Below are 57,671 nucleotides of genomic sequence, written 5' to 3'. Positions count from 1 at the left end.
CTAGGCAATCAATGGTGTTATTTGGAAAGTACATAGTAAAAATATGCTTTGCTGCATTTATTTTTACTGGATTTTTAGATCCAACTATAACTTTTAACAATGATGACATGCTGATCTCGTATTGAGTAAAATCAGCAGTGTACGTGACTTCTGTTAAACAAAAAAGAGCACTAAAGCGATAATACTAAATAGGTAAATCAAGCGGAGCAAGGTTCTCTAGTGCGCGCTTTTTCATAATAATATCTTTTATCAGCGGTGTTAATACAAGCTCCATTGCAAGGCCCATTTTACCGCCCGGCACTACCAGCGTATTAATACGCGACATAAAGCTACCTTCAATCATTCTCAGATAATAAGGAAAATCAACATCTTCAATGCCTCTAAAGCGGATCACAACAAAACTTTCATCCAGTGAGGGAATGTCTTTTGCGCTAAATGGGTTTGATGTATCTACGGTAGGCACACGCTGAAAGTTAATATGCGTTCGTGAAAACTGAGGGGTAATGTGATTTATGTAATCGTCCATACTACGCACAATTGACCCCATCACAGCTTCGCGAGAGTGGCCTCGCTCTGAAGTATCGCGGATTAGCTTTTGTATCCACTCAAGGTTAATAATCGGTACCATGCCAATGAGTAAATCAACATGCTTGGCTACATCAACGTCTTGGTCAACAACCCCGCCATGCAAACCTTCGTAGAATAAAATATCTGTATTATGCTCAAGCTCTTGCCAAGGGGTAAATGTGCCTGGCAGTTGGTTATAAGGTACAGCTTCATCAAAGGTGTGCAAGTAGCGGCGCAATTTGCCTTGCCCTGTTTCACCATAATTACTAAATAACGATTCAAGGGCGCCAAAGTCGTTAGCTTCACGGCCAAAGTAACTAATATGCTTACTTTCTTGTTGGGCTTCGCGTATTTTTTTGTCCATTTCGGGGCGTGTATAACGATGAAAGCTATCACCTTCAATAAATGCTGCCTGGATATTTAGGCTACGAAAAATGTGCTTAATGGCATTGGTCGTGGTGGTTGTACCCGCACCCGATGAACCAGTAATTGCAATGATAGGATTTTTAGCTGACATGTTAATTCTCTTTTTTAGGACCAGGCTATATAACCAGACTAAACTTAACACTTTTTTAAGTCGTTTGGGTATCTTACGTGTTGACTGACTAAGCTCAAGTGACGCCATCAGCAAATAACGTTATCATGAGGTGCTTAAAATTAAAACGAGAGAAAGCATGAAACTTTTAAAACCACTACTTAGCTTCTTTTCATTAAGTGCGTTAGCCGCAGGTTGTGCACACGCTAACATGCCTAAAAGCCAAATATTACTTGCTGATTTAAATACGCCATATGGTGTTCAAGTGACCATAGTAAGCGACAAAACAAGTTACAATAACCAGCCTTACTTAATTAATGACGATTTATACTTTACCCATGAGGTAATAACTAATAACCAAAGCCAAACCGATATTGCACATTACAATTTAACAACGCGTGAAATAACTAACTTAACAAATACGCCTGTCAGTGAGTATTCACCAACATTAATGCCTAATAAAACAAGCTTGTCAGCCATTGTTGTAGAGGCCGATTCAAAACAAAAGTTGTGGCAGTACCCGCTTGATACACAAAGTGCGCCTAGTCGTATTTTTGATTGGATAGAGCCTGTTGGCTACCATGCTTGGGGCATTAAAAACGATTTAGTGATGTTTATTTTAGGTCAGCCGCATACGCTTCAATACACCTCAGTAGACGCTGCTAGAGGTGAAATAGCCGCCAGTGATATTTCTCGTACACTTATTTATAACCACAACGCGGCGATGTTTTTATTTAGTTACACTAAAAACGATCAGCATATTTTAGCGAGCTTTAATCCACAAAATAAACAAGTAGGCGATTTATTAAGGCTACCCACTCAGGTACAAGACTTCATTTTAAAAGATGATAAAACAATTGCTTACGCTATTAAAAATCGTGTTTATCAACGTAAGCTCGATGGCAGTAATGAGATATCGCAATGGCTTGATTTAAGCACTTACTGCGAAACTAATATCACCCGAATGAGTTACAACAACGATAAGCTTGCATTTGTATGCGACGTAACACAATAAAGTAAGACTTCAAACTGCGTATGCGTTAAGGTGATACGCAAATTAACGAATAGGGATAAACATGGCGTACAGTGCAGATGAGTTAACAGAGCAGCTTATAAAACTACAATGCAGAAGTAATTTTAAAATTAAGAACATTGCAGAATACATGTTAGTTAATTCAAAAGAGGCCTTTTACACTCACAGTGAAAGCGGTAAAGGCAAAATAGTAATTCGCCCTGCGTTTGAAGTATTCAGTGATGACTTTAACGATATAGATGGTGTAACTCGCGCACAAGGGTATTTTCATAGCAGTGAAATGACCCGATTTCCAACTCGTATATATAAAAGCGCTCAACCAATTCACTATGGTGTCGCATTTAAAATAAATTCAGAGCAAGCTGCAAAAGACTTTATTGCTAAGTTGACGATGATCATTGGTAATTAATCTGAAGTTTGGTTAAGAGGTTTATTATCCATAATTCGAATTAATTAGCTTTGCCCTAAAATTATAAAGCCGCTGAGTGAATACTTAGCGGCTCTTTTATAGCTTAATCAAATAGTGGTTATTTGCTGTTTAAGAAGCTATTGACCGAATCAAGCTCGCGTTTTTTTAGTGCAATACAATCAAGCGTACTTTCTTCTAGTTTACTCAATGTGCGGCTGTACCCAGGCACTTCTGAAATTTTATCATTAAAGAAGTTTTGAGTGGTTGCTAAGCTTTTAGCATCACAGCCTACGGTTGTAAAGTACGGTAAATTAGGAATAAAAAACGGCGGTAAACTTGCTGTTACTTTATCGTAATTATCATAAACCCAATCGATAAATAATGCTTGGCGCTCTTCTGTGTAACTTTGCCCAGATAAAATAGTACGCATATCAGAGGCGGTTACTTCATCAGTTAAGCTGTAAGCCAGCACTGCATTTTGTAATTCAGACTCACCAAAAAAGCCCATAGCAGCTAGCATGTTAGTGCGAACTTGTGGGTCTTTAGTCGTTTTAAATGTTGTCATGAATTGATCAAGCAAGGCTTTATCACCATGAAAAGCAGCGAGTCTTAAATAAACACCTGCTAAATATGGGTCTACTTTTTGTGGATTAGTTAAATACACTTGCGTTTGTTCTTTAGCTTTATTGATTACGTTTTGGTCTTCGCCATCAAAGCCTAAGCGTGATATTACGGCTGCACGAAGTTGCGACACAGCGCCATCTTCGTCAATTTTTGCCTCTAAACCATATTTTTTAGCAGCAGGAGTTACTGCGTCACGGATAAATGCAGGCCATAAGTCTTTATTGCTTTCATCTTTGAATGTGCGTTGCTGCGATACCAAGTAGCCCAGTGCAGTATTTGCTACGCGAGGGTGGCTGTCACTTACAAATACTTCAAGTGTTTGCATTAACTTGGCGGCAGAGATAACGCCAGCCTTAAGCAGTGCATCGGTGGCCGATAATAGCGCTAAACGTTCACGGTCAGTCAGCACTGTTGGTGCGTTTTCAATTAATGCGTTAAATTGCGCGTCATCCATTACCCAGCGGTAGTAGCCAAGAGCACCTTGGTCAGGGTAAATCCACTCTGGTGCAAAATCTAAATCAAGCGTTTGGCTTTGTTTGTTTAGTAAAACACTGGCTGTTTTAACGTTGTCGCCTGCACCGTATTTAATCGTTACTGGCACATTCCAAAGCTGTGCTGGCGCATCAACACCTGCATTTACAAAGCGGCTTTGTGAAATGGTTACTTTTTTGCCTTGCTGTTTAACACTTACAAGAGGAAAAGAAGACTGTTCAATAAATGATTTTAAAACACTGGCTACATCTTTGTTAGATGCTTTACCTAGTGCTTGCCATAAATCAGCCGCTTCTGCATTTTTATAAGAGAAGTCTTTTAAGTAACGCTGAATCCCTTTTTGGAACGCCTCTTCGCCAATCCAGTTTTCAACCATTGCAAGTACTGAGCTACCTTTACTGTATGCAAGGCCTAAACCGTCCATAATGTCAGCTTCGGTTTTAATTGGCTTACGAATAGGCTTAGTACTTAAGCGGGCGTCTAGTGCCATTACGTTATTTTGTGGTAAGTCTAAATGTGATTCAAACTCAGGGTTTAGCTGCTTGGTCATTTTAGCTGCCATCCAGCTTGCAAACGCTTCGTTTAACCACAGGTCATTCCACCACTTCATGGTTACCAAGTTACCGTACCATTGGTGAGCAAGCTCATGAGCAATAATAGACACGTTACGTTGTTTTTTACTGCGTGTTGCTGCTGCTAAATCAACGAGTAAAATGTCTTCGCGGTAAGTTACTAAGCCTGAGTTTTCCATTGCGCCAAATGGGAATTCAGGCACGGCAACTGAGTCGAGTTTTTTATACACATAAGGAATACCAAAATACTCTTCTAATGCCGCAAGTACGCGCGGCATGTTATCTTTAGCATATTCGGCTAAATGAATTTTACCTTGAGGAGTAATAACACGCCCAGGAATTGGCATACCTTCAATGTCTATTTCTTCAAACGGGCCAACTGCCATTGCAACTAAATACGATGGAATAGGCGGTGTTTTATCAAAAAAGTGCGTTGTCATATCGCCCTTTGTTGTGGTTTTTAGTTCTGGTGTATTGGCATATACTTTTTGTGAGCTAGGGGCCGTTATTGTTAACTGAAAAGGAATTTTATAGCTTGGTTCATCAAAAACAGGGAAGGCACGACGTGCATCACTCATTTCAAATTGGGTAAATAGGTAAGGCGTACCTTGATCTAATGTTTTGTATAACCCCACACTTTGGCGGTTGTAGGGAGCAGAAAAATCAATATTAAGTGTGTATTTACCCGGTTGAATTTTTTCATCACAGCTAAATTTAACTTTACCTGTTTTAAGTATTTCATTACTTAAGTCACAGTTTTCTTTACCTAAAAGTTGCGCCATTTTAACAGCGTAATCAACACCGTTTAGCTCAATGTAATGTGTTGGTTTTAATACTTCTAGTGCAATTTCAGTCATCCCTGTGAATGTATCTTTACTTGGGTCAAGTGTCAGCGATACATTTTGCGAACTTGGTTTTGCGAGTTTTTCGATAACGAATTCGTTAGCGTGTGCAGCATTCATTGCTAGCGCAACGCTCACTGTTAAGAGGCTTTTAAGAAACATAATGATCCCTTGTTTATTGTTAGAAACGCCCAGATTTTATGGGTACAGTTTATCCTACCAGCTTTTATGGAGCGCGTAATTGATTTAAGAAGTGGCTTTTAATGTAAATAGTAACAAAGTTTGTCAGTGACTTTCGCGAGATAAAAAACGTTGCCAATGTAGTTGAGTATTTATAATACGTACTTGTTGAATGACCGTATTTAACAAGTTGATGTCATCAAAATGGCTGTTTGAGTATTCGTTAAAACCCATTAAATAATTAAAGGCGTCTTTAGAGTCAGCTTGAAGCGCATAAATACGAACTTGTTGTTCAAAGTTAAGGCGTAGACTACTTATGGCGGTTTTCATACCGAGTTGGTCAACGTTGGGGATATCACATTTTTGCAAGTAGCCGGCACGATCGCCTTCACCTGAAAACCAAATACGCACTTTTTCACTGTATCTGCCGGTTTTAGCCGGAAGATCAAACATAAGCCGTTGGTAATTTTTTGATTTAATAAATTCGATATACTCATTAAATCCGGCATTAATCAATGCATTGTGTACAGGGACTAAACGCGGCTTTATTTTACCGTGAGTATGAAAGTTAAAACATAAAATACTATTATGAATACAAAGATCATCAAGGGTCAAACAGCCAATTTCATCACTGTAAGCACCACTGTAATAGGCTATTAGTGGAAGCCAAAAGTGCCAATGTTTTGCTTGCTCGCGGGGGAGTCGAAAATCACCGTATATATATCCATTATAAAGGGTGTGCAGTTCCATGGCTGAAAAAGGGCGGCGACCAAGATGGGTTTTCAACGTAATACCTTGAAAATAATGAGATGTATTATTTTATACCCAACTAGCATTAGATGCTAGTTGGGCTACCAGGCTTTAATGTCCTGAGTGTAAACTATTATTCACTCAATGCGCGAGCTAAGCCGGTCGGTTCAATCTCTACACATACTTGGTCATCATTCCAATTAATGCCAACTAACGCGTCATCTTCATTTAAGTCTTCAACCCATGCATCTAAAAATTCATCTAGGCTAATTTCTACCGGGCTGTAATCTTTCCATTCTTCTTTACACTGCGCTTTAGCCGCTTCTTCACTTTCCCAAAGCAGTAAAACATCAGTGTCGTCAAATTGGTTTGAGTCGCACACTACAAAGCCATTATCTTCTGCGCCCAGTGCCCAAATGACTTCGCTAACACGTACTTTTTCTACGAAGTTAACTAGTTGTGATTCAATTTCAATATCGCTCATGTGTTTACCTTATTAAGTTAGTGACGAGGATTAGTTTCTATTGCTGATTGACGTTCGCTAAACTGCCTATGAAATACAACAAGCTCACTGTATTGACTAAAATCAGTTAATTCACGAAAGCTAATCCAATCAAGCAGGCAGTATAAACTGATGTTGAGGTATTCACAGCTTTTAAATTCTTCATCGTTTAAATGATTGTTTAAAAAGCTTAATGTTTGTTCTATTCGCTCATTTTGAAGATTAAAAAATAATGCATCGCTTTGAGTATCTAAGTCTGAGCGTTTGCATAACAGCAATTCAATAAGTGAGTCGTTGCAGGCATTAATAGTGGTAAGAAGGTGCTCTTGCGGCCACGTTAGTTTTGCTTGGTCTGTTTTATCTAATAAGTAGCGTATTATTGAGTTTGAGTCGCTCAGTGTTAAGTCACCATCAATTAAAATAGGGATTTTACGTGCTGGGTTTTTACTGGCCATTTTTGGGCGATCTTGCTCAGAAAATATATCTAAGCTTACAAGCTCAATATGACAGTCATTTTGCAGAGCCCACATTCTAATTCGGCGAACATACGGTGATGGAACAGAACCAATTAATTGCATAATCACTCCAAAAAAAAGCCGCTGAAGCGGCTTTAATTAAACGTTAATAGCAGTAAAGCTCAATTTATTCTGAACGGCTAGTAACTTCAAGTAAATGGTAACCAAATTGCGTTTGTACAGGGCCCTGTACTTGGTTTATTGGGGCAGAAAACACCACTTTATCAAACTCAGGAACCATCATACCTGGGCCAAACTCACCCAGAGCGCCGCCGTCTTGTCCTGATGGGCAATTAGAATGTACTTTTGCTAATTCAGCAAAGTCTTCGCCTTGTTCAATTTTTGTTTTTAAGTCTAAACATTGTGCTTCGCTGTCTACCAAAATGTGTCGTGCGCTTGCCACTGCCATAAAATCTCCTGATTATTAGTGGTGTTTTTTTAACCTAGTGTGTTGCCATACTAGTTAGTTTGTACAAATTGTACCAGTATAAATTTAGATTTTAGACAGAGAATTTTCCACTGCCTTAATCATTTTTTCTGAATCTGGTTTTACTTTGCTGTTAAATCGTAAAATTGTTTTACGATCAGCAGATACTAAATATTTATAAAAGTTCCAATTGGGCGAACTTGTTTGTTGGTTTAAATGCTTGAATATAGGATTTGCATTACTCCCTCTTACTTCGCTGGTGGCGAACATAGGAAAGGTGACCCCATAATTAATAAAACAGACTTTGGCCGTTTCTTTTTCGTTATCTTCTTCTTGAAAAAAGTCATCAGAAGGGAAGCCCAATACTACAAGCCCTTCGTCTTTGTATGTTTTGTGTAGTTTTTCTAAGCTTTCAAATTGAGGGGTGAAGCCACAGTTACTCGCAGTATTAACAATTAACAGAGGTTTGTTTTTGTAGTCGCATAAGTTAATGGATTCTTTAGAGCGAAGTTTTCGGATATCAACGTTAGTAAAATCGTCACAGGTTTGGGGATTTATGGCTTTATTACTTGGCTGTGTTTGTGCCATTAAAGTTGAACTAACCAGTAACGCAGTAAACCCTATTATCATTTTTTTAAGCATCATATTACCTAACTATACGATTGTTTGATTGGCTGATCATACGCTAATATGGAGAAAATTGATCAACCACTTAAATTTACTATGACAACTCGCTTAGCAACTATTGACGACCTTAATGATATTGTCGCCATTTATAACGAAACCATAGAAGGGCGAATGGTAACGGCAGATACCGAAGAAGTAACCGTTGAAGAAAAAAAAGATTGGTTTAATAGTCATACCCCAAAGCGCCCAATTTATGTGTATTGCGAAAACGATACCGTACTTGCTTGGGTGAGTTATAAATCGTTTTACGGACGCCCTGCTTACGATGGAACCGTAGAAATGAGCATTTACATAACTAAAAATGCACAAGGTAAAGGCTTGGGTAAAAAGTTAATGCAGTTTGCGCAATCAGAGGCTAAAAAGCTTGATATTAACGTGTTACTTGGCTTTATTTTTAGCCATAATTTGCCAAGCATAAAGTTATTTAAGCACTTTGGTTTTGATGTGTGGGGGGAGTTACCAAACGTTGCCGTTATGGATAATAACTTATACAGCTTAACCATATTTGGTAAGCATTTAGAATAAGTTACGCTTAATTATTGGTCATATTTGTTTACAAATAACGCACAGGAATGTGTGTTATTTTCTTGTTTTTATACTACGCTGATAACATATTAATTTTATTGGTTGTAAGTGTAGTTTAATGGCTAGAAAAATATTAATCATAGACAGTAGCACCATAATAGCAATGAGAGTAAAAGTTCTCTTAGAGCTCATTGGATGTAATGTTGAGCTGATTCATTTCTCTATGCTTGAGATGTTTACCCACGCCGAAAATTACGACTTAGTTGTCATAGCTCACGGTGTGCCGGTTGCCCCTATTAAGCCGCTAATTGATAAATTATCTCATGGGCGTTTATTATTACTCGCCCCTAAAACCGAAAACACAGAGCAGTTAACCGCATTTGCAGGCCTAAATAAAATAGTACCTGATGCTACGGTTGTTTATCCTTTCTTCTCTAATAAAGAGATCACCTCTCTTTTAGAAAGCTTGTTAGAGCTAGACTCTAACCATATGATGCAACTGCCCACTATATTGTTGGTCGATCATATCCAAAATCGCCTTGATAATATGAAGAGTAATTTAATTGGCGCACATATTAAAACCCTTACGGCAAGCAGCTTAGATGACGCACTCACTATCGCAAAATGTAATAAAATCGATATTTTAATCAGCGATTTTAGCCTCGGTGAAGCGACTGGTCTTCAAATATTTTCAAAATTAAAAGTGTCGCAACCAAATGCAAGGTGCTTGCTTTTCACTTCCCGCCCTGACCAAGTTTCAATGATTGAAGCTATTCGCCAAGGTGTTGAAGACGTACTGATTAAACCGCTCAATGAAAATATTTTACTGCAATCAGTGCATAAGCTTTGGCAAACTGAATTATTAAAACGTCGCAATGCCGAGTTAGTTGACCGACTTCAAGAAACTGTCGATGCACTAATAGAAAAAGACAGTCTGCTACAAGTTATTTATAAACATACCCCTGACGCTATCATGCTATTTAAACGCAACGGTCAAATTATTGAAGCAAATGACGCTTGTTTAAGATTGTTAGATCTACCGTTTAGCGGACTTTCTGGTAAATCGTTATTTGATTTTTTAGATAATGATTCGATTGCTGGAATCAAAGAAAAAATTTCAACATTAAACAGCAATCGTCAGTTCAGTTACGATTTACGTCTACCCATTAAAAGCGGTGGAACAGTGCCTTTATTTGGCTCTTTTAACGAAATAGATCACCATGGTGAGATTGCACTGGCTGTAATTTTTAAAAATGTAACTCACTTAAAACAAAAAGAAGAGCTACTTCAAGAGGCTAAAGGGTTACTAGAAGAAGAGGTCAAAGCCCGTACATCGCAGTTAGAGCATGCTAAAAATGTAGCCGAAGCGGCAAATTTAAGTAAATCAGACTTCTTAGCAAATATGTCACATGAGCTGCGAACACCCATGCACTCAATTTTAAGTTTTGCTCGCTTTGGACTTGATAAGCTAGAAGCTGGCGATTTTGCTAGAGAAAAGTTACTAAAATACTTATCTCGTATCGAGTGTAGTGGCGATAGGCTACTCTCTTTACTAAATAATCTTCTTGATTTATCAAAGCTTGATGTAGGTAAATTTCCGTTTAACCCGCGCCCACATAATTTAGAAAGCATTATTAAAACAAGCATTGACGATGTGTCGGGCACGGCGATGGAAAAACAAATTAATATTATTTTTCCTGCGCCAGATTCACCTGTCATTGTGCAATGCGATGAAGAGCAAATAAATCAGTTGTTGCGCAACGTATTAGGCAACGCATTAAAGTTTAGTGAGCCCAAAAGTAACATCACGCTTAAATTAGCATCGGATGGCCAATTTGCTGATATTGAAGTCATTGATAGCGGTATAGGTATTCCTGAAGATGAGCTTGATCATATTTTCACAAAGTTTGTGCAAAGCAGTAAAACAAACAGTGGTGCGGGTGGTACGGGGCTAGGCTTAGCACTTTGCAGAGAATTTGTATCGTTACATCAAGGTCAAATTAGCGCGAGTAATAATACCAATGGTGGTGCCACAGTACATATAAAATTACCACTTGAAATAAATTTAGACGAACACCTAGTCGATGAATAAAAGTACGCTAAAACAGTAAGTTGATTATATTAATACAATTTATTTTTGAATTTAAAAGGATGATTTAGTTATGGCTTTAACAAAAATACTAGCAGTAGATGACGAGCCCTTTAACCTTGAAATAATTGAAGAAATTTTAGAAGACTTAGATTTTGAGTTAAGACTAGCCAACAGTGGCCCTGAGTGCTTGGATATGGTTGAGGACTATATGCCTCAAGTTATTTTACTTGACGTAAGCATGCCGCAGATGAGTGGATATGAAGTGTGTAAAACACTTAAATCAAACCCAAGTACCGCACATATTATTGTTATGTTTGTATCTGCAAGAGGAACTGTCGAGGAGCGCATGGAAGGCTACTCAGCAGGCGCTGAAGATTACATAGTAAAACCATTTGGGCATGATGAGCTTAGATCTAAATTAAAAAATCTAAACCAAGTATTAGTAGAGAAACAAAGCCTAGAAAAACAAGTAGAAGCGGCAACTTCAACCGCGTTCAATGCTATGGCTAACAGCAGCGAAATGGGACAAATAGTCAATTACGTAGAAAACATAGCACTCATAACTAACCCAGACGATTTAGCGAAAGCACTTATTGATTGCCTACAATCTTTTGATTTACAAAGTAATGTAGAATTTAGATATGACTCTATTGTTAAACATTATGCTTTACATGGTGTTTGCTCGCCTATTGTAATCGAGCTATTTGAAATGCTTAAGAGCAAAGGCCGTTTACATGAGTTTTCGCAGCGCTTATTAGTTAACTACGAGCTAATTAGTTTGCTCATCTTAAACATGCCAGGACACGATCCTGATAAACACGGCAGAATACGCGATCACGTGTGCTTTATTGTTAGTGTTACAGAGCAGCAGTTACGCGCAATACTAACTAAGAACTTATTAGATGCGCAGCAAGTAAAACTAAACGCAGTAGCAAGTACAGTACACAGTAAATTTCATGGTTTGATAGATTTACTTAATGAAAATCGCCTAAACAACGAACAAGTATTTAAAAAACTCCAGGAAGAACTTGAGGTTAGAATTCCAACAATGGGATTAGACGAAGACCAAGAAATTTTTATCTATAAAAAAGTAGATGAAACAATTCAAAATTCAGTAGCCCGCGAGGAGTCTGTTATTCAAGTAAAAGAGGCGTTCGCAGGCATTGAAAGAGAGCTTTCGATACTGCTAAACCATTGCCAATAATGAACACATAGACTTACTTTTAGTGCTTGTTTGCCATTAATATGAGGTTTATCGCCCTATAATTGCGAATAATCACACTTCAACAGCTCTAGTTTTCTTTAGTACTAAATGGGCTTCTATGAATTTATGCATCTCGTGGTAAGCCTTTTTCTACTATCCTGATCAGCCTTTGTGTTTTTCTAAGTGGTGGTTGTTTATTTTTTTGCTGCTTCAGTGCCCACTCAATATGCTCTTGTACTAGATCACTACAACCATCAATTTTTTGTTCTAACGCGCTAATAATGTCAGGGTCAAAGTTTGCATTACCTAAACCAACGGCTAAATTACGTAACCAACGTTCGTGTCCAATTCGGCGAATTGGGCTGCCTTCAGTATTTTTTAAAAATGTGGTTTCATCCCAACTAAACAGCTCAAGCAAGTCTTTGTCTTTTAACTGCGTACGCGGATGAAAGTCTCGTTCGTCGGTTATTTGTCCATAGCGATTCCACGGGCAAACTAATTGACAGTCGTCGCAGCCATAAACTCGGTTACCTAATAAAGTTCTGTATTGCTCAGGAATAGGGCCTTGGTGTTCTATAGTTAAGTATGAAATACACTTACGTGCATCAACCACATAAGGTTCTACAATTGCACCTGTCGGGCATAATGTTATACAGGCAACGCATTTTCCACAGCCTTCAAAGGTGTTTTCATTATCAATAGGCAGAGGTAAGTCAATAAACAGCTCGCCTAAAAAAAACCATGATCCAGCTTCTTTATTTATAAGTAACGAATGTTTACCGCGCCAGCCCAGCCCCGCTTTTTCAGCCAATTGGCGCTCTAATACAGGGGCTGAATCAACAAATGGTCTAAAACCATATTCACCTACTTCTTGTTCTATTTTTTGGCCGAGCTTTTTTAATCGATTACGAATCAATTTATGGTAGTCTCGGCCAAGTGCATAACGGCTAATGTAGGCTTTCTGTTTGTTTTTTAAAGTCTTAGCGAAGCCAGCATCGGGGGGAAGGTAGTTCATTTTTACCGATATAACACGTTGTGTACCGGGAATAAGCTCGTCAGGGCGAGCGCGTTTCATTCCATGTGCCGCCATATAATCCATTGAGCCATGAAACCCGGCGTCAAGCCAACGCTGAAGCTGTTGTTCATGCCTACTCAAATCTATATCGGTAATGCCCACTTCGCTAAAGCCGAGTTCTTTTCCCCATGCTTTTATTTGCTGGGCTAATTTAGGGTAGTCAGGAGTTAGGTTGCTCACACATATTCACGCATATTAAATAATCGCCCTGTAATTTAGCATAATTACAAGGGGGTGTTGAGGTTTACATATCAATAGGTGTTTAAGCGTAAACCGCGTTTATTATAAAAATTAAAGTACAAAGCGTTTCAATTGCTGCTGTGTTTGTAAGCTTAACTCTTGCGATAATTGGCTGTCGGCAAGAGCGGTGTCTATATGCTGTTTAGCCTGCTCGCCTAATTCAACAATTTGCTCTACCGATTGATGGGTTAAATTTTGCGTGTCCTCTAATAAATGTACGGCACTGGCAATTTGCTGTAATTGCTGTTGATTACTCTCAAATTCATTAAGCATTTTACTAAACCCTTCAGAGGTTGAACAAATTGAGCTTTGTGCATTTTTAGAATGGTTAATAAGTTGCTCTGACTCTTTATTTGTTTCACTTACTAGGTCGTTCATTTGGGTTATAAAATCACTGATTTGGCGAGTAGCTCCACTTACTTTAACCGAGAGGGTACGTACTTCATCAGCAACAACAGCAAAACCACGCCCGGCTTCTCCTGCTCGCGCAGCTTCTATTGCGGCGTTAAGCGCGAGTAAATTAGTTTGATCAGAAAACTCCTCAACCATTTTTAAAATACTGCGAATATTCTCACTGTTTTCCTTCAAGCCATCAACGGTGCTCGCAAAACTGCCTAACATATCAGTTATTAACTGCACTTTCTCGACCAGAGAACTCAGATCTTGAGCTGAAAGTTTAACAAAGGCTAAGTGCTCATTATTTACAGTATGAACACTGTCGGTATTGCCCACAATATTTTGTAAGCTTTGTGTTATTTGGTTACTAGCATCAATGATGTTGTGGCTCAAGTGTATTTGCTGTTGGCTTGAGTTTTCAGTATGTTTCATCGACTCTGTAACCGCTTTATTACTTTGCGCACTTGCCTCAGCACTGGTGTAGGTTGTGTTAAGTAATTCACCTAAATGGCTAGTAAAATCATTGTATTGGGAGCTTAACGTTTTAAATTCGTCGAATGAAAAGTGCGGGAGTTTGGCGTTTAAATTGGCATCTTGTTGATTAATTTTAATGAGCGTATCGCACATTGCTTTTACAGGACGCACAATTAAAAATCGCATATAAAAAAGCGTAAACGCAAAGCCTGCAACAATAATCAAGGTTAGCAGCCAAAAAAGACCTAGATTTTGTTGCTCACTTAAGCTGTCATAAAGCCAAAACAAAGTAATAGCTTGAAACAAAAAAACAAAACTTAAGTTACCAACAATTTTACGCGTTAGAGTAAAAAAGAATGTTTGTTCGATGTAATTATAAATTTTCATTAAGCCACTCATCTTGCTTAAACCTATGTTTGAACGCTTTTACGCAGGCATTTGCAAGGTATAAGCGACTCTATTTGTCAGCTAACGATAGCAAATATGCCTTGGATTGCATGGGAAAGTTAGTAAAAATCCCATCTAAACCGAAGTCACGCATAAGTGCAATATCTTGTTGTTTATCCACTGTATAAGCGTAAACTTCAAGCCCACGTTTTTTAGCATCTTCTACAAACGCTTTGTTAATAAAATTTTTATCTACATGCACACTAAATGCATTTAAGTCTTGTGCAAACTTTGCATAATTAATTGGAATAGAAGACGTTAAAGCGCCTATTTTTAACCAGGGTAAACGCTTTTTAAGCCATTGTAATTGATGATGATCAAACGATGATACTAAAATATTAGCACATGAAATGGTTCCCGCACTGATATTACGTTCAAGCTGGTCAGCAAATTTTTCAAGCTCAAAGGTATGCTTAAGTTCTAAATTAAGTAAGGTTTTATTATTATTCCAATCAAATAACTGCTGAAGCCTTGGTATACATTCACCGTTACCCGCATCAAGCTTTGTAAGAGTTGCTGCATCAAACTCACTAACTTTGCCTTTTCCGTTGGTGGTTCTGTCTAGCCACGAGTCATGTATGAGCATGTAATCATCTGTAGCGCTTTGAATATCAACTTCAATACCATCTACACCAATATTTAAGGCTTCTAAAATGGCGCTTTTAGTGTTTTCTGGAAAGTGCCCGCTAGCGCCCCTGTGTGCAAAAATTTTCATTGTCGAGCCTTCTTGGTTATTGACCATGTTTCAAAGCATGCAGCGCTTACAATAAGTGCACCGCCAATCAGGGTCATTAATGTAGGACGTTCGTGAACAATAATAATAGCCAAAATAGTACCGTACAACGGTTGTAAGCACGAAATTAGCCCTGCCGTTGCGGCTGATAAATGTTTTAGGCTTGCTGCAAATAGCGAGTGCGGTGTAGCGGTAAATATAATGCCAGCGATGGCAATTAATATAAGATCTTGATTACTCACCTCGTACACAGGCACTTCAATAAATGCGCACAGCATTATGCTCGCTACCAAGGTTTGGTAAAACATCGTCTGTGGGCCGCCGTATTGGCTAAAGTAGCGTTTGTGGGTAATGTTTCTAATAGAGAAAAATAATGCAGATACCACACCAGTAATAACACCAAGTGTTACATCGTCACCTAAATCAGCACTTGGTACTAATAAATAAATACCCAAAACAACTACGCCAGCGCTTATTATATCTTTTGCTTGAGGTTTAGTTCTATTAAATAAAGGCTCTAAAAACACCGTCATTACTGGGTAGCTAAAAAATGCAAGCATACCAATGGTTATGCCTGCCATTTGCATACCTGCAAAATAAGTCACCCAATGTAGCCCTACTGTAACGCCTAAAAATAAGGCAATAAGGTAGTCTTTGGGATTGTTTAACTTAATTTGTTTTTTCCCGAATGAAAGCATTGCCAATATTGCCAAACCAGCAATAGCTGTTCGGTAAACTGTAATATCCAGGGCATTTAAACCAATGAGCTTGGCAAAAAGGGCGGTTCCCCCAAAAAGTAACACGGCAATATGTAGGTAAATTAAGCTTTGCTGTTGTGGCTGCATTTAAACATCATCTCCTTTTTTTAATATGTTATCACCGAGGGGGCGTCAATAAGATGAATTTTTTGAAACATGACAAATGTCAGCAAAGTTAATGACACTTCACACTCTCATTATTTTTTGGCTCTGGCATAGTTAACTTATCTTAATGGGAGGTGGCTATGAATACGTTAATTTTAATAAGTCTCGCTATTAGCGAGTTCTTTGATTCGCTTAATTTTACTATTAATTACATTGATTATTTTATGCTGATAAACATTTTTGTGGTATCTATATTTATTAATAAAAAGAGTGCTTTAAATAAAAATAATACACCAGAGGTGCCAGCATGAGTTCGCAAAGTAGCTTTTCTCAACAAACGGATAAAACGTTTTGGAAATACGGCCATTTAATTTTTACAGGCTTTTACTTACTGCCATTAATTATTAATTTTGACCAATTTACAAAAAGCCAAATGGGCCTATGTTTAGCTTTTTATATTGCCTTTATTATCTTGTATGTAAAAGCAATTAACTGCGATAACACAAAAATTACCACCTTATTTTTAGCCTTGCTCGCTATTTGTTTTAGCGCCACTTTTTTTACCTTTGGCACATCTACCTTATATGGCTTTGTTGCCTATGTAGCAGGGTATAGTTATAACTTAAAACAGCGGTTTTATGCTGCATTAGCCATTATGTTGGCGCTTTTTACAAGTTCATATTTAAGCGATATGGGAAAGCTTCAATACTTTTTGGCTGTGGCCTTAATATTATGTGCCGCCTTATTTAGTTATGGAATTGCAGCAAAAAGAGAACGCGACCATAAAAAGCGTGAGCAAGAAAGTGCAAACCAATTAGAGCAATTAGCTGCTATTGCTGAGCGTGAACGTATTGCGCGTGACCTACACGATATTTTAGGCCACTCACTATCATCTATTGCATTAAAGGCCGAGCTGGCTAATAAGCTAAACCAAGGTGAGCGCTACGAGCAAGCAAACAACGAAATAGCTCAAGTAGCAGACCTTGCAAGGCAGCTACTTAGCGATGTACGCAGTGCCGTAAGCGACTTAAAAGAGCTTAATTTGGTAAGCCAAGTTGCTCAGTTAAAACAACGGTTATTAGAGCAAGATTTTAATATTACGTTTAACGTTGAATTATCTGTGCTACCTGCCAAGGTAGAGGGCATTGCTAGTTTAATAATTAAAGAGTCAGTCACTAACTTACTACGCCATAGTTCAACTAAAAACAGCGCAATAACAATTAAGCAAACATCCCAGCAATTACTCATTGAAGTAATAGATAATGCACCCTGTGGCAGGCTCGAGGCAGGCAACGGTTTAAACGGTATAAAAGAACGAGCAGAGCAAATACAAGGTAGTGCAACGTTTACCTGTGGCGAACAATTTACATTAAACGTAGTGCTGCCAATTTCATCTGAGGATTTACAATGATCAAAATATTTTTAGTGGAAGATCAGGCGCTAGTGCGTGACGCTGTTAGTGCACTACTTAGCCTAGATTTTAATATTGACGTAATTGGTCAAGCAAGCAACGGGCTAGATGCTCTAAATGCTATTAATGCGCTTGATGAAGATGCAATGCCAGATATTATTTTAACCGATATTGAAATGCCTAATATGAACGGCATTGAACTTAGCGAAAAAATAGCAATGCAATTTCCGGCTATAAAAATGGTGATCATGACCACGTTTTCACGCGCTGGGTATATTAGGCGCTCGTTAAGTGCCGGTGTTAAAGGGTTCATATTAAAAGAAGCCCCGAGTGACGAGCTAATCAACGCACTCAAAAAGGTAATGCAAGGGCAAAAAGTGATTGACCCAGAGCTTGCAATTAACGCTCTAGACGATGCCGATCCACTTACCGACAAAGAGCGAAAAGCATTAAAGCTTGCAAGCGATGGACTTAAAACGAGCGAAATAGCCACACAGTTATTTATAAGTGAAGGCACAACGCGTAACTACCTGTCAGACGCCATCGCCAAACTTAATGCAACAAACCGAATCGACGCAGCACGTATAGCTAAACAAAAAGGGTGGTTATAAACACATGTGATTAAGGTTTATAAATTTAACACAAACCCTTACTATGTTAGTCATAACAAAAAAGAAACGAACAGCGCTTAAAACAAGCTTAAAATGCGCTAAAAGAGGGTTAAATGGCAAACTTACTAGATTTAACAGTAAAAAACAGTGTCGCAATATTAACGATGAACACCGCAGAAAATCGACACAATCCAGCGTTTTTGGCTGAATTTAATTTACACCTTGATCATATCGAGGCTGATAAAAGCATTCACTCGGTGGTACTTACCTCAGCAAGCGACAAAAGCTGGTCGCTGGGTATTGACCTTGAGTGGATGGCAAATCCAAGTATTTTACCAGCGGCTATTTCTGACTTCATGTTGCAAATAACACAGTTGCTACAACGTATTGTTACGTTTCCTATGCCTGTTATTGCAGCACTCAATGGTCATACTTATGGCAATGGAGCCGTGCTTGCCTGTGCCTGTGATTTTAGATTTATGAAATCAGACAAAGGCTTTTTTTGCTTTCCAGAAGTTGATGTACTGGTGCCTTTTGTACCGTCTATGTTTCCTATTATTAATAAAGCGATACCGCAAACTTTCTTTAATAGGCTAGCAATGACGGGCGAACGGGTGGGTGCACAGCAACTGTTTGAGAACAATGTAATAGAAGCTGTCTTTTCTAACAGTGACGAACTGCAAGCCGGTGTACTTGAATTTGCAGCGCAGTTTAATAAAAACCGCTGGATTTACGCTCAAAACAAATCGCAAATGAACAAACACATCTTACAAACTATTAAAGAAGAAGACCCCGCTTTTATCGATAACGTGAGTAAAATGTTGTACAAAAATTTGCATAAAACTAAGTAATAACTGAGTTAACGGATGCAGCTTAATCACAATGACATAATTAAGCTGCATAATTAAGCACGCATTAAGGCCTTGTACGCTAAGTTTTCTAAAACTAAATAACCGATAAATGCGCTTTGTTTAAAGATTAAGTGCTTTTACCTGTCTCATTTTACATATATGGGTTAAAATAACCTTCATAACCAACTAACAAGATAGTGAATGTCAAACCAAGATCCAAATCTCAGTCGAGAACAAGAAAAGTACGAAAACCCCGTCCCTAGCCGTGAGTTTATACTTACTCATCTTCAAGAGCGTTCAAAACCAGCTAACTACGCACAATTATGTGAAGAACTAGCCGTTAATGATGAAGAGCGTCAAATTGCATTTAAACGTCGCCTTCGTGCCATGGAGCGTGATGGTCAGTTATATTTTAATAAATTTAAATGCTATGCACTTATTGACGAAGCCGGTTTAACCAAAGGCAAAGTAATAGGCCACAGAGACGGTTTTGGCTTTTTAGAAGTTGAAGGCGAGAACAAAGATTGGTTTATTGCCAAACATCAAATGAACATGGTGTTACATGGCGACATTGTACTGGCTAAAGGCACAAAGCGTGGCTCTGGCTCAAAATGCGATGCCCGCATTATTAAAGTGCTTACCAACGAGCGCGCACCTATTGTAGGGCGTTACTTTGTTGAACACGGTGTTGCAGTTGTAGTTGCTGAAGACCCGCGTATTACGCAAGACATCATGATTTTACCTGGCAACGAAAACGGTGCCCGCCACAACCAAATGGTGCAGGTTAAAATAACTCAAAACCCTAGCCGCAATATGAACGCAGTAGGTAAAGTGGTTGATGTACTAGGTGAGCATTTAGCACCAGGTATGGAAATTGAAGTTGCCCTTCGTAATCACGACATTCCGCATGTTTGGCCAGAAGACGTTGACGAACAAGTCGCCCACTTAGGCGAATTTGTAGAAGATGCAGACAAACAAGGCCGCGTAGATTTACGCGACTTGCCGCTTGTTACGATAGATGGCGAAGACGCTCGCGACTTTGACGACGCCGTGTACTGTGAGCCTAAAAAATCGGGTGGTTGGCGTTTATGGGTTGCTATTGCCGATGTGTCGCATTATGTAGGCATGAATACACCACTTAACAAAGAAGCCATTGCACGTGGTAACTCAGTGTATTTTCCTGAGCAAGTTATCCCAATGCTACCAAAAGTACTGTCTAACGGGTTGTGTTCGCTTAACCCTAAAGTAGACCGCCTTTGTATGGTTGCTGAAATGACCGTATCAGCAGCAGCTAAGCTCTCGGGTTATAAATTTTACGAAGCGGTGATGAATTCGCACGCGCGTTTAACGTACACTAAAGTAAACGCCATTTTACAAAATGACGAAAAGCTTCGCGACGAATACGCCGCAGTAGTGCCACATTTAACTGATTTACAGCAAATGTACATGGCGCTTAAATCAGCACGCCAAGAGCGTGGTGCTATTGAATTTGAAACGCTCGAAACACGCTTTGTATTTAATGCACACCGTAAAATAGAGTCTATTGTGCCTGTTATCCGTAACGATGCGCACAAACTTATTGAAGAATGTATGATTTTAGCCAACGTGTCAGCGGCTAAGTTACTCGAAAAGCACGAAGCCAGTGCACTTTACCGTGTACATGACGAGCCCGACAGCGAAAAGTTAGGTAACTTTACACAGTTTTTAACTGAATTAGGGATTCAGAGCACATTAGGTGACGAACCAACGCCTAAAGAAATTACGCAAATATTAGCTAAATTAGGCGAGCGCCCAGAGGCAGAGCTTATTCAAACTATGCTGCTGCGCTCAATGAAGCAAGCGGTTTATCAGCCAGATAACATAGGTCACTTTGGTTTAGCGTTATCGGCTTATGCGCACTTTACATCGCCTATTCGTCGTTACCCAGACTTAGTTGTACACCGTGCAATTAAAGCGGTACTAAAAGCACAAGGTCAACATACATCAGGCGCGTATGCTTATACCGACGACGAAGTAGATCAATTAGGCGAGCAGTGTTCAACCACCGAACGCCGTGCAGACGACGCGACGCGCGAAGTAGCCGATTGGCTTAAATGTGAGTTTATGCAAGACCACGTTGGTGATGAATTTAACGGGGTTATTTCATCGGTAACTAATTTTGGTTTGTTTATACGCTTAGACGATTTACAAATTGACGGGCTTATTCATGTTACTAATTTAGGTGATGAATACTTCCAGCACGACGCTGCAAAACATACCCTAATAGGTGAGCACACACATAAAGTTTACCGCCTTGGCGATAAAGTGACAGTGCAAGTTGCCTCAGTTAGTTTAGACGACCGTCGTATAAACTTAGTGCTTAAAGGCGATGTAGCGCAAGATAGATATTCACGCCGTCGCGCACCTAAAGGAAAAGGCCCAGCGAGTGTACGCTCACAATTAAAAGCAGGCAAAGTACCGGGTAAAAAATCAGACGACAAACCAAAAGGTAAAAAAAAGCCAGCTGGTAAAGGTAAAGCTGGTGGTAAGTCGGCGGTTAAAGCCAGCGATGGCACCGCAAAGAAAAAACCGAAAAAGAAATCGGCTAAAAAGCCTAAAAGACCAGGCAAGAATGCCCGTAAACGTACAAGCCCAGGAGCATAAAATACGTGAGTAATGAATTAATTTTTGGCTTTCACTCTGTTGAAGCAATTTTAGCAAAAGAGCCTGAGCGATTTTTAGAAATTTACGCCCTTAAAGGCCGTGATGATAAACGCTTAACACCGATTATTGATGAAGCACGTAAATTTGGTATTTCAGTACAATTTATGCAGCGTAAAGCGCTTGATAACAAGTCTAAAGACGAGCAGCATCAAGGCATTATTGCTAACGTAAAAGCGGCGCCAACGTACAACGAAAAAGATTTAGATGTGATCATTGCGCGTGAAGAAACTCCATTTTTACTCGTACTTGATGGCATAACCGACCCACATAACTTAGGTGCATGCTTGCGTAGTGCAGATGCGGCAGGTGTTCACGCGATTATTGTTCCTAAAGATAAGTCGGCAAAACTAAACGGCACAGCACGAAAAGTAGCGTGTGGCGCAGCAGAAACAGTGCCCCTTATTCAGGTTACTAACCTTGCACGTACACTGCGTGAAATTAAAGACGCGGGTGTATGGGTAGTTGGCACCGCCGGCGAAACCGACACGCATGTATTTGATGCAAGCTTAACAGGCCCAATGGCCATTGTTATGGGTGCAGAAGGCGAGGGGATGCGCCGTTTAACGCGTGAGCATTGCGATGTATTGGTTAAAATTCCAATGGCAGGGTCGGTATCTAGCTTAAATGTATCGGTTGCAACCGGTATTTGTTTATTTGAAGTATTACGCCAACGTAACGCAAATAATTAAATTGCTCTAGCTCAGAGCTCAAGCATTAAAAAAGCCGAGATTAAATAATCTCGGCTTTTTTGTATCTATTATTTGCTAGCATATCGTGAGTAAAACGGTTCAGCTAACGAGCCGTTTTACTCAGCAATTACTTAAAAGCTATATGTGTAGCCCATTTGGATACTGCGTGGTTTACCTGGCTGAATACCGCCATTAGCACGGTTAGCGATGTACGTTTTATCAAACAGGTTATCAACCGTTAAGTATACTTTTTGGTTGTCGTCTATTAAGTATTTAGCTGCTAAATCCCATACTACACGGCTATCAATTGCATTTAAGCCTGAGTCAGAAAGGTCAGCATGGGAATCAGACACGTAACGTATTTGGCTGTTAACAACAAACGATGCAAACTCAGCGCCTAACGATAAAGCAACTTGGTTTTCAGGTACGTACGGCATTGCATCGCCTTTTTCTACCGAGCCCCAAATTTCTGAATCAAACGTGTTTTTAAACTCAGAGTCGGTGTATGTGTACGTTAATTTAACTGGAAATTGCGCAGCGTCTGTTGCAAAAGTTCGGCTCGCACTAAATTCAAAGCCCGATACTTCTACTTCACCGTAGTTGTATTGGTCGCCAATGTTTTCGTCGCTACAACCTACTGCCGCAGTACAGTTACCGTGCATGTTGTCGTAATCAGAGAAAAACGCAATCACTTCACCGTTAAAGCTATCTATATTAAAGCGAGAGCCAAACTCAAGGTTTACACTTTCTTCTTCTTCTTGGTCAGCATTACCCGGTGCCGCTGGAGCGTAACCTTTTTGAATACCGGCAAGTAACGTTACGTTGTCGTTAAGTGTGTAAGTGGCACCTAACGATGGCACTAAAATTTCAGTATCGTTAGAAATATCTTTAGTTAAGCCATTACTTCGAGTTGGATCTGATTTAGACCATTCTTCACGCGTAATGGTAATGTCTTCGTAACGAAGACCTGCATTAATAACTAACGCGTCTAGTGTCCATTCGTCTTGAACAAATAACGTGCTTGCTTTTGCGCTGTCTACACGGTTGCTATCTGAGCCTGGAGCACCTTGCGATGTAAGTGTCATGCTTAGGTCTTGATTAAGCGTGTATGTGTCTTGCCATTGAAAACGATCCATTTCGTCTTCGTGGTAACGCACACCTACAGTAATGTAGTGATCGCCTGCAGGAATATGTAATTCAGACTGAATGCCTTTTGCTTGGTAATCACGGTTGTTAGCTTTAACACCAATACCTTCAATACCTTCGCTGGTTGGGTTTGCTTCAAAGTCGCTGTATTGCTCAAGCGTGCTTGTGCCTACACTGCTTGCTTTATACCAGTTACGATGAAAATCGTTTAGGTAAGCGGTTGCAAGTAATTCGTAGCCTTCACCAAAACGATACGCGTAGTTTAGTTGGTAAGCATTATGGCGAGTATTCATTTCATCGTTTTGTGATGCAGCGTAACGGCGATTAGGGTTTGCTTTGTAATCTTCGTCAGTTAAGCCCATGTAAGTTTCGTCTGATGTTTCGTCAGAGTATTTTACTTTTAGCTCAATGTTATGTGCATCGTTTTGACCAAACGTATGGCCAAATTTTAATAGTAAATCTGTTTTTTCAAAACCCGTGTTGTCGCTGCCAACAGGAAGCTCTTTAAAACCGTCTGCGCCGTAAGTAAATACTTCAACCAAGCCAGACGTGTTGTTTTTTTCTTTACCAAAGTATGCGTGACCTTTGTAGTAGCCATCGCTACCAAGGGCTGCATCTACCATACCTTTAGAGCTATTAGGCTCGGTTGGTAAGCTACGAGAAAGTAAGTTTAAAACGCCACCTGTAGTACGAGGACCATACTTAACTGAGGCAGCACCTTTTAATACTTCAATTGTTTCCATACGACCCATAGTCGGGAAGTAGTAAGCAGAAGGCGCAGAATAAGGGGCTGGTGCGACTAATACACCATCCTCCATTACAGAAATTTTATCGTTACGGCCGGTACCAGTACCGCGCATACCAATGTTAGGGCGAAGGCCGTAGCCATCTTCTTCTTGAACGTAAACACCCGGAACAGACGCTAAAACACGCGAAATATCGGTAAACTCAAATTTTTGAAGTTCTTCGTCAGAGATAAAAGTAGCCGAACCTGGAATGTCGTTTATAGCTTGCTGTGAGCCAATAACTGTAATTTGTTCAAAGCGTTGTTCTTTATCGCTGGTGTCTTTAGCCATTGCAGTGGCTGTAAAAGACAAAGCAACCGCAGTTGCAAGAGTAGATACTAAAAACTTAGGGTTCATTTTTGTCCTAATCACGTTGATTATCTAAATTGGCGTAATTTGAACACGTTAACGAATGCGAATCAATATTATTTAGTATAAAGGTATTCATTTTTTTAGAACTAAAAACATATATTATGTAACTTAATTAACTTTTTTATATCTTTTGTATTGTTTTGTAATCGTGAAGCTAAGTATAAAGTTGAGTGTGTGTTTTATTAGCCTAAACGCAAGGCAATAAACTCAGCAAGCTTATCTACCGCATTTTCAGACTCACCTGAACTTTTAACCAAGCTAATACCAATGTCGCCCAGTGTAGGTAGGTATTTAGTGTATACTTGGTAATTAAGCTCACTGGGTACGGTACTTTTTGCAAGTACTGTAATGCCAAGCCCTTCTTTTAATGCCGCAATAAGCCCCGTTAAGTCGGCGTTGCTATATACAATGCGGTATTTTATGCCGGCATTTTTAAGCGCATCGGTAGCACGGCGGCGATAAATACATCCCTCTGGCGCGGTTACCAAGGTAACCACTTGGTTTTGTGCTTGGTTTAAATCGCCCACCCATACCAATTGGTCTTGCATAAAAATAGGAAATTTACTTGAGGTAAGTTGCTCGTTTAGCGCAAGAACTAAATCAAATTGGTCTTGCCTTGAAGCCGATAATAAATGCTTACTTAAACGCGATTTAACTTCAAGCGATACCTCTGGGTACAGCGCCACAAAGTCGCCAATAATAGAAGGGAGTATACGCGCAGCAAATTCGCTCGGTATGCCTAAACGTACTTTTCCGGTAATGCTCTCTGAGGTAAATTGCTGCAAAATGGCATCGTTGTATTGCATCATTTGTTTTGCCATGGGCAATAATAGTTCGCCGTACTGGTTTAGTACTTGGCGCTGACCTTGCTTTTTAAATAGTTTATAACCTAATACATCTTCTAAACGCTTTATTTGTAAGCTTACCGCAGGTTGCGAAAGCCCCAAAAAGTCGCCCGCTTTGGCAAATCCGCCTACATCTACAATCATTACAAAGGTACGTAAACTGTCGGTTGATATATTTTTCATATTTAAAATTACAATTTATGTGGCCACATATATAAGCATTATTTATCAATTGATAAATAATTACAATTTGTTGTTACAGACCCCGCGCAATATAATTTTGAGATTAAAAATACACAGGTGTTTGTTATGACTTTTAACCCAATAATGTTTGCCCGCCACAGCAACGCCAACAGCGCGGTTATAAATGCTTTGCAAGCAAATAACAGCACAGTTGTAATGGATTTTAGCGGCAGCGAAGCTTCTGTATTTTTAAGCAGTATTTTAGGTCACGATTTAACAAAATTAACGGCCAGCGGTTTAGGTTTAAAAGGCACATTAGATGGCGACTTTTATTCTGACTTTAGTTACGCCGTGTATTATTTTAGCGAAACCGCTTTTCGATTTGTATTACCCCACAGCGCAAGCCTGCAATTACAGTCACTTATAAACGAACAACAGCTTCGTTTTGATATTGACTACGTTATTCGTACCGACTTAACCAGCTTTACCTTAAGCGGGGAAAACGCCTTTGATACGTTAGTTGATGCCTTTAAGTTAACACCCGGATTACGATTATCTGACACGCAACTATGCTACGGTGCGCAAAGCGGCGAGGTATTTATTACCGCAATTGATAACAAAGATGAGCAGCATTTTGTGCTCATAGCTAAAGCGCCAGAGCTACAAAAATGGCAAAGCTATATGCAAACGCAAGGTTTTGCTGTCATGCAAAATCAGGCCGCATAACAAAACAATCAACAGGTAAACATAGCTATGTTTGCCTGTTTTTAATTTAAGCCACGCCCATTAAGGGTTAATTTAAAACGTGAAGGAATGTTATGACTTCTAAAACTGTACTACATGCTAAGCACCTAGAAGCGGGCGCAAAAATGGTTGATTTTCATGGCTGGGAAATGCCAATCAACTACGGCTCACAAATAGAAGAACATAATGCAGTGCGTAACGATGCAGGTATGTTTGACGTATCACACATGACCATTGTTGATATTGAAGGCGACCAAGCTAAAGCATTTTTACGTAAGCTTGTAGCAAACGACGTGGCTAAATTAACCGTACCAGGAAAAGCACTTTACACCGGCATGCTTAATGAGCAAGGCGGCGTAATTGACGACCTTATTATTTACTTTTTCAGCGAAACGTTTTACCGCTTGGTGGTTAACTCGGCTACGCGCGAAAAAGACTTAGCGCATTTAGCTAATGTATCGAGCGATTTTGCCGTTACAGTGACTGAGCGCCCAGAGTTTGCAATGATTGCAGTACAAGGCCCTAACGCACGCGAAAAAACAGGCACGCTTTTAAATGCAGAGCAACAAGCAGCAGTTGAAGGTATGAAGCCGTTTTTTGGTGTTCAAGTGGGTGATTTATTTATTGCTACAACGGGTTATACTGGCGAAGACGGTTACGAAATTGTAGTACCAAACGACCAAGCAGCCGATTTATGGCAACAACTGCTAGATGCAGGTGTAGCGCCAGCTGGTTTAGGTGCACGTGACACGCTACGTTTAGAAGCAGGTATGAACCTTTACGGCCTAGATATGGACGAAAGTGTATCACCACTTGCCGCTAACATGGCATGGACTATTGCATGGGAACCAGAAGATCGTGACTTTATTGGTCGTGACGTACTGGTTAAACAACGCGCCGAAAAAAGCACCGACAAACTTGTTGGTTTAGTACTTGAAGAAAAAGGCGTATTGCGTAGCGGTTCAAAAGTAATTGTTGACGGTGGGGAAGGGGTTATTACCTCAGGTACTTTCTCACCTACACTTGGTTTTAGTGTAGCCCTTGCACGTGTTCCACGTTCAACAGGCGACACAGCTCAAGTAGAAATGCGCAAAAAATTAGTTAACGTTAAAGTAGTGAAGCCTAGCTTTGTACGTAACGGTAAATCAATAATTTAAATTTGGTGTTATCACCCAATAATACCAATTATGTTGAGTTATTAGCCACTTACAGCGACGGATAAATAGAGTGATAACAAGGCATTAATTTTGATATGTAGTTGTTCTACCTGATAAATTAATAACGATGTTAGCGCTTTATTTAGACCGCTAGATTGGTTAAATATTTAATTTGATTGGTATCATAACCAAAGGAACAAGATAATGAGCAATATCCCTACTGAATTAAAATACGCTTCTTCACACGAGTGGGTTCGCAACGAAGGTGACGGTACCTTTACTGTAGGTATTACAGAGCACGCACAAGAACTACTTGGTGACATGGTATTTGTTGAATTGCCTGAAGTGGGCGATGAAGTAGACGCAGGCGAAGATTGTGCAGTAGCAGAGTCGGTTAAAGCGGCATCAGACATCTACGCACCAATAAGCGGCGAAATTGTTGCCATTAACGAAGAGCTAGAAGACGCACCTGAAACAGTAAACAACGACGCGTACGGTGATGGTTGGTTATTCCGTGTTAAAGCATCTGATGAGTCTGAACTAGACAACCTATTAGACGCTGAAGGTTACTCGCACACTATCGACGAAGACTAATCACTCTTTATTGATACTCAAAAGCCCCGTTTTATGTTTGATGGGGCTTTTATGATTTTATCGCCAATTTTCCATACCATTTTGACGTTAAATCATCATATATTTTAATTAATACTAGTTACCCATTAGTATTTAGGATCATAGGAATCTAGACACATGTCAAACGCCAAATCTCTTGAGCAGTTAGAGCAAAAGCAAGATTTTATTCGCCGCCATATAGGGCCAAGCCCCGCGCAAGTAAGCGATATGCTGAGCGCTCTTGAAGTATCGAGTGTACAAGAGCTGATCGATCAAACTGTACCGGCTAACATTCGCCTAGAGCAACCGCTAAGCATTGGCGAAAGCCGTACTGAAGTTGAAACACTAAGCTACTTAAAGTCAGTAGCAAGCAAAAATAAAGTTTTCAAATCGTACATTGGTCAAGGCTACCACCCAACGCACGTACCGCACGTAATTTTACGTAACGTACTTGAAAACCCGGGTTGGTATACAGCGTACACGCCGTACCAGCCAGAGATTGCACAAGGGCGTTTAGAATCGTTACTAAACTTCCAAACTATGACCCTAGATTTAACCGGCCTTGATTTAGCAAGCGCGTCGTTACTTGACGAATCAACCGCTGCAGCCGAGGCAATGGGCCTTGCAAAACGTGTGTCTAAAGCTAAAAAAGCCAATGCCTTTTTTATTGCCGACGACGTACACACACAAACTATTGACGTAGTAAGCACCCGTGCAGAGCAGTTTGGTTTTGAAATCATTATTGGTAAAGCGGCCGACGCTGTTAACCACGATATTTTTGGCGCATTATTCCAATACCCATCTACATCGGGTGAAATAGTTGACGTAACCGACCTAATTGCCGGCGTACAAAGCAAAAAAGCGATTGCCTGTGTGGCAGCCGACATTATGAGTTTATTACTATTAAAAGCACCAGGTAAATTAGGTGCCGACGTAGTATTAGGTTCGGCTCAGCGTTTTGGTGTACCTATGGGGTACGGCGGTCCACATGCTGCATTTTTTGCAACACGTGACGCATACAAACGTTCATTACCAGGGCGTATTATTGGTGTATCTAAAGACCGTTTAGGTAACGACGCACTGCGTATGGCAATGCAAACGCGCGAACAACACATTCGCCGCGACAAAGCCAACTCAAACATTTGTACAGCGCAGGTACTACTTGCCAACATGGCGGCGTTTTATGCGGTGTACCACGGTCCACAAGGCTTAAAAACTATCGCGCAGCGTATACACCGCTTTGCTGATATTTTAGCTGCTGGCCTAAAAACCAAAGGCATCACCCTTAAGCACAGCACGTGGTTTGATACGCTAACAATTGTTGGCGACAACAAAGACGACGTAATAGCACGAGCACTTGCCAAAGGCGTTAACTTTGCTACAAACCACGACGGCGAATACTCAATTTCGGTTTCAGAAACCACCACACGCACCGATGTAGCCGAGCTATTTGATATTGTATTAGGTGAAGGCCACGGCCTAAGCGTAGACAATATAGCAGCCGATATTGAAGCAAACGGTAGCGACTCTATTCCAGCGAGTTTAGTACGTGATGACGAAGTATTAACGCATCCAAACTTTAACAGCTACCACAGCGAAACAGACATGCTTCGCTACATTAAGCGCCTTGAAAACAAAGATTTAGCGCTTAACCACTCAATGATCTCGTTAGGTTCATGCACCATGAAACTAAACGCGACTGCTGAGATGATCCCAGTTACATGGCCTGAGTTTGCAAACCTTCACCCATTCTGCCCGCTAGACCAAGCAGAAGGTTACCAAATAATGATTAACGAGCTACACGACTGGCTAGTTAACATTACGGGTTACGATGCGGTTTCACTTCAGCCAAACTCGGGTGCACAAGGTGAATACGCAGGCTTAATTGCCATTCGTAAATACCACGAGTCACGAGGGGACGCACACCGTAATGTTTGTTTAATTCCAAGCTCAGCGCATGGCACTAACCCAGCGTCGGCACAAATGGCGAGCATGAAAATTGTTGTGGTTAACTGTGATAAAAACGGCAACATCGACATGGAAGACTTAAAAGCGAAAGCTGAAGACGTGTCTGAAAACCTGTCGTGTGCCATGATCACATACCCATCTACCCATGGTGTTTACGAAGAAACCATTCGTGAACTATGTGACATTATTCATGAGCACGGCGGCCAAGTTTACATGGACGGCGCAAACATGAACGCGCAAGTGGGTGTAACAAGCCCGGGCTTTATTGGCTCAGACGTATCGCACTTAAACTTGCACAAAACGTTTTGTATTCCACACGGTGGCGGCGGCCCAGGTGTAGGCCCAATTGGTGTTAAATCGCACCTTGCGCCATTTATGCCAAACCACAGCGTAATTAACGTACCAGGTACAAACATTAACAACGGTGCCGTATCGGCAGCGCCTTACGGCTCAGCCGCTATTTTACCTATTTCATGGGCGTACATTGCCATGATGGGGTCAGAGGGCTTAAAACAAGCCACAGAAATGGCGATTGTGAACGCTAACTACTTAACGCACGAGTTAAGCCAGCACTTCCCAATTTTATACCGTGGCCGCAACAACCGCGTTGCTCACGAATGTATTGTTGACTTACGCCCATTGAAAGAAGCGTCAGGCATTACTGAAATGGACGTCGCTAAGCGCCTACAAGATTACGGCTTCCACTCACCCACTATGTCGTTCCCAGTAGCGGGCACATTGATGATAGAGCCAACTGAGTCTGAGTCAAAAGGCGAGATAGACCGCTTTATCGAAGCAATGGTGTCAATCAAAGGCGAAATCGATAAAGTAATCTCTGGCGAATGGTCAATCGAAAACAACCCACTTGTGTTTGCACCGCATACACAAGCTGACGTACTTGGTAACGAATGGGACCGTGCGTACGACCGTTTTTACGCTGCATTCCCAGTGCCAAGCGTTGCTAAAGACAAGTTCTGGCCAACTGTTACGCGTATCGATGACGTATACGGCGACCGTAATTTAGTATGTGCATGCCCAGCGGTAGAGACATATCGCGACTAATTTTTGAATGATGTGATCATGTAATTAAGTGGGTTAACGTTTTAATTAAGATGGTTATCTTAATTAAGTTGGTTAATTCAGATTAAGAACAAAATTGAAAAGCGGATCTTAATGATCCGCTTTTTTTTGCCTCAAAATCGAAGGCTAATTTGATTTTTTCAAAAAAAATGAAAAAGACTTTTAGCAAATTATTTATATCAATATCGATAATTTATTAATAAAACTAAAAATATCTATATCAATTACTGCATATATTTCAAGTAGTTCTAATCTTTGTAAATTAATAAACATAAAAATAAGCATATAATTTTATGTTTATTAAATCCTTTTAAAACAGCGTGTTATACGTATCTGTAACTTGTGCGAACTTGGTTTTTCATCTAATAAATTTAATGTGTCATTAATTTGAAAGGTGGAATCATGAAAACTTTAAATACTCAAAAATCTTCTTACTCAAGCGTCAAACGCTTTTGTCTTGATTTGCTCAAATCACCACAACTTCAAGTTCGACTTTTACCTCAGTGTTTTGAGCTTGATAAAATTGGGTTACAAACGTTGAGCCATAAAGTAGAGCTTATGTTATCGGCAAATAACATTGATTGTATTCTTATTCCTTCTGGCGCTTTTAAACAGCAAGAATTACCTAAAATTATTTCTTTACTGTATAACATCAATATCAAAGTGAAGTTTCAAACCAAACCTAATGAAATGGAAGTACAAATGCTTCCACTAACCTTATTGAGATCTATGATCGTTTTAGACAATCAATAACTCCAATCCTCATAGGCCAGAGGCAAGCTATTTAGTAAGTCTCTGCGCTCACGCCAGTTGGGCATATGTTTGTCCATGAAAGATCTGAATCGCTCATTATGGTGGCGTTCTAGCAAGTGAACTAGCTCGTGGGCAAGGATGAACTCCATACACTCTGGTGGCTTCTTAGCAAGTTCGAGGTTAAGCCATATACGCTTAGCTTGAATATTGCAGCTTCCCCATTTGGTTTTCATCTTTTTGATGTTGATAGAACCAGCGTTTACACCTAGTTTTTTTTCCCATTGAGGTAATAATTTCTCAACTGAGCGCTGCATTTCATCTCGATAGAAACGGTTAAGCAGTTTGAGCTTATTGTCGGTTGACGTATTTTCTGCAACTGCTAATACTAAATTACCGTTGCCTTTTGCGGTAACTACGTATTTCCCTTGTGCCTCAACAAGCTTTAAGCGGTATTTCTTACCCCATAGGTAGTGGCATTCACCATTAACCATTTCTCGTATTGATTGGCGCTCTTGGCCTGAAAAATCAGCTTGCTGTCTTTTGATCCAAGCCAGTTTATTAACAATTGCCAGCCTGATCTTCTGTTCACTCGTTCCTTCAGGAATAGACAAGCGTACTTTGCCGTTTGGCGGTAGTACGCTTAAGTGAATGTTTTTAATAGCTCTGCGATTTATCTCTACATCAATATCGCCAATACGAACTACTTCAACGCTTTGAGCATTGCTTTTAGTATGGCGCACTAATGGTATTCCTTCTGAGCTTTAATTAGCTCCATCACATCAACAATATTGATGTTATAACCAGCCGCTTCTTCTCGCACTGCGTTGGCTATCTCACGTTCCTTGAACCTATCTCCAAGCCAATCAGCTTTCTTGGTATAACGAACAGCGGTATCAATTTTAGTAGTAAGTACTTCATCATTACCTAAGTTGTCATAAATTGCTTGTTTGGCTGGCGTATCAACAGACGTAGGGTAGTTTTGCGCGGTATTTTCACTTGGATTAACCACTTTATTGGCTAGAGCTTTGATCTGCTCAAGGTATTCCTGATAGCTAATGGCTTGTTCTCTTCGCTGCTTAATGATTTCATCGAGCAACGTTGCCATGCTGTCGAAGTATTTAGGGTTTACAGGGTTTTCATCAACGATAGTTTTTCTTACGTTATTCTCAATAGCTTCAGCCATTGCATCTTCATTATTACGCAAGCCTTCAGGTAAATCTTCTAAACTTTTACCGTTGTTGTTCACTACTAGATCAATCAAGCCTAACTCTTCAAAATCCATCAGTAACTCACTGTCATCAGCTCGAATGTACATATCCAATAGATGACGCATCGCAGGCTCAAAACGTTTCATTTCGAGCAAATCACCGCTGGCGAGTTTGACTTCATCACGCACCTTTTCGAAGTACGCGACTTCTTTCTTAATATTTTCGGCTTCTTCAAAGGTGTAACCAGCTTGTTCCATTTCATTAGCAAGGTTGGTGTATGCGCGAATTAATTTAGCGACTGATTGATATAGAGTTAAACGCAATGCCTCTTTTTCAGTTCGCTCATTTTCATCTTTAGGTTCAACACCAGATTCACCACAAAAATAATGGATAAAATCCTTAGTATCTCTAGGTGCTTTCACTGGCTCACACAACGCTCGTACTGCTTCCAGCGCATTATCTAAATCAGCGCGTGACTCTTGTAATCGATCTTTTAAAAGCCCTTTAACATCGTCAGCATCGTAACCATCAAAGGCTTCGGCTGTGTAATCTTTAATGGCTTTATCAAGTGAACGGAATAAGTCTTTATAGTCGATGATGTAACCGTAGTCTTTATCTTCACCATCCAGTCGGTTTACTCGGCATATCGCTTGAAATAGGTTGTGGTCAGCCATCTTTTTATCGATATAAAGGTAAGTAGCAGAAGGGGCATCGAAGCCAGTGAGCAGCTTATCTACAACTATCAGCAGGCGCATTTGACCCGGTTCTTCAATAAATCGTTTCTTAACGGCTTTTTCGAACTCTTCAACACGTTTCGCGGCTTCTTCTTCGCTTTGCTCAAAGTACTCAGCTAACATCTTGCGATAGGTGTCATATTTAAATAGCTTTTCAGTTAAACCTTCACCAGATTCTTCGCCTTTTATAGCGCCTGCGACTGGCTGATAACTGGTTACTACTGCACATTTTCCTGCAAGATCGGTCTTACTAAACAAATCATAAACAACACATGCTTGATGGACGCTAGCGCACACAAGCATGGCGTTGCCTCTACCAGACATCAGTGCAGGTTTGATTTCCATATCCATTAAAATGTCGCTAACAATTTGTTCTAAGCGAGATTTGCTAGATAGCACTTTTTGCATGGTGCCCCATTTTTGTTTGAGCTGCATTTTAGCAAGGTTAGAAAGTCCTTTAGTCTTAGCTTCAAACCACTGGTCTACTTTTTTTTCTGAGGTTAAATGCTGATCAATATCTCTTGCTTCATAACGCAGATCTAGCACCACACCGTCACTTACGGCTTCATCAAACTTGTAAGTGTGAATATATGGTCCGAAGACTTCCAAGGACTTCTTCTTGTCCTTTTTCATCAGTGGCGTACCTGTAAAGCCGATAAACATGGCTTCAGGCCCCTCTCCTTTATCAAACAGGGCTTTCATTGCTTCGTGCAGCTTGCCCGATTGAGTTCGATGACACTCATCAACAAATACAAACAAGTTACCTTTTGCAGCAAAGTCAGTTGGTAGGTTTTTGGTTAATGCTTCAAGGTAATCTTTTGTTGCTTCATCATCGTCTTCTTCTGTGACTGCTTCGCCGTTACGGCCAAACTTATGTACCAGTGAGCAAAATAACCAAGGGTTAGGTTGATTCAGTGTGGCAACTAAATCCCGTCCACTTTTGGTACGATAGATTTCTTCATCAACACCAGAGAATACTTTTTCTATTTGTTCGTCTAATTCGGTTCGGTCAGTAACAATAAGCACCCGTGAATCCGTTACATTTTCGCGTATCCACTTGGCAAGCCAAACCATCGTTAAGCTTTTGCCAGAACCTTGCGTGTGCCAGATAATGCCATCATCGTGCGTTTTAACGTGTTTCTGTGCCGCTTGGATGCCGAAGTATTGATTGTGTCGGCAGGTCTTCTTCACCCCTGCATCAAAAACAATAAAATCGTGAATAAGCTGTAAGAAGCGTTTTTTATCACATAGCTGTGCGACATGTTTATCTAACGGTGTTTTTGTTGCTATCTCCGCAGGCGGTAAGCAACCAGCGCCTTCCGGCTCCTTCCATTCGAGATAATATTTTTCAGATGTTTCAATCGTGCCGTAGCGAACACCTTGGGAGTCATTACCTGCCATTACAAGCTGCATAGTGGTAAAGAAGTTACGAATAAACGCTTTCTTTTGATTGTCTAAGTTTTGGCGAATACCTTCGCTGACAGATACTGAAGAGCGTTTTAATTCAATTACACCAAGTGCAATGCCATTAACATAAATCACAATATCAGGGCGCTTTTTCAATTCACCCTTTACGGTAACTTCTTCAGCAATGGCAAAGTCGTTAGCTTCTGGGTTTTTCCAGTCTATTAGCCAAACAGTTTGGTTCTGCTCACCAGCGCCTTCTTTTTCCTTTACGCCATAACGGAGTAGGCGATAAACATCTTTGTTGGCATCAAATAGCTTTTTGCCTTCACCAAGCGCTGCGGCAGTATCAAGTTGGCGTAATGTACGGTTAATCAGAGCATCAGAAATTCCACGACCTTTAAGCCATTTAGTCACCAAGTCTTTTTCAATATTGCTGTTACCTTCACGGTATTCCCAATTACCTAAGTAATCGTAATTAAGCTGTTCTGTAAAAAACTTAACCACGCGGTTTTGGGTTTTTCTCTCTAATTGACCGACATTACTCATGGCTTCATCCTTGTTATTCTTCACTAATCAAAAAGTGCTCTTTTCTATTCTTTTCATTAAAGCAATCTGTGGGGAGGAAAATCCATCCCTCTTTATGTGGCGTTAGGTCATCAGGGAACCTAAGTACCTCTGGCTGCTCAACAAATAATTTGGCAATTAATGCACAGGTAAATGCATCAATATGATCTTGTGTTGGTAAGCGGTGATCGACTAACTGTTCTTCTCCAATTTCATTAATGCGCCAATCAAGCCCAGCATTTTTTTGCAATTTATCAATAATGGCGGACTGAGCACATGGAGATGGATAAGCTTCAATTGCGGTGATGTTATCACTTTGCCACACGCCAGTTTGTTTTATATCAGGCACAAATTTAGCCAAGGTGTGCATACCTTTTGTCGCCTGACTACCAATCATATCTTTAATCGGGGAGAGAGGTGTGTAGCCCCACTCAGCTAAAAAGCGCTCTGTATACCTAAATAGATAAGGGTTTAGCGCATTAGCGGTATCACAATCTACAAATTTCCCTGTCAATAAGTCATAAAAATGTTCACTAAATCCAAGGGGCGAGTCTATTGCAAAGGTAATGTGACCACCAGAACATTCAGTTTGGCAGAGCGAAAATAGTGAAGTAATAAAATCAGTTTGGTTGTTTGCCGAATTAATGGTTGGTGATAAGTTTCCGCGCCAAGGCGCACCAACAATTTGATTTTTACTATTGAGGATCACTAAAGCATCACGGCTATTACGGTTTCTAGCGCAATTCCAGCCACCGACATCCCAACCTACAAAGTAATGTTCTTTAAATAGAGTATTACATTCAGCCATGCACTCGTACCTTAATAAGCAACGCCATGTTCAATACCTTTCTCTTGGAAATAGGCGCTTTAAAACCGTATCACCCGCTGTTAGCATTACCGAGTTATCTTCTTCCGTTGCGTTATAGCTTGCACTTCTAACTCTATGAAATCTGATTGACTCCGGAACAAAAAACAAAGCAGCATTATCTTCTTGAAAAGGATCTGCATTATCGAGATATATAGTTCCGTTGTTTGCTAGAGAATGTTCCGGGAATAAGGCCACATTGTGACTATCACCGTTGGTTTGAATCGAAGGATAAATAATTCCATCAATTTGAGAACCAAATTCAGTGCTGAGAAATTCGAAGATGACTTGAGTCGCTAAGTAATCATGTTGATTGTGACGACTGGATGGGCGCGTAAGCTTGAAGGTCATCTCAGGAAAAAATGCATAAGCATGAGATAGAACCTTCCATCTATCGGAGAATATATCGTCATCAATTTGTATATCTTTCAAGGCGTTCAAATCCAAAAGCTTTAAAGCTCTAATCGGACGAAATTCACCAGAAACTACGCGATCGCCAACAATTGGTCTTAATTCACTAATACAAGTATTCCGATCGAAGGCGGCATAAAAAGCGGAGACTCCTGCTGGTGTCATTCTTTGCGAACTAGCCAGATTAGCAGGAATAGCGCCTAACTGACTTATAGGGTTTTTACTAATGAGTTCGATATCTGCAACGCTATAACCAATCCTTGCGCGGTAAAGAGATTGCGTGATTGGTAAATCAATTACTAGGGAAGGTAGCAGTTTGTCTTCGTTAATAATTGTTCCAAATAGATCCTTGCAGAAAGAAAATGCTGACTTATTGAAAAATCGTTTCTTGTGCTGAATAGAGTTAATAAAATCAAACCAACGGTTTTCAAAATCATTCAAGTCTTCAAGATTTCCATCATCCAAAGTATATAAAATTGGTCTGCCATTATCATCGGTATCATTCGGTTGTCTTTCGAGTAATCCCTCAAGATAAGTCCCATTCACTATTGGGACATGCGTTTCAATGAATTCGAGTAGTTCAAAAAGACTGACTTCATCACTACCACATTCGAATATCATCGCTTGTTGGTAGTCGGATAATTCGTTAACAGGAACTAAAATATCATGCACTTTGCCTAACAAAAACTGGTCTAATACTTCATCTTCGACACATATATTTTCTTTGCCGCAGTAACTACATTCTGAGTTTATACCTGTACTATCCACGAATCTTTGAAAAGAGTTGTGGTAAACGCAATTTGTGCAAATCAAAATGGCAACCTCGTGCGCCCTGTAAGTAGTTCCTGCATCATTCCCTGTTTGACTTGGCGGGTTTTCGCTAGGCGCTGTTCAAGGGTTTGGGTTTCGTTATCCATATCCGATAGGATGGTAGCGATGGCGGTTTGCTCTTCTTTGCTACTAGGTAAGCAAAGGAGTAACTGTTCGAAACGGGTTCTTTTGATACCTTGAGCTGTTGAGCCTGTTGCACTATCACTAAGCAGTTTTTGGAACTGATCAGACATCATTAACTGATAGACGAAGGTTGATTCATATTCTTCTCTTTTGAGTTGTAGCAATATGGTTCGTTGGCTGAGGATATAACGTTTTGAGTCTGGAACCAGAGCGACATTACCTAAGGGTGCTTCCATAGTGAAAACAATATCATTTTGTTCAACATCGCCATTTTTCATCCATTTTTTATAAAGCTCGTCTGAGCCTAAATAGCACTCTTCTTCGAAGTCGATGTAACCTTTTTTCACGTTCCCGGCAGATAACGCAACAATGTCACCACCTCCCCAATCCATACCTAACTTCTTGGGAGTGCGTCCTCGATAGTCAATAATATTTTTAGTTAACTTAGCTATAGAAACTACATCCCAATCCTCAGGGATTTCGCCTAGTTCGCTGGGTTTTGTGCCTTTTGGCTGGCCTTGCTTTTCGCCTTCGGTGTAAGTGGCAAATTGCGGTAAACGGGTTTTGCCTGTGAGCAGTTGCTGCATGGTGGCGGTTTTAATCGCTTGTTTTTTTGCGATCAGCTTTTCCAATTCTGTCAATAGCGCATCAACATCGGATAAGGCATTGGCAATGGCGGTTTGTTCTTTTTTAGGAGGAAGAGGCAATAATGTTGTTCTAATTGTTCCTAGTCCTAAATTTTTGATAGTAGAACCAGTTAAACCGTCAAAGAAAGACAGCTTTGTTCTGTGGGAGCCTAAAACATAGAAAATATATTTCTTTTCAGTACCTTTTTTGACGTTTATAAAAGCTGCACTTTTACCTAACACTATAGATTCATTATTGTATTCAGCTACGTTGCCAATGGTTCCATTAATTGATAATAACAATGTTTTTTGGTCTAAAGGTTTTTTGTGCTTTTTATATTCAGTTAGATTTGTTTTCTTGGTATTACCATCAAGGCTTATGGAGCCATTAATCAAGTTATTCCCGTTTACAAAATAAAAGTCACCATTTTCGTCATAGTTCGGGGTTGTATGTATACCATCGCCAATAAGCGAAGAAATATCATCAAAAGACGAAACGCCCCAATCATCAGGAATCACCCCTACTTCAGTTTGTTTATATCCGTCAGGAACTATTTGCTCAATTACGCTCATAATGACCACTCCAATCCCATTGCTTTTAAGTGGCCTGCGACTTTATCGCTTAACTCGCCAACTGAGTTGGAAAGGGTTGGCAATGGCGCGCTGTAGCGCTCTTCCAGTTGTTTAACCCGGTTTGCCATTTGCTGGGTTACACGTTCAATTTCACTAACGATATTGGCTTTTAGAGTGGCTAACCATTTGTCATCGACAATCAGTGTTTTTATTTCACTAACATCAAGTTTTGGATATTGGTTGAATACGCTTAGGTCCAGAGCTTCTTGCGCTTCTTTCACTGCTTTCTTCGCAGCCGCTTCAGCGTTAAACAGCTTGGTTGCTTGTTTCAGCGCTTTAACTTCATCAGCATCGGTTGCTAGCTTTGTTCTAGCCGCAACGCTGGCTTTGGTGATTTTGTCTTTATCGTTGATGGCTTCAATTAATAAGCCATCTTCACCACCATGCTCTTCTAAATAGCTTTCTAATGCTTGAGTTGCCTCATCCTGCTTAGCTTGCAGCGCATCAACCTGAGTTTGTGCGTCAGCAAAATAACGTGAAACGATTAAGCTAGGTGGAATAATCTCGGCTTTGTACTTTTTCTTATTGATGATTAAGTCAGGTGCTTCTTTAAGCTTTTCACCTTTTTTAGCAATAAGTTCACGAAGGGTATTACCTGCTTGCCAATCGTCCTGTACCAATACATACACATCGTCCTGCATGGTATCAGCCCAGTAATCCATAAGGATTTGGTAAATATCGTATTTGCTTAATAAGTCGCTATTGGCATAGCTATTTAATAAGTTTTCTGAAATGTTAAAGATAAAGTTTTTCGGGTTATCGCCTACTTTAATTTCTTTTAATTTAGCTTCTGGTATCCAATTCTTAAATGGCAATAAGCTGCGGCTGGCAAAGTCTTTAAACTCTTGATGAGCAAGAATACTGCTTTTAACCGCGCTTGCTTCAATCATACCGTGACTGTAACCGTCACGTGCTGGTTTGAATAATGTAGCTCGGATGCTTGGGAATACTTGCCAGTAGTGCTCAAGGGCATCGATATCTCGGTTTGGAATGCCACCTTGCAGGTGAGCGCTTAAATCGTGCAAATCTTCTGGCTCAGAGGAATCGATATAACGCGGTATATTAAGGTTGTAATCGTTCGCGGCAATTTCATCAATGGGCACTAAGCGGCTAAAACGCTCAAGCTCGATGCCTTTATTAAACACATCAACAATTTTATGAATATCTTGGCTTCGCAGGCGGTTTTTGTTGCCATCTTTAATGAAGCCTTTGCTGGCATCAATCATAAAGATTGGTCGGCCTGATACGGTTGGTAACTCTGCATCACCCTCATTAAAACTAGTCACCGCTTTTTGCGCGTGCTCTTTATCAATCACGATAATACAGGCTGGAATACCCGTGCCGTAGAATAAGTTAGCAGGTAAACCAATAATGCCTTTGATATAACCTTGTTTGATCAGGTTTTCACGAATAGTAGCTTCAGCATTACCACGGAATAACACACCATGCGGTAAGATCACCGCGCCTTTACCTGTGCTTTTTAAGCTTTTGATGATGTGCAGTAAAAAGGTGTAGTCACCATTTTTCTCTGGTGGAATACCCCACGTAAAACGGTTATATAAATCGTTTTCTGGCGTTAAGCCGCTGGTCCAGTTTTTATTTGAAAATGGCGGGTTGGCAACCGAAAAATCAAATGTTTTTAATTGATTAGGGGCATCTTTCCACTGTGGGTTGGCAAGTGTGTTGCCTTTCCATATTTTGGCAGTGGTGTTGTTATGCAAGATCATGTTCATACGGGCAAGTGCGCTAGTGGCCTTGTCGTTTTCTTGCCCGTAAAGGGTTAAACCTCGCTCTGCTTGGTCGCTGGCCTTTAATAACAATGAACCTGAACCACAGGTAGGGTCGTACGCAGTGGCATCTTGTGGCGTATCTTCTTTAATGCCCACCACTTTAGCGAGTATTTGAGAAACCTCAGATGGCGTGTAGAACTGGCCTTTTGATTTACCAGATTCAGTAGCGAAATGACGCATCAAATATTCATAAGCATCACCTAATAAATCGTCACCGCCAGCATGGTTAGAAGATAAGTCTAAGTCTTGAAATATACCGACTAATTTAGTGAGGCGGTCTACCATGTCTTGACCTTTACCCAGCATATCTTCGTTATTGAAGTCGGCGACGTCTATCACGCTTTTAAGGTCGTTTTCTTCTGCAAGCGCAGCGATGATCTTATTAATTTTATCGCCAATTTCCTTATCGCCTTTGGCGGCTATCATGTCGTCATAGCTAGCACCTTCTGGCACCACTATCATGCCGTATGGGTCGCCTTTGTATTTATCACTAACGTACTTCATGAAGAGCATGGTTAGTACGTAGTCTTTATACTGGCTGGCATCCATACCGCCACGCAGTTCGTCACAGCTTGCCCATAATGATGAATACAGTTCTGTCTTTTTAATTGCCATGAGTGTTCCTTTAAATCCTTGTGCCTGAGCGGTTAGAGCAAGTCGGTGTTTAAGCCTGCTGCTTTTAAACGGTGAGTGAGATTACGCATTTTAGAAAATTCAGTGCCAAAACTGGGTTTTAAGCCAACGCCTTCGCAAAATTCTTTGGCAGTCATGCTTTTTAAACTATCAGCGTATTTGATCATTTGCAGATGCATTTCAGTGGTGTATTGATTGCGTGGCGCATCACTTAATGCTTGTTTGATATGCTCGAAGATCGCTTGCTCGTTCATAAGACTATTCTTCTTTTCGATAGTAATTTATCTAATTTATATAAATTAGATAAATAAGCAAGGAGATTTGCCCGACAGTACGGATTTTTGGTTAGATTTGTTTGTTACATAACTGGATTTGCATATAACTAAATATTGTATACTAAAGCTAGTATAGATATTTTTAGTTATATTAATTATACTTATTTATGTCATTGAAAAATTTAAAACTATATGTTCTTCACAGTTGATGAAAACTCTACTGATTAATTAATAAATATAAAAATATCTATAAAAACCAATAATTTATATTTACTAATCCTAATTGCAAACCACATGATCAACTGCTATTTCTAAAAAATAAACGAATTTTAGAGATAGCAAATGCAAATCAAGTTAAACAAAGCAACTTCAATCATTGAAACTTGGCTTAAAAAATTAGCCAAGGGGAAATATGAACCCTTGATCAAAGTATGGTCCGGTCCAAAAGGTACGCGTAGGCATTTTTTTTCAGGCATAAAATCAGATTTAAAACACCACTTTTTAAGCGATGGTGAGAAGCGTCTAGGACTTGTTCGGGAAGCACAACCAGAAACGGTGAGCTTTTATGAACAATTCCCACTGTACGATTTAGAGCTGTGTATTAATTTGTCTGTTGAAATGGGGATCAAGTACCCCGTTGACGAAGATGGTCAAGCGTGTGTTTTAAGTTCCGACTTGTTTTGTACTGAAGTTGATTTTGAAACAGGCGAAATTATAAAGGTTGCTCGAACCTATAAACCAATCGCTTCGTTTTTAACAGAAACGAAGCATCCGATTTCGATCACTCGCACACTGCAAAAGTTGGAGTTAGAAAAGCGGTATTATGAAAAAAAAGGCATTCCGTTTCATGTTGAGACAGATCTCAACATATCTAAAAACCATGCTGATAACCTTGTTTGGGCCAGAAAGAGTGCGGAGTACCGCCATGAGTTTGTACATCATGCTGAAAAATTCACTTATGAATTTATCAACATCGCTTTTTGCCGCCCTGATACACATATTAACGAGCTGATAAAGTTAACGGCACGAAAGCTTGGAATTAGCTTCAGTGATGGTTTTGCTTTATTTCAATGGGGGATATGGTCACAGTTGATCCCGGCTGATTTAGAGCGCCCAATCAAAATTTTCGAGCCTTTAGCGCTGAAAGAACCACCATTTAAAGAGGTGGCTTAAGCGTGTTTAACAAACATAGTCGTGTTTATACCGAGTCAGGCTCACTGAACTACCTTATTGTTGATGTTCAAGATGATCGTATTGCTTTTTTTGATTTAACCCAAGCAGTCGCTAAACGCAGAGCTAGAACCAAAAGCCCTAAACGTCCAACACCTAGTCGCCATCAAAGTAAACCGAAATGGATGGAAATTGGTGATTTCATCGAGATGATTGATGATTATCAATACATTGTTGACGGGTATGAATATCAAAATGGCTTACACCTGCCAAAAAGCAAAAGTACTGAAAAGAAGGCTGAAATTAGAGAAGAGCGCATTGAGCAGGCGACAATAAACTATGAGTTAATTCGTCCAATTGTCGAGGATGAAGCAAAACGATTGGCGTATCTATACAGCAAATCAGGCAATCAAATCATTGTTGAGCGTAGTAGAGAAACAGGAGTAAAAGCTGAGCATATATCTCGACTACTTTGCCAATACTTTATGCGTGGAGGCTGCTTTAACGCCATGTTTCCGAATTATCGTTATTGCGGAAGCAGTTTTGTCTTGCCAGCCAAAGTATCGGATATCACATGTAAAAAAGGCCGAAAGTCTGACAATACTAATTACCGCGCACGCACAGAATACGACAACAAGTTAATTGAGAAACACCTTAAGAAATTAGGTAAGCGTAAATTCGACAAGTATCCACATACTAAAATGTATCAAATCTACGATTATTACTACCAAACAAAGGAAGAGGTAATAATTGATGAGTTTGGTGAAAAGTCTGTGATTAGAGTGCCACTGCCTGAATCTGAATGCATCAGTTATGACCAATATTATTCTTACGTTAAACACTTAGAAAATGAGCACAAACTTAATTGGTTAAACAAAGGTGAGAAGAAATATCTAAAAGAATTTGAAAGCCGACTAGGACGAGCGCGTGACGGTGTTAAAGGGCCTGCGTTCAGGTACGAAGTAGATGCCACCATCGAAGACGTTTACTTATTATTCCCTTATTTTACAGAGTACAGATTGTCTTCTGGCAGGCCAACGGTTTACAGGGTCGTTGATACTTTCTCAGGGATGGTTGTTGGGTTTCATGTCGGCATTGGTGGTCCTAATTGGGAAGGAGTACTACAAGCTTTGTACAACGCTTTCACTGATAAAGTTGAGTTCTGTCAGCGTTATGGAATTGAAATTAACGCTGAAGACTGGCCATGTTTCCATGTGTGTAGTGAACTCACCATCGACAACGGTGTTGAATACCCTAGTAAGAATATGAAGCAACTGCTGGAAGAAAAATTTGGGATAAGTTGCATCAACTATACCCAGATATATTCAGGAAGTCGCAAGGGCACCGTAGAAGGCGGGTTTCAGCAAGATAAGAATGACGTTATTCAATTTATGCCGGGCTATGTCGAGCGTCTACCTGAAAAGGGTGAAAAGCACGCGTCTAATTTAGCTGTTTACACCCAAGACAAATTTATCCAGCTATTGATAACGAACACATTAATTCGTAATAACGATGTGTTTAATGCGCGGCTACATGACAAAGCTATGTCTGAGCAAGGAGTCGGTGCGACTTGTCGCGAAGTCTGGAACTTTGGCTTAAAGCATTACATGAATGGTGGGCGCGGTATGGTTAGAACCAAAGAGGAGGTTTTATATAAGCTGCTTCCCTCTGGTTCAGCAACAACTACAGCACAGGGAATTAAATACAATGGTATTTATTACAAATGTAATTTTGCTGCGTCTCAAGGTTGGTTGACTGACAATAAAAACCGCAAAGTTAAAAAGCTGGATATTCGCTATTTTGACGGATCTACCATGCGTATTTGGTATCGCTGGGATGGCGTTATTTATACCGCAGAGTTAAATGAATCGCAGTCGGAGGCTTTTGAGCATAAAAGCTGGTTTGATGCGCTGCACCGCATGAAAATTTATTCCGCTGAACGTGCTGCTCAGAAGCGTAAAGAGCGCGAGGCACGAATAGCGCAAATGCAATTTACTAAAGAGAAACAAGAGGAGGCCAAAAAAGAGTTAGAAGGCACTTACACGCCTAAACGCAACTCGCCAAATTCACTTACTAGATTAACCGCTTTGATCCAAAAGAAAATGGAGGATCAAAAAACGTCAAACTTATTTACCCAGCTTTTGGGTAACGAAACTCGTGATCCTGATACCACGGTGAGAATTTCCACCAAGCATCAGGCTATGAGTAATCAATTCGCAAAAATGTACGGAGCAAATTCCAATGGAAACTAAATCATACGCTACAAGCGTCAACTTAAACATTAAAACTAATAAGGTTCAAAAATATGACCAAAATAAAAAAAGTTGTTTATCGAAAACATAAAATTAACGCATTCAACAATAATCCGCTGATTGAAGCCATTAGGCCAGCCATGAAGATCGAAGCATTTACTAAACGTATTCGTATCGATTTATCGGTTGATAGTGATGTGCAGGAAATGGATGATTTTGATCGTGAACTAATGGTTGAATTATTAGACACGATATACGTGCCAGATCCAGAAATGTATACGCTGTATAAGTCTATCGTTAAAGCCATCATGGTAAGTTATCTGCATCGAAATCCAATAAAGCCAGAAACAGATGCGATACAGCATAGTGTTGCTACAGATAAGGACTATCAATTACCGCCTAAAATAAATTTATCTTCATGCATTGGAGTCGTTGGTTTGAGCGGTGGTGGAAAAACAGTTTCCATCGAAAAATGCTTTTCTTTACTGGAGCCAGTGATTCAACATAATGGTTACAAAGGCCATTACTTGAATAAGAAACAGATTGTATATTTGAAGTTCGAAGCTCCAGCAACAAAGACTAAAAAAGGCTTCATTCTCAATTTTTTGGCTGCGGTAGATGAAGCACTGGAAACACCAAAAGGTCAAGGTTATTACGATGAGTGGAAAGGTGATAAGAGTAATATTGCCGTACTCATCCAAGAAGCGAAGAACATTGCTTTTTGCCACAGCATCGGCATTGTTTTCATCGATGAAATTCAACGCTGTGTTAACGAGGACGATAAAGTAGATAAAGCTACTTTGAGTTTTATCGATAACTTTTTTAATTCAATTGGCATCCCAATGATTGTAGCTGGCACATATGCGGTGATGCCATTGTTCCGCACTACTATGTCCACAGCAAGAAGGCTATCTTCTGGCAGAGTATTTGAATTTGATGGGGTAAAACAAACTATTGAGGCGCAAGGTGACTCCATCGAGGTTATCGAAAATCCTTATTTTGATGTGTTCGTAAACTCGTTCTATAAACCTGAGCTGTTGAAAAACAAATTTTCATTTGACGAAGATGTAAAGGAAGCACTGTTTTACTATAGCCAAGGTATTCAAAAATTATTAGTTCGTTTAATTAAGTTTTGCTATGAGGAAGCGATTAGTTCAGAGCTAGAAGAAATTACTCCGCAAGTGGTACAGGATGTGTACTTTGATCAATTTAAATTGTTACATCCAGCGTTAGATGCTCTTCGAAACGGCAAATATGGCGGATATGAAGATTTAATCAAGCTAGATGGTTGGGGAGACAATAAACCGCATTTAGTTGATGTTGTTATTGATAAATGCACTAAGTCAAACTCATCAGTCTTGCCAGTTGTTGAAGATGACGGGATGACGATTGATGTGCCTGCCGCTAAAACCACGTTTATTCCTAAAGATGATCTGAGAAATCTCAGTGGGTTAGATAAGGATGCTTACATAGAACGTTTTTTGGGGAATAAAAATGGGCTGTAGTCATCAAGTTGCCCACTTCAATACGGTTCTAAGACCAGAGGAGCACCTGATCGGGTTACTGGGAAGGCATCACTTGTTCTCTGGGTTTAGAACTTATAAAAATGCGTTGAAGGACATTTCGACAGATGTGTCTATGCAACACCCTAATGCCATTGATAGACCGCTGTATAAAGATCTCTATAACCAGTTTGGTCAAGGCGAGTCATATAAGGAGTTTTTAAAGGCCAATACATTATTTGGTGTTTACGAACCGTTTATTCCGGCAAATATTGAAATAACAGGCAACAAACTGCTGATGCCCACTATGGCGTATACCTTTAAATACAACCATGAATGGCGTTTCTGTGCTGAGTGTATCAACGAAGATCATGAGAATGGGATAATTCCATATTTTCGGCTTGAGCATCAACTACCGACTATGACGATATGCCATAAACATGCAAAGGGACTGTTTGTATTTTGCGACCCATGTCGAGAGCAGTTTAAGGGTTTTGAACGCCACAGCTATCCGATTGGAACAACTTGTCGTTATTGTGGCAGTGAGCAAGAGCCGATAGATACATTTGTTGATGCTGATATCATCTGGCTGCAAAAATCGATGTTAAGACTCATGAAGGGGGAGGTGGAAATGCCAAAACTAGAGCTGATAAAACAAGCCTATCAGCGTGAGTTAGGGCTTTATAAACACGAAGGTGGATTCACTCTGAAACAAAGGGATTTTAATCGGAGTATACAGAAAAAATTGGATAACTATTTTGATCCCCGGTTGTATCGAGCGCTGTTCAACAATTGTGATAAGGAAGGGAGAGCAAAAAGAACTCCGTCACTGCATTTTTATAACGTGATGTTTAAAGAAAATGTTGTGTTCTCGCCCGTAGTTCACTTACTGATCATTAGAGTGTTATTTGGTGATATCGATAACATTCCTAAAATCAGCTAACTAAATTTAGGAGTCAGAATGGAGACTTCTAATCTTAGCTATTTTCCAGCCCCCGTTGATGGAGAAACGGTTTATAGCTGGTTAACCCGATACCACCTTTGGTCAGGGCACAATAGCTTCAGGAAGCACAGCTTGGCATTATTCGGAGTAAATACAGGTCAAGCTGCTGCTGAATTTCCAAGTTTCTTACCACAGTTATCATCTCAAACTGGCGTGGATATAGATTGGATCATCGAACATATGATTGATGTGTCTTTCTACAAGCCATTTTTAACTAGCGAGCAATATGCATCATTTATTAACTTACTAAGGCAGGGCAAAGCAAAAGCGTTACAGTCTCAGCTAGGTATGGTGGCAAACCGAATCACTCCCGGTAAAGAATTATATTTTTGTCCTAAGTGCGTTGAGACCGATATAACAAAAATGGGATTTCCCTTTTGGCATGTAGAGCACCAGATTGTCGGGTTGATATCATGTCCAGCCCATCACACTGAATTAGTAGCACTGAGGAAGGTGAGGTCATTAGCGGCTTTACCTTTTGCTACTTGCTGTAGAGATACAGATAATGATAAAGATAGCCTTTCGACTCTTATACAAGACGAATTTAAATCAGATCTAATCCTAGAACAGTCAAAATTGACTATAGCCTATCTCGCCAGATTAGACGAGTTTGGGCTAGTAACATCCTGCGGACACCTTCGGCTCAATCTGATTAAAGAAATTGTGAGCAATGCTCTAGTAAGTTTTAGTGATTTTGAACCCTACAAGCAATTACACGATAGCATTGAAAAACAATACCCTGAATGTTTGTTTTACAATTCAGCGGCAAAGCATCACCCAATAAAGCATCTTTTTTTCATTTATGTTCTATTTGGTTCATGGCAAAAGTTTGAAGCCTATTATCGAAATGCAAAGCCATTGGAAAGATCAAATGTATCAGATGGGGTTAAGACCAACTTAACGCTGAGCAATCAGGATATAGCATTATTAGGCAGTGGTGCTAGCTTACGTAGTGTTTCTGCTTCATCAGGGATAAGTGTTAGTACACTGAAGATCCTTGCTCAGCAACAATCAATAGAGATAGATACTCGACCTCAAAAAATATTCAAGTTTGTTGAGCGGGACATTTGGCGCAAGCTATTTGTTGGCGGCACTTGCACAGACATAGCACAAGAGTTTGAAATTTCAGTAGGCGCTGTAGAACAGATACTTCGTAAACATCAATATCTCAAACCATTAAGAAAAAAGATTTGGTTCTATAAAGACCAATGTGAACATCGGGCGAAGCTTAAAGCATATTTTAAAGATAACCCTGAACACACCAGAAATCAGTTTAGAGCCGCCAATAGCGCTGCCTACATGTGGCTTTACCGCCATGATAAGGAATGGTTAGAGGGCAACTTGCCAGAGCAGTCAAAGCGAATTTATTGGCCTAGAAAGTCTCTCAAATAATATGAGTTAACACTCGAATTCAATGCAGTTGATTAGAACGAGCTTGATTCAATTTTTCAATTTGTTGTGGGCTAAAGCCATGCCGGAGCAATTCAAAGTCTTTGAGTAAAATTTCACATCTAGTACCTTCGCCTAGGGTTTGGTAGATACTGCCGCTAACGGTTTCAATTAACTGCTCATTAGTTTTTACGATCCGAGATGTACAGATGTAATCTCCTTTAAAGAATCGATAGGTCGAGTCATCAACACATATCCCCCAGAGCACATCTCCAACGAGGTCACCTTTGTCTAAAACAGAAACTATTTGCCAGTCTTTCACAATTGTATTCATGATTGTGCCCTTATAGATAGCCATGACTCATGGTAGTTAAAAACGATTTAAAACAATACTAAAAGCATGGAGGTAATCCTGAGTTTTTTATGTGCTACAAAGCTGTTGAGAACGCTAACAGCGCTTTTTATGTTCGGCTCTATAATCACGATAAAAAGTGACTTGAAGAAAACTTGCCCAAATAGGCAAAGCACATTTATTGGCAATTAAAATTTAAGAGCTAAGTTTGAACCTGATAGGTTCAAGGGGAAAGTACTTAATAGCATTTGTCTAATTTACACTCGTTTCTAAATCAAAGGATGCTTGAAAATAACACTTTAGTGGTTATTATTTAAACAGTAGAGGTGCAAGGAAAGTAATTATGAAAAATAAATGGAATCTTGTTATACATGAAGTAACTTCAAAAAGTGCCGTGATTTGGGTAGGCACTCTTTTCCCCGATTTACGAAAGCCAGAAACCCTTGTTGTAAGTGTGACAGATAAAAAGTCTAGTAAACCTGTAGACAAAAGAATACTGAAAAATGATTGGGATAGACCTTTTAAAAAGATCACTACTCAAAGGTTCTGTAAAGTATTGGAATATAGCCAGCTAGTGCATGCTACTGATTACGAAGTAAAAGTCTATGAGATAGTTAAAGGACCTGATGGAAAGGATAAGAATATAGAGCTTGTTACAGGATCATTTACAACTTTTCCAAACACTCTTTCCGAACTTGATGACGGCTTTACTGTGGCGCTTGGTAGTTGTTTTTATGAAGAATATGATGGTGGAAATGTAGGGCTTTCTTATGAAACATTGGTTCGTGCCACCGAATTTCCATTTAAACCCCATGTTAAGTTCTTAACGGGAGATCAAGTATATCTTGATATAGGTTGGGACTCGTTAAGTCTCATATCTAAAGAAATACGTGAACGAGTTGCTAACGACTATGCACTTCATTGGCAAGCACTAAGAAGAATGCTTAGGCATGGTAGCACTTTTTTCCTATCAGATGACCATGAGTTTTGGAATAACTATCCTTTGGTTCAAGGTTGGTCGCCCTTTATACAGGCTTTAAGAATACCATCAGTGAAAAGTGCTTGGTTAGGAACTGCAAAGGATGGAGTCAAGAATATACAACGTATTCAACCTGTAAGAATGTTTAGCATTTCAAATGAAGTTTCTTTTTGCTTAGTTGATTTGAGGGCATATAGAACTAAATCAAATATTCTTCCAGACGATCAATTAGTTAAGGTTTTAGATTGGATCAATAATTTGTCATCTCCGGGGGTCTTAGTATTGTCTCAACCTTTAATGGTAAGAGAGTCAAGCGACACGGATAGAAACTTTCCTTTCTATCGAAGGCAATATAGAAAAGTGGTTAAAGCGATAAATGATGCCGCGCATGACGTATTAACACTTAGTGGAGACGTTCATCATGGACGAATATCATCAGTTGAATTTAAGAATCGAACTAACAAATTGTATGAGGTTGTTTCCTCACCGTTGTCAAATTTATCGGGAATTAGCAGCATAGCAACTAGTACTGCGGATGCAAAAAGCAGGCTAAGAAGGTTTCCTCCGATTTCGGTGCAAGGAGTTGAGACAACAAGTATTAAATATGGAAAAAACTGGAAAATTTCTTCTGAATCGAGCTTTTTTGATTTTAGATATATGCAAAAGAGAACTAATGAACATTTCACAACATTAACTTTTAATCTTGCTGAAAATGGAAAGTTAAAAGTGAATGTTAAAGCTTGGCTGGTTAGAAAAAGAAATAAGAAAAATGGATTGCCAAAACAGGAGTGGGGTAATAGTAATGTGGATATTTATTTGGGTTAGAGGTTCTGTTGCATATTAAGTTAAATGTTTATATTGAGACTACGTAAAAATAGATATATTGCAATTGCTTAATAAAGCTTGCAGAAATCAACTTTATGAACTAAATATTTTATGCAGCGGAAAGGATTCCAATGACTCCTTTGTCGTCCGTTTAATTTAGCTAAAGGAGAGCATTAATGGCCGACACAATTTTTGAAAAAGCTTGGGGTAATTACACAGCGTTGTTTGAGTTTTTAACAAAGTCTGATTTTGATGAGCAACATGGACTGGTGCAATTAAACAACTTTGCAACTCTTTTACCATATAGTAGTTCCTCAGATAATTACAATTCCTTTTTACTATTAAATGCTTCGAATTATGTTGGGCCAACGGCTCAAACATCAGACAACTCGTTTCATTTAGAAGATAACACAAATTTAGAATACCCTTCAAAACTAGTTGACGCATATCAGAGTTTACTAGAGGAATTCGATGGAATTATAGCTGATGCTATTGAACCTACAGATTTACCTGATTATGAAGCTTTAGAACAAAAAGTTGATATTGCAATTGTAGAGCTTGAAGATTATTTAGGTTACGTTGATGGGAAATGGGCTGATTATCTGGATGTTAATCCAAATATCCCACCAGATGAGTTAAATTCAAGAAGAATAGTTTGGGAGAGAGAAAGAGGTTATTCCTCAGGTATTTCTAGACGAAAACGAAAAGTAGCTAGGGTTAATACAAAGCTAAACGGTTGGCTTCGAAGTCACTTACCAAAAGAGTTTAGTCGACTAATTGATGCAAGAAGCTATTTCGATGATGAAAATTATTGGGTGAAACTACCTATATCTTCGAGTCACGATAAACCTAGCCTGAAACATTACTGGAGGGCATTTAGGATGCAACTCCCATTGTTTGAGCTAGCTGAGTTTATGGAAAATGACACCGTAGTATCGAGTAAATTCTCAACAGAAGAAGAGCATTACAAAAGGGTCGAGACCAAATGGAAAGTAAAGGCTAAGGCCAAGTGGGGGATTTTTTCAGGAGGTGGAAGTGTAGAAAAAAGAGAAATGGAAGAACTTTCAGAAAAATCTAGTTTTAGTTGCGAAATATCTTTTAAAAGATTCCAAGAAGTCGAGATCTTTAGAGATAGATGGTTTCAGGATGTGTTATTCAGCACCATTGGTAAGGATTTAGAAGCTTTTTGGGGGCCGGGAGGTCTACTTGCTTCAATCCCAGTTTCGTTGATGATGTCTAGAGGCATGAAAATCGAAGTGGCTATTAGCGATGAATATAGAAAAAAACTCGAAAAGTTCTTTGCTTCAGGCGGAAGCGTTTCCTTTGGCCCCTTCTTTTCAGGAGGAGGTAGTTATTCGAAAGATGAAAAATATATGGATTACCGAAAAACTGAAAGCGGGTTTGTGTTAGAAGATAATGAGAAGACAATACGCATACTTGGCGCAAGAGTTAAGAGGTTTAACTGGAGCGATGAACGTGCAAATGCCTATCATTCAGAAATAGAGACCTCGGATTTCATGAGTCTATCAAGCTTGTTGGAGTCAGATAGAAACAGCGATAGAGATGGCTAAGTTTATGTTGTTTAAAATTACAACAATGCTCGCTATCTTACTTTTGTCTGGCTGTTCTAGTACAGTAGTTTGGCAACTGAATGACTCTATTCCATCTCGAAAAGACCAACCAGAAAGGGTTAGGTTTGATGAGAGGTTGAGTACTTTTCTCGGTTTCTATGTCTCTAAAAAAAGTGCTTCAGAGTACTATGTTGTCAACGATGATAAGTTGATAATTGATACACCGTTTTGCTTGTCAAATGATTGGAAGAATAAATTACCTATGGTGATTTGTAATCCAAGAGGTGACATGACCAAATGTACGATAATAAGCGAGTAGTAGTTATAGTGTTGATTTAAGGCTACGTTTAATAACCAACTTAATTACATTTAATTAAGTAAGTAGATATACTTTGTCAATATAAATAACCAACTTGTTTACAATAAAATTGATGTAGGTTATTGAAAAAAGTATTCCTAATTAACCAACTTAATTGCGCGTACCCAGATGTCGATCTCGAATAAAGAATGCAACTATCGGAATTAAGTTTGCAACTCAAATAAAGTTTGCAACCGATAGTTGAATTTTGAGGTCAGTAAAATGAAAAAGCGAACCTGAGATGGTTCGCTTTTTTGTCTTTGACTTTAAGCTGTGAACTAAATAAGTGATTGTGATTAGCAAACAGTTTGTTTGAACTTTTTTTACGTAAAATTCTGTTTGGGTTATTTAGTGAAGTCAAATGATAATTATAATAAAAACAATGAACTAAGAAGTTTATCTGTTATAAAGATTATTGGAGTTAGTCTAGTCATTTTTCGAATCGTTAACCAATACAGCTAACATGGATTGTTCATGTTCAGCTATTTGAGTTTCATTCCACTCGTTAGCGGTATTCATTAATTCAATCATTTCATACAATTTTAGGGTATCAATGTTTTTATCTGCAATGGCGGCTTTAAAATGATCGCGCTTAGCGGTTGGCTGTAAGTTACTTAACTTTGAATTTTTGCTGTGACTGATCAAACACAAATTACCAAATCTATGCAGGTCTGCATCGGCTAGTACTCTGTGCCCATTAAGTGGATGCTGAGGATAAAAGTGTTCAACAGAGCTTCGGAAGGCAAATTCAAACTGTGTAATGACATCATCCTTTTTGTTTTGAATACCATCACACCACAACAAATAATCGAGATAGTTAAACACTAAGTTATTTTCAATCGCGCCATAGTGTAGCCTCACCATAGTTTGCTGATTGTTTTGATCTAACGCTGAATAATGCGAGTTTTGGTAAATCATTTGGTAGTAATCAGAAGGTGATTCGCTTAAAAAGCGTCCATATACAAATTGGCGAGCTAAGTTTTCGAGTTTTTGTAAATACAGGCGAGGAGTAATTTCATCCATATTGAATAAATGGAACAACGCGCCATTTAACCAGTGCTTATAAACCAATGTCGGTGTGGAAACATGCAAAGCACTTAACAACATTAAAAGTTGACGGTTTATCCCTTCAAAGCCATCTTCATCATCCTGTTCTTCGCTGTCATCAAAAGTATTAATGTAGCTCTGGCTTTTAGCGTTATAAAAATGCAGCTTCTTCAAGCTCCACTTATCTTTGCCATCATTAAATTCACGTTTAATGATGTACTGGTCGAAGAGGTATTTACACTTGAGTAATGCGAATACAAAGTCTTTTACCGCACTAATATTGTCACTGCTGTTGCCTTTTAAATAGTCATCAAATTGCTCTAGCAAACGCTTATCGTCTAATGCGATATCCTGCTTTGTTAACACTCTCAAAACATGCAGTAAGAAATTAGAAAAATTAATGACGCTATTAAAGCGCTCTGGTGTTAGCGTTACATCGGCGCTAGAAGATGAATGAGGTGGCGTTGCCAATATCTCATTAAGCGACAGCGATATAGATTGAGTGGATTCGCTCTTTTGAGTGGTTACTTCGCCAATACTTGTAGCTAAATCAGCGTAGCACCTTGTTGTAAATTGCCCCCAATCGTCTTTACCAAAAACAAGATGCCTTTCTTCTGGGCTAAAGCCATATTGAACGTAACGCTCCATATTCGCTGTTGCGTCCCATACTTTGCCCAGTAGCAGGATACTGTGTTCGCGTTCATAAGGGTCAGTAATTTCATTTAATACTGACATTAACCTAGCTTTGACAACTTCGTGCTTTTCGAGCTGTTCACCACGATTATTCATGACTTCAAAATAATGATTTAAGTCGGTATCTTTTGGCACTGATACACGCGCTATTTCTACGTTATTGAACAGGTATTTGCAAAAACCTTCTAGCTTGTCACCCAGAGCCAATAAGCCTTTTTCAAGTAACGAGAATCCATTCACCACATCTAGGTTATAGTCGTCAGTTTTTAAGTGTTTTAGTGCAACACCTTGAATTAGGCTTTCAAAGGTATCCGATGATTTTTGTCTGCTTTCAAAATTGAGATTGGGTGCATTGTACCAGCCCATATCAAGCGTCGTTTTGTTTGTAGAAGATAAGCGTTTAAGAGCAAAAGCTAATAACGTGAGCGTGGTAAAACGTTGCTGCCCATCTATTACTTCAAAGCTGCCATCTTTACGCTCAAACACTACCAGTGTGCCAATATAGTAAGTTTGATTGGGTTTACTTTGCTGATAATCCAATACGTCTTGGATTAACTGGTTTATTTCACCTTCACCCCACGCATAGTTACGTTGGTACATAGGGACTAAATAGCGGCTTGTATCACAAAGTAATGCCTTAATGCTAAAGCTGGTGATTGCTTTACTTGCAGTTCCATCATTGTATTGCTGGTATGGTGCTTGCGTATTACTCATAGTACTTCATGTCCTTAAACAGCTTTGTGATCTCACTCAGCTTGGTTCCCTTACAATCAGATGCTTTTAATGTGGCTAACGGCCAATTTAAAACATCACTTGGCTGCACCGCTTGTTTTATACGTTCAAATACATTTTGTGTCAGAGCGTGTTTATCCATGCGCTCTATACCCACGACTTGCATTTGTAATCGGCAGCTATATGCCCAAATAAACAGCTTCTCTATCGCTTGCGAAAGCTGATGTGCGCCAAACTTATCTAGATAAAAAATCACTGCACAATCAAATAGAGTGCGAATATAACCATCCCCTGTGCGGGTTCGAGAACGGTAGGTGTTTAGAGTGTGTAGAATCTTACTGGCTAATGGTTCTAACTCGTGATCCAATATGCGAATAGTTTGGCTTTTATCTTCACTATTCTTAGCCCTTGATTCGCCTCTTCGCTCATCGCTGACTATGTCATTAATCTTATGTTGATAATGGCTGGTCATTTCAAAAAAGCGTCTGCCATTTATGATCATCTGATCTAAATGAAAAGGAAAACGCATATGTTGGTGATCAATATGGCGCTGATACTGCCCGTTATAGTTATCAACAAAATGGTGGGCTATGCGAAGCGGTTCTACATAGGGGTAAAGTCCAACTTGATCGAGATTCACGCCCTTAAATAAACCTACTTTTGATTTATTAAAATACTGTGCCGATTTGCCTTGTGCCCAGTTGCGAATACGGAACAAGTAATTGGCAAATAGTCGTGCCAACTGGTCACTTTCCAAGCTTTCCCAATGTCGTACCGAGTCAGCTTTAAGTTGACTTTCGTTTTGTGAAAACTCACGCAAGTGAAACGCTTTTAACAAATCATGAGGGTCTAAATCTCGGCCTCTGGCATTTTGTGAATCAAAAAACTGAAATGCCTCTGTTACATCATCTAGAACAAAGGTGACAACTTCACAGCGGTTTAATAAAAAATCAATATCTGCTTCAGTAAAGTCACTTCGAGCAACAGCACGTTTTGCCGCCATAAAGTTTTGATGCAAATTCCGATGCGAAATATCACTATTAAAGGTTTGTCGATCTAAAAAGCTATTTATAGGCTTAGCCAATGTGGTCAGCGTTTCTTTTACATCTTGCCGTTTTAAGCCATTCAGGCGCTCTTCTAACAACGCTTTTACCAAAAGTACTAAGGTTAAGGTGCGCTGTTGCCCGTCAACAATATCAAGCAGTTCCTGTTTGGTTTCTGAATCTGAGTGCTTATGAAATACCACTGACCCCAAGCGGTATGCCGACTTCTCTCGATATACCTTTAAATCACTTAGCAAATCAGCCAAGTTTGTTTGAGACCATTTATAAGGACGCTGATATGCAGGAATGCTTAAGTTTGGCAAAGACAATAATGTTTTTACCGTTATGATTTCCTTATCGATCTGTTTTCTCATCAGGCTCTCGTTTCAAAACTTGCTTTGCTTAGAATATTCATTTTTATAAATCCTTTATAAATCGAGATGGCGACTGAAATTTAATATCACCCCAAGGCATCGTCCTTTTTTGAGGATAAGTGATATAAAGCCACCTTTTAGCTCTTGTATGGATAATACACCCATCTTAATTACTATTTAAACCCCA

Annotated in this window: 46 protein-coding genes (1 of these 46 running past the window's edge); 22 read left to right on the top strand and 24 right to left on the bottom strand. The window is 39.6% G+C overall.

Annotated features, from left to right (window positions below; translation table 11 throughout):
* Both yjjX and ACFI34_RS16335 read right to left on the bottom strand, forming a co-directional pair.
* Positions 1-109, bottom strand: the start of a protein-coding gene (yjjX, locus tag ACFI34_RS16340; RefSeq protein ID WP_462674253.1) for an inosine/xanthosine triphosphatase. It extends 431 nt beyond the left edge of the window; the window shows 109 of its 540 coding nt (coding positions 1-109); it begins with the start codon at positions 107-109; its stop codon lies off the left edge, out of view.
* Positions 110-184: 75 nt separating this feature from the next.
* A complete protein-coding gene (locus ACFI34_RS16335) occupies positions 185-1,084 on the bottom strand; it encodes a phosphoribulokinase (RefSeq protein ID WP_008126819.1) in 900 nt (299 codons plus the stop codon).
* 157 nt (positions 1,085-1,241) lie between these two features.
* Between ACFI34_RS16335 and ACFI34_RS16330 the strand changes: the two genes are divergently transcribed.
* Together ACFI34_RS16330 and ACFI34_RS16325 are read left to right on the top strand one after the other, a co-directional pair.
* The gene (locus ACFI34_RS16330; protein ID WP_410899451.1) at positions 1,242-2,117 is read left to right on the top strand and encodes a TolB-like translocation protein; all 876 of its coding nucleotides are present in this window, start codon (positions 1,242-1,244) and stop codon (positions 2,115-2,117) included.
* Between the two features lie 61 nt (positions 2,118-2,178).
* Entirely contained in the window at positions 2,179-2,544 is a 366-nt protein-coding gene (locus ACFI34_RS16325) for a hypothetical protein (RefSeq protein WP_006794078.1), read from the top strand.
* A 118-nt stretch (positions 2,545-2,662) separates the two neighbouring features.
* Here ACFI34_RS16325 and ACFI34_RS16320 read toward each other — a convergent pair whose 3' ends face one another.
* From ACFI34_RS16320 to ACFI34_RS16295, 6 genes are all read right to left on the bottom strand, one after another.
* On the bottom strand, positions 2,663-5,236 hold the full coding sequence (locus ACFI34_RS16320) for a M1 family metallopeptidase (RefSeq protein ID WP_462674252.1): 2,574 nt from the start codon (positions 5,234-5,236) through the stop codon (positions 2,663-2,665).
* Positions 5,237-5,359: 123 nt separating this feature from the next.
* Entirely contained in the window at positions 5,360-6,040 is a 681-nt protein-coding gene (locus tag ACFI34_RS16315; RefSeq protein WP_462674251.1) for a site-specific integrase, read from the bottom strand.
* A gap of 97 nt (positions 6,041-6,137) precedes the next feature.
* A complete protein-coding gene (locus ACFI34_RS16310) occupies positions 6,138-6,488 on the bottom strand; it encodes a DUF2750 domain-containing protein (RefSeq protein WP_058403205.1) in 351 nt (116 codons plus the stop codon).
* A 17-nt stretch (positions 6,489-6,505) separates the two neighbouring features.
* Positions 6,506-7,084 (bottom strand): glutathione S-transferase family protein, encoded by a 579-nt coding sequence (locus ACFI34_RS16305; protein WP_462674250.1) that lies wholly within the window; start codon positions 7,082-7,084, stop codon positions 6,506-6,508.
* Between the two features lie 64 nt (positions 7,085-7,148).
* Entirely contained in the window at positions 7,149-7,430 is a 282-nt protein-coding gene (locus ACFI34_RS16300; RefSeq protein WP_006794083.1) for a peptidylprolyl isomerase, read from the bottom strand.
* Between the two features lie 84 nt (positions 7,431-7,514).
* Positions 7,515-8,090 carry a glutathione peroxidase gene (locus ACFI34_RS16295; protein ID WP_462674266.1) on the bottom strand — a complete coding sequence of 192 codons (576 nt, stop codon included), beginning with the start codon at positions 8,088-8,090 and terminating at the stop codon, positions 7,515-7,517.
* A gap of 81 nt (positions 8,091-8,171) precedes the next feature.
* On the opposite strand from ACFI34_RS16295, the gene ACFI34_RS16290 reads away from it, so the two are divergent.
* The 3 genes from ACFI34_RS16290 (at position 8,172) to ACFI34_RS16280 (ending at position 11,956) form a co-directional block, all read left to right on the top strand.
* Positions 8,172-8,660, top strand: coding sequence for an N-acetyltransferase family protein (locus tag ACFI34_RS16290; protein WP_462674265.1), 489 nt, complete (start codon positions 8,172-8,174; stop codon positions 8,658-8,660).
* Positions 8,661-8,778: 118 nt separating this feature from the next.
* Complete coding sequence (locus tag ACFI34_RS16285) at positions 8,779-10,752, top strand: ATP-binding protein (protein WP_462674249.1); 1,974 nt, start codon at positions 8,779-8,781, stop codon at positions 10,750-10,752.
* A gap of 70 nt (positions 10,753-10,822) precedes the next feature.
* Positions 10,823-11,956, top strand: coding sequence for a response regulator (locus tag ACFI34_RS16280; protein ID WP_462674248.1), 1,134 nt, complete (start codon positions 10,823-10,825; stop codon positions 11,954-11,956).
* Between the two features lie 124 nt (positions 11,957-12,080).
* On the opposite strand, the gene queG is transcribed toward ACFI34_RS16280, so the two are convergent.
* From queG to ACFI34_RS16260, 4 genes are all read right to left on the bottom strand, one after another.
* Positions 12,081-13,211, bottom strand: a complete 1,131-nt coding sequence (gene queG / locus ACFI34_RS16275) for a tRNA epoxyqueuosine(34) reductase QueG (RefSeq protein WP_462674247.1) — start codon at positions 13,209-13,211, stop codon at positions 12,081-12,083.
* 111 nt (positions 13,212-13,322) lie between these two features.
* Positions 13,323-14,540, bottom strand: a complete 1,218-nt coding sequence (locus tag ACFI34_RS16270; protein ID WP_462674246.1) for a methyl-accepting chemotaxis protein — start codon at positions 14,538-14,540, stop codon at positions 13,323-13,325.
* Positions 14,541-14,598: 58 nt separating this feature from the next.
* A complete protein-coding gene (locus ACFI34_RS16265) occupies positions 14,599-15,303 on the bottom strand; it encodes a glycerophosphodiester phosphodiesterase (protein ID WP_462674245.1) in 705 nt (234 codons plus the stop codon).
* On the bottom strand, positions 15,300-16,166 hold the full coding sequence (locus tag ACFI34_RS16260; RefSeq protein WP_462674244.1) for a DMT family transporter: 867 nt from the start codon (positions 16,164-16,166) through the stop codon (positions 15,300-15,302). Before ACFI34_RS16260 ends, ACFI34_RS16265 begins: the two co-directional genes overlap by 4 nt.
* 325 nt (positions 16,167-16,491) lie before the next feature.
* Here ACFI34_RS16260 and ACFI34_RS16255 point away from each other — a divergent pair, with 325 nt between their 5' ends.
* The 5 genes from ACFI34_RS16255 to rlmB all read left to right on the top strand — a co-directional run bounded on the left by ACFI34_RS16255 (position 16,492) and on the right by rlmB (position 22,449).
* Positions 16,492-17,595: a sensor histidine kinase gene (locus tag ACFI34_RS16255; protein ID WP_462674243.1), complete on the top strand. Its 1,104-nt coding sequence runs from the start codon at positions 16,492-16,494 to the stop codon at positions 17,593-17,595.
* On the top strand, positions 17,592-18,206 hold the full coding sequence (locus ACFI34_RS16250) for a response regulator transcription factor (protein WP_462674242.1): 615 nt from the start codon (positions 17,592-17,594) through the stop codon (positions 18,204-18,206). Before ACFI34_RS16255 ends, ACFI34_RS16250 begins: the two co-directional genes overlap by 4 nt.
* Positions 18,207-18,319: 113 nt before the next feature.
* Entirely contained in the window at positions 18,320-19,057 is a 738-nt protein-coding gene (locus ACFI34_RS16245) for an enoyl-CoA hydratase/isomerase family protein (RefSeq protein WP_462674241.1), read from the top strand.
* A gap of 201 nt (positions 19,058-19,258) precedes the next feature.
* Positions 19,259-21,700, top strand: a complete 2,442-nt coding sequence (gene rnr / locus ACFI34_RS16240; RefSeq protein ID WP_462674240.1) for a ribonuclease R — start codon at positions 19,259-19,261, stop codon at positions 21,698-21,700.
* A gap of 5 nt (positions 21,701-21,705) precedes the next feature.
* The gene (gene rlmB, locus ACFI34_RS16235; RefSeq protein ID WP_006794097.1) at positions 21,706-22,449 is read left to right on the top strand and encodes a 23S rRNA (guanosine(2251)-2'-O)-methyltransferase RlmB; all 744 of its coding nucleotides are present in this window, start codon (positions 21,706-21,708) and stop codon (positions 22,447-22,449) included.
* 131 nt (positions 22,450-22,580) lie between these two features.
* On the opposite strand, the gene ACFI34_RS16230 is transcribed toward rlmB, so the two are convergent.
* Both ACFI34_RS16230 and ACFI34_RS16225 read right to left on the bottom strand, forming a co-directional pair.
* A complete protein-coding gene (locus tag ACFI34_RS16230; RefSeq protein WP_462674239.1) occupies positions 22,581-24,737 on the bottom strand; it encodes a TonB-dependent receptor family protein in 2,157 nt (718 codons plus the stop codon).
* Between the two features lie 197 nt (positions 24,738-24,934).
* Positions 24,935-25,780, bottom strand: coding sequence for a LysR family transcriptional regulator (locus tag ACFI34_RS16225; protein WP_462674238.1), 846 nt, complete (start codon positions 25,778-25,780; stop codon positions 24,935-24,937).
* Positions 25,781-25,906: 126 nt separating this feature from the next.
* Here ACFI34_RS16225 and ACFI34_RS16220 point away from each other — a divergent pair, with 126 nt between their 5' ends.
* The 5 genes from ACFI34_RS16220 to ACFI34_RS16200 all read left to right on the top strand — a co-directional run bounded on the left by ACFI34_RS16220 (position 25,907) and on the right by ACFI34_RS16200 (position 32,094).
* A complete protein-coding gene (locus tag ACFI34_RS16220; RefSeq protein WP_462674237.1) occupies positions 25,907-26,506 on the top strand; it encodes a hypothetical protein in 600 nt (199 codons plus the stop codon).
* A gap of 92 nt (positions 26,507-26,598) precedes the next feature.
* Positions 26,599-27,681, top strand: a complete 1,083-nt coding sequence (gene gcvT, locus ACFI34_RS16215; RefSeq protein WP_006794101.1) for a glycine cleavage system aminomethyltransferase GcvT — start codon at positions 26,599-26,601, stop codon at positions 27,679-27,681.
* Positions 27,682-27,885: 204 nt separating this feature from the next.
* Positions 27,886-28,275, top strand: a complete 390-nt coding sequence (gene gcvH, locus ACFI34_RS16210) for a glycine cleavage system protein GcvH (protein WP_462674236.1) — start codon at positions 27,886-27,888, stop codon at positions 28,273-28,275.
* A gap of 156 nt (positions 28,276-28,431) precedes the next feature.
* The gene (gcvP, locus tag ACFI34_RS16205; RefSeq protein ID WP_462674235.1) at positions 28,432-31,323 is read left to right on the top strand and encodes an aminomethyl-transferring glycine dehydrogenase; all 2,892 of its coding nucleotides are present in this window, start codon (positions 28,432-28,434) and stop codon (positions 31,321-31,323) included.
* A 420-nt stretch (positions 31,324-31,743) separates the two neighbouring features.
* The gene (locus ACFI34_RS16200) at positions 31,744-32,094 is read left to right on the top strand and encodes a hypothetical protein (RefSeq protein ID WP_462674234.1); all 351 of its coding nucleotides are present in this window, start codon (positions 31,744-31,746) and stop codon (positions 32,092-32,094) included.
* On the opposite strand, the gene ACFI34_RS16195 is transcribed toward ACFI34_RS16200, so the two are convergent.
* The 7 genes from ACFI34_RS16195 to ACFI34_RS16165 are packed head-to-tail and all read right to left on the bottom strand — an operon-like array spanning position 32,088 to position 42,173.
* Entirely contained in the window at positions 32,088-32,834 is a 747-nt protein-coding gene (locus ACFI34_RS16195) for a M48 family metallopeptidase (RefSeq protein ID WP_462674233.1), read from the bottom strand. The two genes, ACFI34_RS16200 and ACFI34_RS16195, sit on opposite strands and share 7 nt — an antisense overlap.
* Complete coding sequence (locus ACFI34_RS16190; RefSeq protein ID WP_462674232.1) at positions 32,834-35,989, bottom strand: type I restriction endonuclease subunit R; 3,156 nt, start codon at positions 35,987-35,989, stop codon at positions 32,834-32,836. Before ACFI34_RS16190 ends, ACFI34_RS16195 begins: the two co-directional genes overlap by 1 nt.
* A gap of 13 nt (positions 35,990-36,002) precedes the next feature.
* The gene (locus ACFI34_RS16185) at positions 36,003-36,815 is read right to left on the bottom strand and encodes a hypothetical protein (protein ID WP_462674231.1); all 813 of its coding nucleotides are present in this window, start codon (positions 36,813-36,815) and stop codon (positions 36,003-36,005) included.
* A 30-nt stretch (positions 36,816-36,845) separates the two neighbouring features.
* Positions 36,846-38,051 (bottom strand): RES family NAD+ phosphorylase, encoded by a 1,206-nt coding sequence (locus tag ACFI34_RS16180; protein WP_462674230.1) that lies wholly within the window; start codon positions 38,049-38,051, stop codon positions 36,846-36,848.
* 41 nt (positions 38,052-38,092) lie between these two features.
* Complete coding sequence (locus ACFI34_RS16175; protein ID WP_462674229.1) at positions 38,093-39,436, bottom strand: restriction endonuclease subunit S; 1,344 nt, start codon at positions 39,434-39,436, stop codon at positions 38,093-38,095.
* The gene (locus tag ACFI34_RS16170) at positions 39,433-41,901 is read right to left on the bottom strand and encodes a type I restriction-modification system subunit M (protein WP_462674228.1); all 2,469 of its coding nucleotides are present in this window, start codon (positions 41,899-41,901) and stop codon (positions 39,433-39,435) included. The genes ACFI34_RS16175 and ACFI34_RS16170 overlap by 4 nt, the downstream gene beginning before the upstream one ends.
* A gap of 32 nt (positions 41,902-41,933) precedes the next feature.
* Complete coding sequence (locus ACFI34_RS16165) at positions 41,934-42,173, bottom strand: HTH-like domain-containing protein (protein WP_462674227.1); 240 nt, start codon at positions 42,171-42,173, stop codon at positions 41,934-41,936.
* 363 nt (positions 42,174-42,536) lie between these two features.
* Here ACFI34_RS16165 and ACFI34_RS16160 point away from each other — a divergent pair, with 363 nt between their 5' ends.
* The 5 genes from ACFI34_RS16160 to ACFI34_RS16140 are packed head-to-tail and all read left to right on the top strand — an operon-like array spanning position 42,537 to position 49,513.
* Complete coding sequence (locus tag ACFI34_RS16160; protein WP_462674226.1) at positions 42,537-43,367, top strand: TnsA endonuclease N-terminal domain-containing protein; 831 nt, start codon at positions 42,537-42,539, stop codon at positions 43,365-43,367.
* 2 nt (positions 43,368-43,369) lie between these two features.
* On the top strand, positions 43,370-45,616 hold the full coding sequence (locus ACFI34_RS16155) for a hypothetical protein (protein ID WP_462674225.1): 2,247 nt from the start codon (positions 43,370-43,372) through the stop codon (positions 45,614-45,616).
* A 53-nt stretch (positions 45,617-45,669) separates the two neighbouring features.
* Positions 45,670-47,121: an AAA family ATPase gene (locus ACFI34_RS16150; RefSeq protein WP_462674224.1), complete on the top strand. Its 1,452-nt coding sequence runs from the start codon at positions 45,670-45,672 to the stop codon at positions 47,119-47,121.
* Positions 47,111-48,061 carry a TniQ family protein gene (locus ACFI34_RS16145; protein WP_462674223.1) on the top strand — a complete coding sequence of 317 codons (951 nt, stop codon included), beginning with the start codon at positions 47,111-47,113 and terminating at the stop codon, positions 48,059-48,061. Before ACFI34_RS16150 ends, ACFI34_RS16145 begins: the two co-directional genes overlap by 11 nt.
* Before the next feature lie 18 nt (positions 48,062-48,079).
* Complete coding sequence (locus tag ACFI34_RS16140) at positions 48,080-49,513, top strand: TnsD family Tn7-like transposition protein (protein ID WP_462674222.1); 1,434 nt, start codon at positions 48,080-48,082, stop codon at positions 49,511-49,513.
* A gap of 19 nt (positions 49,514-49,532) precedes the next feature.
* On the opposite strand, the gene ACFI34_RS16135 is transcribed toward ACFI34_RS16140, so the two are convergent.
* Complete coding sequence (locus ACFI34_RS16135; protein ID WP_462674221.1) at positions 49,533-49,844, bottom strand: hypothetical protein; 312 nt, start codon at positions 49,842-49,844, stop codon at positions 49,533-49,535.
* Between the two features lie 361 nt (positions 49,845-50,205).
* On the opposite strand from ACFI34_RS16135, the gene ACFI34_RS16130 reads away from it, so the two are divergent.
* Together ACFI34_RS16130 and ACFI34_RS16125 are read left to right on the top strand one after the other, a co-directional pair.
* On the top strand, positions 50,206-51,666 hold the full coding sequence (locus tag ACFI34_RS16130; RefSeq protein ID WP_462674220.1) for a metallophosphoesterase family protein: 1,461 nt from the start codon (positions 50,206-50,208) through the stop codon (positions 51,664-51,666).
* Positions 51,667-51,842: 176 nt separating this feature from the next.
* Entirely contained in the window at positions 51,843-53,237 is a 1,395-nt protein-coding gene (locus ACFI34_RS16125) for a hypothetical protein (RefSeq protein WP_462674219.1), read from the top strand.
* Positions 53,238-54,021: 784 nt separating this feature from the next.
* On the opposite strand, the gene ACFI34_RS16120 is transcribed toward ACFI34_RS16125, so the two are convergent.
* Complete coding sequence (locus ACFI34_RS16120; protein ID WP_462674218.1) at positions 54,022-56,049, bottom strand: DUF262 domain-containing protein; 2,028 nt, start codon at positions 56,047-56,049, stop codon at positions 54,022-54,024.
* Entirely contained in the window at positions 56,042-57,484 is a 1,443-nt protein-coding gene (locus ACFI34_RS16115; RefSeq protein WP_462674217.1) for a DUF262 domain-containing protein, read from the bottom strand. The genes ACFI34_RS16120 and ACFI34_RS16115 overlap by 8 nt, the downstream gene beginning before the upstream one ends.
* Between the last annotated feature and the right edge of the window lie 187 nt (positions 57,485-57,671).

It is taken from the genome of Pseudoalteromonas sp. PSi26 (assembly GCF_054960575.1).
This window is presented reverse-complemented; position numbering and strand designations above follow the sequence as displayed.

Coding starts and splice junctions, on each gene's coding strand:
- ACFI34_RS16335 (WP_008126819.1), bottom strand. CDS start 1,084: ATGTCAGCTAAAAATCCTATCATTGCAATTACTGGTTCATCGGGTGCG.
- ACFI34_RS16330 (WP_410899451.1), top strand. CDS start 1,242: ATGAAACTTTTAAAACCACTACTTAGCTTCTTTTCATTAAGTGCGTTA.
- ACFI34_RS16325 (WP_006794078.1), top strand. CDS start 2,179: ATGGCGTACAGTGCAGATGAGTTAACAGAGCAGCTTATAAAACTACAA.
- ACFI34_RS16320 (WP_462674252.1), bottom strand. CDS start 5,236: ATGTTTCTTAAAAGCCTCTTAACAGTGAGCGTTGCGCTAGCAATGAAT.
- ACFI34_RS16310 (WP_058403205.1), bottom strand. CDS start 6,488: ATGAGCGATATTGAAATTGAATCACAACTAGTTAACTTCGTAGAAAAA.
- ACFI34_RS16305 (WP_462674250.1), bottom strand. CDS start 7,084: ATGCAATTAATTGGTTCTGTTCCATCACCGTATGTTCGCCGAATTAGA.
- ACFI34_RS16300 (WP_006794083.1), bottom strand. CDS start 7,430: ATGGCAGTGGCAAGCGCACGACACATTTTGGTAGACAGCGAAGCACAA.
- ACFI34_RS16295 (WP_462674266.1), bottom strand. CDS start 8,090: ATGCTTAAAAAAATGATAATAGGGTTTACTGCGTTACTGGTTAGTTCA.
- ACFI34_RS16290 (WP_462674265.1), top strand. CDS start 8,172: ATGACAACTCGCTTAGCAACTATTGACGACCTTAATGATATTGTCGCC.
- ACFI34_RS16285 (WP_462674249.1), top strand. CDS start 8,779: ATGGCTAGAAAAATATTAATCATAGACAGTAGCACCATAATAGCAATG.
- ACFI34_RS16280 (WP_462674248.1), top strand. CDS start 10,823: ATGGCTTTAACAAAAATACTAGCAGTAGATGACGAGCCCTTTAACCTT.
- ACFI34_RS16270 (WP_462674246.1), bottom strand. CDS start 14,540: ATGAGTGGCTTAATGAAAATTTATAATTACATCGAACAAACATTCTTT.
- ACFI34_RS16265 (WP_462674245.1), bottom strand. CDS start 15,303: ATGAAAATTTTTGCACACAGGGGCGCTAGCGGGCACTTTCCAGAAAAC.
- ACFI34_RS16260 (WP_462674244.1), bottom strand. CDS start 16,166: ATGCAGCCACAACAGCAAAGCTTAATTTACCTACATATTGCCGTGTTA.
- ACFI34_RS16255 (WP_462674243.1), top strand. CDS start 16,492: ATGAGTTCGCAAAGTAGCTTTTCTCAACAAACGGATAAAACGTTTTGG.
- ACFI34_RS16250 (WP_462674242.1), top strand. CDS start 17,592: ATGATCAAAATATTTTTAGTGGAAGATCAGGCGCTAGTGCGTGACGCT.
- ACFI34_RS16245 (WP_462674241.1), top strand. CDS start 18,320: ATGGCAAACTTACTAGATTTAACAGTAAAAAACAGTGTCGCAATATTA.
- rnr (WP_462674240.1), top strand. CDS start 19,259: ATGTCAAACCAAGATCCAAATCTCAGTCGAGAACAAGAAAAGTACGAA.
- ACFI34_RS16230 (WP_462674239.1), bottom strand. CDS start 24,737: ATGAACCCTAAGTTTTTAGTATCTACTCTTGCAACTGCGGTTGCTTTG.
- ACFI34_RS16225 (WP_462674238.1), bottom strand. CDS start 25,780: ATGAAAAATATATCAACCGACAGTTTACGTACCTTTGTAATGATTGTA.
- ACFI34_RS16220 (WP_462674237.1), top strand. CDS start 25,907: ATGACTTTTAACCCAATAATGTTTGCCCGCCACAGCAACGCCAACAGC.
- gcvT (WP_006794101.1), top strand. CDS start 26,599: ATGACTTCTAAAACTGTACTACATGCTAAGCACCTAGAAGCGGGCGCA.
- gcvH (WP_462674236.1), top strand. CDS start 27,886: ATGAGCAATATCCCTACTGAATTAAAATACGCTTCTTCACACGAGTGG.
- gcvP (WP_462674235.1), top strand. CDS start 28,432: ATGTCAAACGCCAAATCTCTTGAGCAGTTAGAGCAAAAGCAAGATTTT.
- ACFI34_RS16200 (WP_462674234.1), top strand. CDS start 31,744: ATGAAAACTTTAAATACTCAAAAATCTTCTTACTCAAGCGTCAAACGC.
- ACFI34_RS16190 (WP_462674232.1), bottom strand. CDS start 35,989: ATGAGTAATGTCGGTCAATTAGAGAGAAAAACCCAAAACCGCGTGGTT.
- ACFI34_RS16185 (WP_462674231.1), bottom strand. CDS start 36,815: ATGGCTGAATGTAATACTCTATTTAAAGAACATTACTTTGTAGGTTGG.
- ACFI34_RS16175 (WP_462674229.1), bottom strand. CDS start 39,436: ATGAGCGTAATTGAGCAAATAGTTCCTGACGGATATAAACAAACTGAA.
- ACFI34_RS16170 (WP_462674228.1), bottom strand. CDS start 41,901: ATGGCAATTAAAAAGACAGAACTGTATTCATCATTATGGGCAAGCTGT.
- ACFI34_RS16165 (WP_462674227.1), bottom strand. CDS start 42,173: ATGAACGAGCAAGCGATCTTCGAGCATATCAAACAAGCATTAAGTGAT.
- ACFI34_RS16160 (WP_462674226.1), top strand. CDS start 42,537: ATGCAAATCAAGTTAAACAAAGCAACTTCAATCATTGAAACTTGGCTT.
- ACFI34_RS16150 (WP_462674224.1), top strand. CDS start 45,670: ATGACCAAAATAAAAAAAGTTGTTTATCGAAAACATAAAATTAACGCA.
- ACFI34_RS16145 (WP_462674223.1), top strand. CDS start 47,111: ATGGGCTGTAGTCATCAAGTTGCCCACTTCAATACGGTTCTAAGACCA.
- ACFI34_RS16140 (WP_462674222.1), top strand. CDS start 48,080: ATGGAGACTTCTAATCTTAGCTATTTTCCAGCCCCCGTTGATGGAGAA.
- ACFI34_RS16135 (WP_462674221.1), bottom strand. CDS start 49,844: ATGAATACAATTGTGAAAGACTGGCAAATAGTTTCTGTTTTAGACAAA.
- ACFI34_RS16130 (WP_462674220.1), top strand. CDS start 50,206: ATGAAAAATAAATGGAATCTTGTTATACATGAAGTAACTTCAAAAAGT.
- ACFI34_RS16125 (WP_462674219.1), top strand. CDS start 51,843: ATGGCCGACACAATTTTTGAAAAAGCTTGGGGTAATTACACAGCGTTG.
- ACFI34_RS16120 (WP_462674218.1), bottom strand. CDS start 56,049: ATGAGTAATACGCAAGCACCATACCAGCAATACAATGATGGAACTGCA.
- ACFI34_RS16115 (WP_462674217.1), bottom strand. CDS start 57,484: ATGAGAAAACAGATCGATAAGGAAATCATAACGGTAAAAACATTATTG.